Source organism: Pseudomonas sp. RIT778 (assembly GCF_019718735.1).
GTDB lineage: Bacteria > Pseudomonadota > Gammaproteobacteria > Pseudomonadales > Pseudomonadaceae > Aquipseudomonas > Aquipseudomonas aphyarum.
In genome coordinates this window covers 70,909-120,953 of sequence record NZ_JAIHBA010000018.1, presented here as the reverse complement: position 1 = coordinate 120,953, position 50,045 = coordinate 70,909, and the positions used below count along the sequence as shown (strand labels likewise).

Annotated in this window: 41 protein-coding genes and 1 tRNA gene; 30 read left to right on the top strand and 12 right to left on the bottom strand. The window is 60.7% G+C overall.

Going from position 1 to position 50,045, the window contains the following annotated elements; translation table 11 throughout:
• The 3 genes from K5E37_RS13940 to K5E37_RS13930 form a co-directional block, all read right to left on the bottom strand.
• On the bottom strand, positions 1–762 hold a 762-nt coding region (locus K5E37_RS13940; protein WP_260404186.1), incomplete at its 3' end, for an ABC transporter ATP-binding protein.
• Between the two features lie 218 nt (positions 763–980).
• The gene (locus K5E37_RS13935) at positions 981–1,610 is read right to left on the bottom strand and encodes a response regulator transcription factor (RefSeq protein WP_011336200.1); all 630 of its coding nucleotides are present in this window, start codon (positions 1,608–1,610) and stop codon (positions 981–983) included.
• The gene (locus K5E37_RS13930) at positions 1,611–4,010 is read right to left on the bottom strand and encodes a PAS domain S-box protein (RefSeq protein ID WP_085609097.1); all 2,400 of its coding nucleotides are present in this window, start codon (positions 4,008–4,010) and stop codon (positions 1,611–1,613) included.
• A 73-nt stretch (positions 4,011–4,083) separates the two neighbouring features.
• Here K5E37_RS13930 and K5E37_RS13925 point away from each other — a divergent pair, with 73 nt between their 5' ends.
• Positions 4,084–5,058 carry an alpha/beta hydrolase family protein gene (locus K5E37_RS13925; protein ID WP_221534136.1) on the top strand — a complete coding sequence of 325 codons (975 nt, stop codon included), beginning with the start codon at positions 4,084–4,086 and terminating at the stop codon, positions 5,056–5,058.
• A 64-nt stretch (positions 5,059–5,122) separates the two neighbouring features.
• Here the strand turns inward: K5E37_RS13925 and K5E37_RS13920 are convergent, their stop codons facing one another.
• The 3 genes from K5E37_RS13920 to K5E37_RS13910 are packed head-to-tail and all read right to left on the bottom strand — an operon-like array spanning position 5,123 to position 7,579.
• Positions 5,123–5,890 carry a TerB family tellurite resistance protein gene (locus K5E37_RS13920; protein WP_115079403.1) on the bottom strand — a complete coding sequence of 256 codons (768 nt, stop codon included), beginning with the start codon at positions 5,888–5,890 and terminating at the stop codon, positions 5,123–5,125.
• Between the two features lies 1 nt (position 5,891).
• Positions 5,892–6,563, bottom strand: coding sequence for an N-acetylmuramate alpha-1-phosphate uridylyltransferase MurU (gene murU, locus K5E37_RS13915; RefSeq protein ID WP_221534135.1), 672 nt, complete (start codon positions 6,561–6,563; stop codon positions 5,892–5,894).
• Positions 6,560–7,579: an aminoglycoside phosphotransferase family protein gene (locus tag K5E37_RS13910; RefSeq protein ID WP_221534133.1), complete on the bottom strand. Its 1,020-nt coding sequence runs from the start codon at positions 7,577–7,579 to the stop codon at positions 6,560–6,562. The genes murU and K5E37_RS13910 overlap by 4 nt, the downstream gene beginning before the upstream one ends.
• 130 nt (positions 7,580–7,709) lie before the next feature.
• On the opposite strand from K5E37_RS13910, the gene K5E37_RS13905 reads away from it, so the two are divergent.
• The 11 genes from K5E37_RS13905 (at position 7,710) to K5E37_RS13855 (ending at position 21,905) form a co-directional block, all read left to right on the top strand.
• Entirely contained in the window at positions 7,710–10,508 is a 2,799-nt protein-coding gene (locus tag K5E37_RS13905; RefSeq protein WP_221534131.1) for an LPS-assembly protein LptD, read from the top strand.
• On the top strand, positions 10,489–11,805 hold the full coding sequence (gene surA, locus K5E37_RS13900) for a peptidylprolyl isomerase SurA (RefSeq protein WP_007959918.1): 1,317 nt from the start codon (positions 10,489–10,491) through the stop codon (positions 11,803–11,805). The genes K5E37_RS13905 and surA overlap by 20 nt, the downstream gene beginning before the upstream one ends.
• Positions 11,802–12,791, top strand: a complete 990-nt coding sequence (gene pdxA / locus K5E37_RS13895; RefSeq protein ID WP_085609092.1) for a 4-hydroxythreonine-4-phosphate dehydrogenase PdxA — start codon at positions 11,802–11,804, stop codon at positions 12,789–12,791. The genes surA and pdxA overlap by 4 nt, the downstream gene beginning before the upstream one ends.
• The gene (rsmA, locus tag K5E37_RS13890; RefSeq protein ID WP_221534129.1) at positions 12,788–13,606 is read left to right on the top strand and encodes a 16S rRNA (adenine(1518)-N(6)/adenine(1519)-N(6))-dimethyltransferase RsmA; all 819 of its coding nucleotides are present in this window, start codon (positions 12,788–12,790) and stop codon (positions 13,604–13,606) included. Before pdxA ends, rsmA begins: the two co-directional genes overlap by 4 nt.
• A 116-nt stretch (positions 13,607–13,722) precedes the next feature.
• Positions 13,723–14,103 carry a Co2+/Mg2+ efflux protein ApaG gene (apaG, locus tag K5E37_RS13885; protein ID WP_064380341.1) on the top strand — a complete coding sequence of 127 codons (381 nt, stop codon included), beginning with the start codon at positions 13,723–13,725 and terminating at the stop codon, positions 14,101–14,103.
• Positions 14,103–14,984: a symmetrical bis(5'-nucleosyl)-tetraphosphatase gene (locus K5E37_RS13880; RefSeq protein ID WP_007959914.1), complete on the top strand. Its 882-nt coding sequence runs from the start codon at positions 14,103–14,105 to the stop codon at positions 14,982–14,984. The genes apaG and K5E37_RS13880 overlap by 1 nt, the downstream gene beginning before the upstream one ends.
• 33 nt (positions 14,985–15,017) lie before the next feature.
• Positions 15,018–15,347 (top strand): thiosulfate sulfurtransferase GlpE, encoded by a 330-nt coding sequence (gene glpE, locus K5E37_RS13875; RefSeq protein ID WP_007959911.1) that lies wholly within the window; start codon positions 15,018–15,020, stop codon positions 15,345–15,347.
• Positions 15,348–15,644: 297 nt separating this feature from the next.
• Entirely contained in the window at positions 15,645–17,567 is a 1,923-nt protein-coding gene (locus K5E37_RS13870) for a PrkA family serine protein kinase (RefSeq protein WP_007959909.1), read from the top strand.
• Positions 17,568–17,772: 205 nt separating this feature from the next.
• Entirely contained in the window at positions 17,773–19,044 is a 1,272-nt protein-coding gene (locus K5E37_RS13865; protein WP_007959907.1) for a YeaH/YhbH family protein, read from the top strand.
• The gene (locus K5E37_RS13860; protein ID WP_007959904.1) at positions 19,041–20,612 is read left to right on the top strand and encodes a SpoVR family protein; all 1,572 of its coding nucleotides are present in this window, start codon (positions 19,041–19,043) and stop codon (positions 20,610–20,612) included. The genes K5E37_RS13865 and K5E37_RS13860 overlap by 4 nt, the downstream gene beginning before the upstream one ends.
• A gap of 63 nt (positions 20,613–20,675) precedes the next feature.
• Entirely contained in the window at positions 20,676–21,905 is a 1,230-nt protein-coding gene (locus K5E37_RS13855) for a multifunctional CCA addition/repair protein (RefSeq protein ID WP_221534128.1), read from the top strand.
• A 39-nt stretch (positions 21,906–21,944) separates the two neighbouring features.
• Here the strand turns inward: K5E37_RS13855 and folK are convergent, their stop codons facing one another.
• Both folK and folB read right to left on the bottom strand, forming a co-directional pair.
• Positions 21,945–22,463, bottom strand: a complete 519-nt coding sequence (folK, locus tag K5E37_RS13850) for a 2-amino-4-hydroxy-6-hydroxymethyldihydropteridine diphosphokinase (RefSeq protein ID WP_007959899.1) — start codon at positions 22,461–22,463, stop codon at positions 21,945–21,947.
• Positions 22,454–22,810, bottom strand: coding sequence for a dihydroneopterin aldolase (gene folB / locus K5E37_RS13845; RefSeq protein ID WP_011336216.1), 357 nt, complete (start codon positions 22,808–22,810; stop codon positions 22,454–22,456). The genes folK and folB overlap by 10 nt, the downstream gene beginning before the upstream one ends.
• 74 nt (positions 22,811–22,884) lie before the next feature.
• On the opposite strand from folB, the gene plsY reads away from it, so the two are divergent.
• Positions 22,885–23,454, top strand: coding sequence for a glycerol-3-phosphate 1-O-acyltransferase PlsY (plsY, locus tag K5E37_RS13840; RefSeq protein ID WP_127800228.1), 570 nt, complete (start codon positions 22,885–22,887; stop codon positions 23,452–23,454).
• Positions 23,455–23,477: 23 nt separating this feature from the next.
• Here the strand turns inward: plsY and tsaD are convergent, their stop codons facing one another.
• Positions 23,478–24,503, bottom strand: coding sequence for a tRNA (adenosine(37)-N6)-threonylcarbamoyltransferase complex transferase subunit TsaD (tsaD, locus tag K5E37_RS13835; protein WP_039768071.1), 1,026 nt, complete (start codon positions 24,501–24,503; stop codon positions 23,478–23,480).
• 199 nt (positions 24,504–24,702) lie between these two features.
• Between tsaD and rpsU the strand changes: the two genes are divergently transcribed.
• The 16 genes from rpsU (at position 24,703) to K5E37_RS13755 (ending at position 45,078) form a co-directional block, all read left to right on the top strand.
• Complete coding sequence (rpsU, locus tag K5E37_RS13830) at positions 24,703–24,918, top strand: 30S ribosomal protein S21 (protein WP_002551877.1); 216 nt, start codon at positions 24,703–24,705, stop codon at positions 24,916–24,918.
• 480 nt (positions 24,919–25,398) lie between these two features.
• A complete protein-coding gene (gene dnaG / locus K5E37_RS13825) occupies positions 25,399–27,366 on the top strand; it encodes a DNA primase (RefSeq protein ID WP_221534126.1) in 1,968 nt (655 codons plus the stop codon).
• Between the two features lie 67 nt (positions 27,367–27,433).
• Positions 27,434–29,281 (top strand): RNA polymerase sigma factor RpoD, encoded by a 1,848-nt coding sequence (gene rpoD / locus K5E37_RS13820; protein ID WP_007959889.1) that lies wholly within the window; start codon positions 27,434–27,436, stop codon positions 29,279–29,281.
• A 126-nt stretch (positions 29,282–29,407) separates the two neighbouring features.
• Positions 29,408–33,154: a bifunctional diguanylate cyclase/phosphodiesterase gene (locus K5E37_RS13815; RefSeq protein ID WP_007959886.1), complete on the top strand. Its 3,747-nt coding sequence runs from the start codon at positions 29,408–29,410 to the stop codon at positions 33,152–33,154.
• A 15-nt stretch (positions 33,155–33,169) separates the two neighbouring features.
• Positions 33,170–33,246 (top strand) — tRNA-Ile (locus K5E37_RS13810).
• Between the two features lie 3 nt (positions 33,247–33,249).
• Positions 33,250–34,020 (top strand): PBECR2 nuclease fold domain-containing protein, encoded by a 771-nt coding sequence (locus tag K5E37_RS13805; RefSeq protein ID WP_258712436.1) that lies wholly within the window; start codon positions 33,250–33,252, stop codon positions 34,018–34,020.
• A gap of 301 nt (positions 34,021–34,321) precedes the next feature.
• On the top strand, positions 34,322–34,783 hold the full coding sequence (locus K5E37_RS13800) for an Lrp/AsnC family transcriptional regulator (RefSeq protein WP_007959884.1): 462 nt from the start codon (positions 34,322–34,324) through the stop codon (positions 34,781–34,783).
• 146 nt (positions 34,784–34,929) lie between these two features.
• Positions 34,930–36,612: an NAD(P)/FAD-dependent oxidoreductase gene (locus K5E37_RS13795; protein WP_221534123.1), complete on the top strand. Its 1,683-nt coding sequence runs from the start codon at positions 34,930–34,932 to the stop codon at positions 36,610–36,612.
• A 12-nt stretch (positions 36,613–36,624) separates the two neighbouring features.
• Positions 36,625–37,419 carry a carbon-nitrogen hydrolase family protein gene (locus tag K5E37_RS13790; RefSeq protein WP_221534122.1) on the top strand — a complete coding sequence of 265 codons (795 nt, stop codon included), beginning with the start codon at positions 36,625–36,627 and terminating at the stop codon, positions 37,417–37,419.
• A gap of 38 nt (positions 37,420–37,457) precedes the next feature.
• On the top strand, positions 37,458–39,884 hold the full coding sequence (pqqF, locus tag K5E37_RS13785; protein WP_221534120.1) for a pyrroloquinoline quinone biosynthesis protein PqqF: 2,427 nt from the start codon (positions 37,458–37,460) through the stop codon (positions 39,882–39,884).
• A gap of 159 nt (positions 39,885–40,043) precedes the next feature.
• Positions 40,044–40,118 carry a pyrroloquinoline quinone precursor peptide PqqA gene (pqqA, locus tag K5E37_RS13780; RefSeq protein WP_003444522.1) on the top strand — a complete coding sequence of 25 codons (75 nt, stop codon included), beginning with the start codon at positions 40,044–40,046 and terminating at the stop codon, positions 40,116–40,118.
• Positions 40,119–40,202: 84 nt separating this feature from the next.
• A complete protein-coding gene (gene pqqB / locus K5E37_RS13775; protein ID WP_221534117.1) occupies positions 40,203–41,114 on the top strand; it encodes a pyrroloquinoline quinone biosynthesis protein PqqB in 912 nt (303 codons plus the stop codon).
• A gap of 21 nt (positions 41,115–41,135) precedes the next feature.
• Entirely contained in the window at positions 41,136–41,888 is a 753-nt protein-coding gene (gene pqqC / locus K5E37_RS13770) for a pyrroloquinoline-quinone synthase PqqC (protein WP_007959877.1), read from the top strand.
• A complete protein-coding gene (pqqD, locus tag K5E37_RS13765; protein ID WP_007959876.1) occupies positions 41,885–42,160 on the top strand; it encodes a pyrroloquinoline quinone biosynthesis peptide chaperone PqqD in 276 nt (91 codons plus the stop codon). The genes pqqC and pqqD overlap by 4 nt, the downstream gene beginning before the upstream one ends.
• Positions 42,132–43,304: a pyrroloquinoline quinone biosynthesis protein PqqE gene (gene pqqE, locus K5E37_RS13760; protein WP_192559139.1), complete on the top strand. Its 1,173-nt coding sequence runs from the start codon at positions 42,132–42,134 to the stop codon at positions 43,302–43,304. Before pqqD ends, pqqE begins: the two co-directional genes overlap by 29 nt.
• A complete protein-coding gene (locus K5E37_RS13755) occupies positions 43,270–45,078 on the top strand; it encodes a S9 family peptidase (protein WP_221534115.1) in 1,809 nt (602 codons plus the stop codon). The genes pqqE and K5E37_RS13755 overlap by 35 nt, the downstream gene beginning before the upstream one ends.
• A 3-nt stretch (positions 45,079–45,081) precedes the next feature.
• Here the strand turns inward: K5E37_RS13755 and K5E37_RS13750 are convergent, their stop codons facing one another.
• Together K5E37_RS13750 and K5E37_RS13745 are read right to left on the bottom strand one after the other, a co-directional pair.
• Positions 45,082–45,240: a YqaE/Pmp3 family membrane protein gene (locus tag K5E37_RS13750; RefSeq protein WP_003228885.1), complete on the bottom strand. Its 159-nt coding sequence runs from the start codon at positions 45,238–45,240 to the stop codon at positions 45,082–45,084.
• A 206-nt stretch (positions 45,241–45,446) separates the two neighbouring features.
• A complete protein-coding gene (locus K5E37_RS13745; protein WP_085609080.1) occupies positions 45,447–46,730 on the bottom strand; it encodes an aspartate aminotransferase family protein in 1,284 nt (427 codons plus the stop codon).
• A 169-nt stretch (positions 46,731–46,899) separates the two neighbouring features.
• Here K5E37_RS13745 and K5E37_RS13740 point away from each other — a divergent pair, with 169 nt between their 5' ends.
• Positions 46,900–47,829 (top strand): LysR family transcriptional regulator, encoded by a 930-nt coding sequence (locus tag K5E37_RS13740; protein WP_085609079.1) that lies wholly within the window; start codon positions 46,900–46,902, stop codon positions 47,827–47,829.
• A gap of 227 nt (positions 47,830–48,056) precedes the next feature.
• Here K5E37_RS13740 and K5E37_RS13735 read toward each other — a convergent pair whose 3' ends face one another.
• On the bottom strand, positions 48,057–49,835 hold the full coding sequence (locus K5E37_RS13735; RefSeq protein WP_221534112.1) for an acyl-CoA dehydrogenase C-terminal domain-containing protein: 1,779 nt from the start codon (positions 49,833–49,835) through the stop codon (positions 48,057–48,059).
• Between the last annotated feature and the right edge of the window lie 210 nt (positions 49,836–50,045).

Below are 50,045 nucleotides of genomic sequence, written 5' to 3'. Positions count from 1 at the left end.
ACCGTTGAGGCGGTTGTTCTCGCCGATGAAGTTGGCGACGAAGGTGTTTTTCGGTTCTTCGTAGAGGGTGCGTGGCGGCGCGATCTGCTGGATCTCGCCCTGATGGAATACGGCAACGCGGTCGGACATGGTCAGGGCTTCGCCCTGGTCGTGGGTCACGTAGACCACGGTCACGCCAAGGCGCTGGTGCAGGTGTTTGATTTCCATCTGCATGTGTTCGCGCAATTGTTTGTCGAGAGCGCCGAGCGGTTCGTCCATCAGCACCAGCTGTGGCTCGAACACCAGCGCACGGGCCAACGCCACACGTTGTTGCTGGCCGCCGGACAATTGCGCCGGATAACGCGATGCGAACGCGTCGAGCTGGACCATGCTCAGGACTTTCTTGACCTTGTCGCTGACGTCGCTTTTGTTCAGGCCGCGCACGGTCAGCGGAAACGCGAGGTTTTCGGCGACGGTCATGTGCGGGAACAGCGCATAGTTCTGGAACACCATGCCGATATCGCGCTTGTGCGGCGGCACGTTGTTGATCGCCCGCCCGGCCAGGAGGATTTCACCGGCGGTCGGGGTTTCGAAACCGGCGAGCATCATCAGGCTGGTGGTCTTGCCGGAGCCGGACGGCCCGAGCAAGGTGAGGAATTCGCCCTTGCGAATGTCCAGGTTGAGGTCTTTGACGATCAGGTTCTCGCCGTCGTAGCTCTTCTGCACTCCACGAAAGCTGACCAGCACATCGCTGGCCCCTGCGTTTGATTCGACCTGGCTCATACCCACACCTTTGTTATTGATGACTGCTGTGGGATTAAGCCTAGTGGCTGCTCGCAGTCACGCAAATCGGGGCGCAGGAGAGAATCGCCTCAGCCGGATGGAAGGCCGGGGGTAGGGATTGCCCTACAAGGATGGCGCGTTTTGGCAAACCCGACGCATGAGTCGGGGCTCAAGCCGTCAGAACCGGCAAAAGCGCCTGTCGCTATTGGATATGTCGCTCAGAGGAGCTTGTGTTCCATCGCGTACTTCACCAGCTCGGCGAGCGAAGTGATGTTGAGTTTCTGCATCAGCCGCGCCTTGTGGGTACTGATGGTCTTGCTGCTCAGGGCCAGTTGCTGGGCGATGTCGTTGACGTTGGCGCCCTGGGCCAGGCGTTCGAACACCGAGAACTCGCGCTCCGACAGCAACGAGTGCAGCGGCCGCGCATCGGTCAGGCCGACTTCGAAGACCATGCGGTCGGCCAGCTCCGGGTCGATGTAGCGCCCGCCCGCCGCGACCTTGCGAATCGCCGTCAGCAGCAGCGCCGGATCGCTGTCCTTGGTCGCATACCCGGCGGCGCCGATCTTCAGCGCCCGGGCGGCCATCTGCGCCTCGTCGTGCATCGACAGCACCAGAATCGCCGGCGGATGGTTCAGCGCGCGGATCCGCGGAATCGCTTCGAGCCCGTTGACGCCAGGCATCGAGATATCCAGCAGCACCACTTCGCAGGGCACGTTACGCAGGGTTTCCAGCAATTGCTCGCCATTGCTCGCCTCCCCCACCACTTGCAGATCCTTGGCCAAGCCGATCAATTGCTTGATGCCTTCGCGAACGATGGTGTGGTCTTCGGCTACCAGTACACGGATCACTTACTTCTCCTCATCCAGTGGCACCCGCACGCTCAGCGTGGTGCCCTCGCCCGGCTCGCTGTCGAGTGACAGCTGCCCGCCCATGATCAACACCCGCTCGCGCATGCCCACCAGTCCGAAGGACGTCGGCCTGCCGGCAGCGGCGACAAATCCTACGCCATCATCGCTGACCGTCAGACACAATTCGTCGCCTTCCTGCGCCAGCGTCAGTTCCACAGTATGCGCCTGGGCGTGGCGCATGACGTTGGTCAGCGCCTCCTGAAGAATGCGGAACAGGCCGATGGCCTTGGCGTCGCTGAGCGGCGCAAGGTTGTCCGGCACCTGCACCAGACACGGAATTTGCGTGCGCGCCTCGAACCGCCGCGCCTGCCACTCGATCGCCGAGGCGATCCCGGCATCGAGGATCGGCGGGCGCAGCGCCGTCGCCACATCGCGCACCAACTGGAACAACTGGGCGATCAGGCGCTTCATGCTGTTCAGGCGTTCGTTCAGACCCGGGTCGAGTTGCGCGTAGGCCAGTTCGCACATCGACGTCTCCAGTTTCAGCACCGTCAGCATCTGCCCCAGCTCATCGTGAACCTCGCGGGCAATGCGCGCCTTTTCCTCTTCACGCACGCTTTCGAGGTGCGCCGACAGTTCGCGCAGTTGTTCGCGGGAGGCCGCCAGTTCCAGTTCGATGCGTTTGCTTTCGGTGATGTCCCAGACAATGCCGTCCCAGACATAGGAACCGCCTTCCAGCTGACGGGTGATGGCCTTGATCTCGGCCCAGCGCTGTTCGCCCTGGCGCGTGAGAATCCGGCCCTGCCACGACCAGTCGCTGTCGGTGTCCAGCGCCTGATCCTGGGTCTGGTGATAAGCGGCCCGGTCATCCGGATGCACCAGACTGCGCAGGCCCATGTCGCGATGGGCGATGGCGGCCGGCGCGTAGCCGACCAGACTTTCGCTGCCCTCACTGATGTAGGCAAAGTCGATTTGCCCGGTGACCGGTGCGCGCTCAAGACGGAACACCAGCCCCGGCACATTGGCCGCGATGCCTTGCAGCCGCGCCTCGCTTTCCTGCAACGCAGCCAGGGCACGACGGCGTTCGGTAACATCGGTGAGATAAACCACCAGGTACTCGCCATCGCGAAAACGCAGGAAGCTCAGCGACACGTCCGCCGGCAGCACACTGCCATCGGCGCGCACACAGTTGGTTTCAAAACTCAGCGGCCCTTCTTCGCTGGCCCGGGCGCGCTTCCACAGGTTGAGCCAGCGATCCATGTGCAGGCCCGGTTCGAAGTCGATCAACGGCCGGTCGATGATCGCGCCCTGTGGATAACCGAGCATGTTTTCTGCCGCACGGTTGGCGTAACGCACATGACTGTCCCAGTTGACCCAGAGAATGCCGACGGTGCTTTGATCGATGGAAAACTGAGTCAGACGCAGGGCCTCTTCGCTGGCGGCACGCAGGGCGATGTCTTCGCGCGCGTCGAACAGGCGTTGTTCAAGACTGCGTTGCTGGCGGCGTTGCCAGAAAACGATGGCCACGCAACTGAGCAGCAGCACCGCGAACAACAGACTCAGGTTCTGCCAGAAGCCCGGCGACTCGGAGAGCCGTGGGTACTTGGGTTGCAGCCACTGCGCATGCAGGCGTTCCAGATCCTTGGCCGGAATTGCGCGCAGGGCGCTTTCAACGATGCCAGCAAGCTCCGGCCAGTCGCGGCGGGTGCCGATGCGCAGCAGTTGCGGCAACCCAATGTCACCGACCACCACCAGCCCGGCAAACTCCGGTTCCGCCGACAGCCGACCGAGCTGCGCCTCATCGACCACCGCGTAGGACGCCTGCTGACTCAGCAACAGTTGCAGCGCCTGGCGCTCCATCGGTACGCCTTGCAGATTCAGGTGGGGATAGTTGCCGCGCAGGTAATCGGCGGTGACGCCGGGCATGCGCACGGCGACGCGGGTCTGGCTGTCGAGTTTTTCCAGCTCCACGGTCGCGCTGCTTTTCTGGTCGCTGACCACCAGTTGCGGCACACGCATGTACGGGTCGGAGAACTGCCACAGACGCAGCCCGCCCGGGGTCTGGGTCAGGCCCGGGGCGATGTCGATCTCGCCGTCCCGGGCAGCGGCCTCGAGTTGTGCCAGATCCTGAAAGTTGCGCCAGCTCAGCTCGACATTCAGCGCCTTGGCCAATGCTTTCATGACTTCGACGTTGGCCCCCGACAGCCGCTGCAAGCGTCGGTCGTATTGCGCGTACGGCGCCTGCAACACCAGGCCCACGCGCAATTCATTGTGCTGCGCGAGCCACTGTTGTTCGCTCGCCGACAACCGCGCGAGGTGGCTCGGTGGCGCAGGCGCCGCCCAGCCCATCAAGGGAAACGCCAGACAGCCGATAACCCACAGGCAGCAAAAACGCATCATTGAAGTCTCATACACTGACAAATTCTGACCAACCCATTAGGCTGCCGGGATAACTTCTGGCCTGGAATAACCGATGCCCCCTGTCTATCGCCTGGCAATGCCAGCATTGTGCCTGTCGCTGATCCTGCCTTGTGCGTTTTCCGTCGAAGCCGCGGATCCGGCACCCACCCCCGCCGAAGAAAAACCGGCCGAACGACAGCCTCTGCTTGAGCGTAGTCAGGAAGAAGCCGCGGCACTCGAACGCAAGGTTCCGGCCCAGGAACAACAGCAACTGCAAGCGGGCAGCGACACCTTCCTCGCCCTGTGGAAACCGGCCAACACCGCCGAACCCAAAGGCGCGGTGATCCTCATTCCCGGTGCCGGCGAAACCGCAGACTGGCCCCAGGCGATCGGCCCGTTGCGCCGCAAGTTGCCGGACGTCGAGTGGAGCAGCCTGAGTATCACCCTGCCCGATCTGCAAAGCGATGCCATCGCACCGCGCGTGGTCGAAGCACCCGCCGCGCCGAAAACCGTCGACCCAGGCAGCAAGGATTCGACCACCGCCGAGCCGATCGAACAAGCCGCCGGTGGCGAAGCCGATGTGGCCGACAAGGTCGTGGCTGAATCCACCGAAGAACAGTCCAAGGCCGACGCCGAGCGAATCTTCGCCCGCATCGACGCGGCACTGGCCTACGCAGAACAACAGAGCGCGCGCAGCATCGTCGTCCTCGGTCATGGCACCGGCGCTTACTGGGCGGCGCGCTACATGAGCGAGCGACAAAGCTCGCAAGTCGAGAAGCTGGTGCTGGTAGCCGCGCAGACGCCGGCCAAGGCCAAACCGGAGCTGGTGGAACTGACGCCGACCCTGAAGCTGCCGACGGCGGACATCTTCTACATGGATAAGGCGCTGGACCGCAACGCGGCACTGGAACGCCTGCAGGCGAGCAAGCGGCTGAAGACGTCCGCGTTCAGTCAGGTCGCACTCAAGGCCCTGCCAGACAACAAGGCCGAGCAGGAGCAATTGTTCCGCCGGGTGCGTGGCTGGTTGAATCCGCAAAGCCCGGACTGAAGAGCCGGGACTGTCAAAACGCAGACAAAAAAAATCGCAGCCCAACGCTGCGATTTTTTTATGCCTAGCGAAAATCCCGCCGTTCGCGAATCAACGTGTAGGCATTGTGCAATTCGCGGGTCCTCTCGGTGGCCTCGCGCACCTGCGCCGGCGTGGCACCTGTCCCGGCCACCTTGTCCGGGTGATGCCGGCTGAGCAGGCGTCGATAGGCACGCTTGATCTGCGCCGGTTCGCTGGTGGCCGATACGCCGAGCAGGCGCATCGCTTCCTGATAGCTCACCGCCGCGCTGACGATCGGACGCTTGTGCGGCTCGTAGTCCGCCGCCAGCGCCTGGATCTGGTGCGTCGTCCAGCCCAGCCACTTGCCCCACTGCGCCAGCAATTCACGCTCGCTGACACCAGCCCGGCCATCGGCCCAGACCATTCGCCAGCAGGCGCGCAACACGCCTTCGGCCGCATGGGGTTGAGCACTCAAGCGACGCAGATAACCGCGCAGATTGTCGTTGCCGGACTTGCCGCGATTGAACGCGGCAATCGCCCGGCGCTGTGCCGGCTCGCTCATTTCCAGCGAGCGCATTTCCTGACGCGCCTGCTGAATGTGACCGTCCGTGACCCGCCCGTCGCTCTTGGCCAGACGCCCGAGCAACACGAACAACAATTCGTCGTTGCGCAGCATCGGCCGCCCGCCGAGTTTTTCCCGCAAATGCCCCCAGCTCTGTAAATGCAGGCGTCGATCCAGCGCCTGCCCCAACAAAGCCCCAAGCATGGCCCCCGGAATGCTGGCGATAGCAAAACCCGCTCCGGCTCCAATCAGAGTCCCTGGCCACAACATATCAGCGACTCGCTTCTATCAAGGCTTCAGCTTCGGCCAGACGCTCGTGCGTACCGACATCGACCCAGTGACCTTTCAACCGCTCGCCAGTCACCTGCCCATCCGCCATGGCTTTTCGCAGCAGCGGCGCCAGTTTGAAGGCACCGTCAGTGCAGCCGTCGAACAACTGCGGATGCAGGACGGCGATGCCGCTGTAGGTCAGGGTCGCCGCATCGGCCTGGCCATCACGCACCTGGCCGTCGGTCAGGGTGAAGTCGCCTGTCGGGTGATGGGCCGGGTTGTCCGCCAGCACCAGATGCGCCAGGCCGTTGATCGGCTGATGCAGCACGCTGAAGTCGTAATCGGTCCAGATGTCACCGTTGACTACCAGAAACGCGTCGTCGCCCAACAGCGGCAAGGCGCGGAAAATGCCGCCGCCGGTTTCCAGTGGCTCGCCCTCCGGCGAGTACTGGATCGACACGCCGAATTGCGAACCATCGCTCAGATGATCTTCGATCTGCTGTCCCAGCCAGGCATGGTTGATCACGATCTCATTGAAACCGGCCGCCGCGAGGGCACGCAGGTGGTATTCAATCAGCGGCACGCCGCCGGCGCGCACCAGCGGTTTCGGGGTGGTCAGGGTCAGCGGGCGCATGCGCTCGCCTTTGCCCGCCGCCAGAATCATTGCCTTCATGCCGTCACTCCGCCACGCAGGCTCGCGAGCAGTGCCTGCAGATCCGCAAGCTCGGGACGGCGAGCGATGACCGCTTCTATATAAGAAAAGAAACGCGGCACATCGCCGAGGTAACGCGGCTTGCCATCGCGATGGCTGATGCGGGCGAAGATGCCGATGACTTTCAGATGGCGCTGCACGCCCATCAGGTCGCTGGCACGCAGGAACTCTTCGAAGTCCGGCTGCACCGGGATGTTCAGCGCCGACGCCTGCTGCCAGTAGCTTTCCAGCCAGCCGCGCACACGTTCTTCAGGCCAGCTGAGGAAGGCGTCCTTGAACAGGCAGGTCACGTCGTAGGTCACCGGGCCATACACGGCGTCCTGGAAATCCAGCACGCCGGGATTCGGCTCGCTGAGCATCAGGTTGCGCGGCATGTAGTCACGGTGCACCAGCACTTTCGGCTGGGCCAGGGCGCTGTCGATCAGCAGATCGCTGACCTTTTGCCACTGCTGCTGTTGGGTAGCATCGAACTCGACGCCCAGCTCGCGTTTCACGTACCACTCGGGAAACAGTTCCAGCTCGCGGCGCAACAACGCGACGTCATAGCTCGGCAGCGGTGCCACCATCGGCAGCTGCTGAAAAGCCAGCAGCGCTTGCAGGGCATCGCTGAATAACGCGTCGGCATTTTCGCTGTCGATCACGTCCAGATAAGTCTTGTTGCCCAGGTCATTGAGCAAAAGAAACCCGCGTTCGAGGTCCTCGGCATAAATTTTCGGCACGTTGATGCCGGATTTCGCCAGCAAAAAGGCGATATCCACGAACGGTTTGCAGTTTTCCTGAGGCGGCGGCGCGTCCATCACGACGAAGCTGCGACCCGCGCCTTCCCAACGGAAATACCGGCGGAAACTCGCGTCGCTGCTGGCCGCGGTCAACGTGGCCGGGGGTACGGCTCCCCAGCCCTGATCGGCAAAAAGGGTTGCCAGCTGTTCATCGAGCCAAACTTTCAGGTGTTGCAAGCGTACATCTTGATCAGGCATTGCAAGGGTCTCCGACGGCGCTAGCCGTCAAGCGGGTCATGCTTTATTATCCAGCATCTTTTTCAGACCATCGAGAGGCGTGCGGCCCACACCGCGGGCAGATGGCACGCAGGAAGCCCGGACTAATAAGATGGCATTGAAATCCCCCGCGTTTCGTAAAAAATTTCCGTTGTTGGTAACCGGCAGTCTGCTGGCTATGCAACCTCTGGCCAGTTCATTCGTTGTTGCCGCCGAGCAGTATGACTGCGCCGTCTCGGCAACGGGAGGCTGGGCCTGCTCGCCGAAGACGCCGGCCGCTGCCTTGCCGCCGCGTCCCGTGCATGACGGCAGTGCCGTCAGCGCCGCCGGCGAAGCCCCGGCCGAGAGCGGCTCCACTGCGGAGTCCGGGCCCAAGCCGGTACTGGTTACCGAGTCCAAGGGCCGTGGCCTGAAATCCCGTAGCGAAGACTACAGTCACCTCGACTGGGTTCCGCGCGAGAAGCTCACCGCCGCCCAACTGGCCGAAACCGGTCCTTACTGCTCTGGTTCCTATATCGAACCGATTCGTCCTGGCATGAATGACAAGACGAATAAAAGTGACGCCCCGACCTTCATCGGCGCCAAGGCGTCGCGTTATCAGCAGGATTCGCAGGTCGCGAGTCTGGCCGGTGACGTGGTCATGCGTCAGGGCAGCATGCAGGTCGAAGCCGACGAGGCCAACCTGTATCAAGCCGAAAGCCGTGGCGAACTGGCGGGCAACGTGCGCATTCGCGACAACGGCGCGCTGATCGTCGGCGACCACGCCGATGTACAGCTGGACACCGGTGAAGCCAAGGTCGACAACGCCGAATACGTGATGCACAAGTCGCGCATCCGCGGTAACGCGCTGTACGCCAAGCGTGCCGAAAACGCGATCATCCGCCTGAAGGACGGCACGTACACCACGTGCGAACCGAACAGCAACGCCTGGCAGCTCAAGGGCAACAACATCACCCTGAACCCTGCCACCGGTTTCGGTACCGCGACCAACGTGACACTGCGGGTCAAGGACATTCCTGTCCTGTACACGCCGTACATCTACTTCCCGATCGACGACCGTCGTCAGTCGGGCTTCCTGCCGCCGACCATCGGCACCGGCAGCGACACCGGCTTCATGCTGGTCACCCCGTACTACTTCAACCTGGCGCCGAACTACGATGCCACGTTGTATCCACGCTACATGGCCAAGCGCGGCATGCTGATGGAAGGCGAATTCCGTTACCTGACCAAGTCGAGCGAAGGTCAGTTCGGTGCGGCGTACCTCAACGACGAGGACGACGAGCGCAAGGGTCAGACCGACTACGACAAGACCCGCTACATGTACAACTGGCAACACAAGGGTGGTCTCGACTCCCGCGTGTTCACCCAGGTGGATTACACCAAGATCAGCGATCCTTATTACTTCCAGGATCTGCAGACCGACCAGATCGGCGTGAAAAGTGCCGACTACGTGAACCAGCAGGGCTCGGTCACCTATCGTGGCGACAGCTACACCGCCCGTTTGAACGCCCAGGCGTACCAGCTGGCAACCGTATCGAACATCACACCGTATGACCGCCTGCCGCAGATCACCTTCAATGGCAAGCTGCCATATCACCCGGAAGGCCTGGACTTCAATTACGAGACCGAGCTCGTCCGGTTTGATCGCGATCTGAAAAGTGGCAATTTCATCAACGAGGATGGAACATCGGAGCGTCGTCTCGACTCGAACGTTTTCGGCCTCGCTCGCGCCAATGGCGACCGTTTGAATCTGAAGCCAGGCGTCAGCCTGCCGATGAACTGGACCTATGGTTTCCTGAAGCCGTCGCTGAAGTACCAATACACCCAGTATCAACTGGATCTGGATGGTCAAGGCAAACGCGACATTGCGACGCAAAATGCCGAGCAAAACAAACTCAACGGCACCTTCGACAGCAACCAGAGTCGCGGCGTACCGATCGCCAGCGTTGACGGTGGCCTGTACTTCGACCGCAATACGTCCTTCTTTGGCAAGAACTACCGCCAGACGCTTGAGCCGCGCATGTTCTACCTCTATGTACCCAAGGTGGATCAGGAAGACATTCCGGTATTCGACTCCAGCGAATACACCTTCAACTACGCATCGCTGTTCCGTGACAACCGCTTCTCCGGCGCCGACCGTGTTGGCGACGAGAACAAGCTGTCGCTGGGCGTGACCAGTCGCTGGATCGAAGACGACGGTTTCGAGCGTCAACGCATCAGCGTCGGCCAGGCTCTGTACTTCAAGGATCGCGAGGTTCAACTTCCAGGCATCGCGTTCAACGATCGGGATGACGCCAAGGCTAATGTTTCGCCTTACGCACTGGAATACGAATACCGCTGGAACCGCGACTGGCGCACCACTGCCGATTACAACTGGGATCCGGACAGCCGCAGCCCGCGATCCGGCAGCGCGATGTTCCACTACCAGCCTGAAGACAACCCGAACAAGGTGGTCAACCTCGGCTATCGCTATCGCAACGACCAGGTCCGTTACGACCAGAACACCGGTAAATGGTCGGTGGGTGGTGGTGACTACGGCACTCCGGGCCAGCCTGGCTACGTGAAGGACTACTACAAGATCCAGCAGCATGACTTCTCGGTCATCTGGCCGATCGTTCCACAGTGGAGCGCGATCAGCCGCTGGCAGTACGACTACAACCGCAATCGCACGCTGGAAGCCTTCGGTGGTTTCGAATATGACAACTGCTGCTGGAAACTGCGCCTGATCAACCGTTACTGGGTCAGCTATGACGAATTCAGTCAGAACGCCCCGGAAAACGAAAAAGGCGACCACGGCGTCTTCCTCCAAATTGTTCTGAAGGGACTCGGCGGCCTCACTGGCGCCAAGGTAGAGAGCTTCCTCGACAAAGGCATCCAAGGTTATCGTCAACGTGAAGACCAAGCTTTCTGATTGTCTGCGCCCGCTGATGCTGGGCGCGCTGTTCCTGGGTACCGCGGCCAACGCCGCGGTGCAGTCCATCGATAAAGTGGTGGCCATCGTCGACAACGACGTGGTCATGCAGAGCCAGCTGGATCAACGCGTCCACGAAGTTCAGCAAACCATCGCCAAGCGTGGCGGCGGTCTGCCGCCTCCGGGCGTACTGGATCAACAGGTGCTCGAGCGCCTGATCGTCGAAAACCTGCAACTGCAGATCGGCGAACGTTCCGGTATCCGCATCACCGATGAAGAGCTGAACCAGGCTGTCGGCACCATTGCCCAGCGCAACAACATGACCCCGGAACAGTTCCGCATCGCCCTGTCTCGCGATGGCCTGTCCTACGAGGACGCTCGCGAGCAGATCCGTCGTGAAATGGTCATCAGCCGTGTGCGTCAGCGCCGCGTGGCCGAACGCATTCAGGTATCGGAACAGGAAGTGAAGAACTTCCTCGCCTCCGACCTGGGCAAGATGCAACTGTCCGAAGAGCTGCACCTGGCCAACATCCTGATTCCGACCCCGGAAAGCGCCAACTCCGAAGCGATTCAGAGTGCTGCACGCAAGGCGATGGACGTTTACCAGCAGCTCAAGCAAGGCGCTGACTTCGGCCAGATGGCCGTGGCCAACTCCGCCAGTGACAACGCCCTGGAAGGCGGCGATATGGGCTGGCGTAAAGCCGCTCAACTGCCACCGCCGTTCGACCGTGAACTGAGCAGCATGACGGCTGGCGATATCACTCAACCAGCACGCACCCCGGGTGGCTTCATCATCCTTAAGCTGCTGGAAAAACGTGGTGGCGAAAGCCAGATGCGCGACGAAGTGCATGTACGCCACATTCTGGTCAAGCCGAGTCCGGTTCGCGACGAAGCCAAGACCAAGGAACTGGCTCAGTCGCTCTACAACCGCATCGAAGCCGGTGAAGATTTCGCCGAACTGGCCAAGAAGTATTCGGAAGACCCGGGCTCTGCCCTCAACGGCGGCGACCTGAACTGGATCGACCCGAACGCACTGGTACCGGAATTCCGCGCAGTGATGGCCAAGTCCCCGCAGGGTCAGCTGTCCAAGCCGTTCCAGACCCAGTACGGCTGGCACGTTCTGGAAGTCCTTGGCCGTCGCGCCACCGACAGCACCGAACAGGCCCGGGAGCAGCAAGCGATGACTGTACTGCGTAACCGCAAATACGACGAAGAGCTGCAAACCTGGCTGCGTCAGATCCGTGACGAAGCGTACGTAGAGATCAAACTCCCTGGTGCAGACCAGGCAGCGCAGTGAAACCCAAGCGTTTCGCGCTGACACCCGGCGAACCGGCCGGCATCGGTCCCGACCTGTGCCTGCTGCTCGCCTCGCAAGCCCAGCCACACCCCCTGATTGCCATCACCAGCCGCGACCTGCTCCAAGAGCGGGCCGCGCAGTTGGGGCTGGCCGTCAGTTTGCTGGAAGTTGCGCCTGACCACTGGCCGGACGCTCCGGCGCCCGCCAACAGCCTGTACGTCTGGGACACCCCGCTCAGCGCCCCCGTGATCGCCGGGCAACTGGACAAGGCCAACGCCGCATTCGTCCTCGAAACCCTGACCCGCGCCGGCAATGGCTGTCTGAACGGCGACTTCGCCGGAATGATCACCGCCCCGGTGCACAAAGGCGTGATCAACGAATCGGGCATCGCATTTTCCGGTCACACCGAATTTCTCGCCGACCTGACTCACACCGCCCAGGTAGTCATGATGCTCGCCACCCGCGGTTTGCGCGTGGCGCTGGTCACCACTCACCTGCCCTTGCGCGACATCGCCGATGCGATCACGCCGGAGCGGCTGGAGCGGGTCACGCGAATTCTGCACGCCGACCTGCAACAAAAATTCGGCATCGCCCAGCCGCGTATCCTGGTCTGCGGGCTCAACCCGCACGCCGGTGAAGGCGGACACCTGGGCCATGAAGAAATCGACATCATCGAACCCACATTGGAGCGCCTGCGCGGCGAGGGCATGGACCTTCGTGGCCCGCTGCCTGCCGACACTCTGTTTACCCCCAAATATCTGGAGCACTGCGACGCAGTGCTGGCGATGTACCACGACCAGGGCCTGCCCGTGCTGAAATACAAAGGCTTCGGCGCTGCGGTCAACGTGACCCTGGGCCTGCCGATCATCCGCACGTCGGTCGACCATGGCACCGCCCTGGATCTGGCCGGCAGCGGCAAGATCGACACCGGCAGCCTGCAAGTCGCCCTGGAAACCGCCTACCAGATGGCCGAGACCCGTTTATGACCGAGCAATACCAACACAAGGCGCGCAAACGCTTTGGCCAGAACTTCCTGCACGATGCCGGCGTCATCGACCGCATCCTGCGCTCCATCAGTGCCAAGGCCGGCGACCGCATGCTGGAAATCGGGCCGGGCCAGGGCGCATTGACCGCCGGCATCCTCAACTCCGGCGCACAGCTGGACGTAGTAGAGCTGGACAAGGATCTGATCCCGATCCTCAACCAGCAGTTTGCCAACAAGAGCAATTTCAACCTGCATCAGGGCGATGCGCTGAAGTTCGATTTCAACAGCCTGAACGCTGCGCCGAACAGTCTGCGCGTGGTCGGCAACCTGCCGTACAACATCTCCACGCCGCTGATTTTCCACCTGCTGAACAACGCCGGCATCATCCGCGACATGCACTTCATGCTGCAGAAGGAAGTGGTCGAGCGTCTGGCCGCAGGTCCTGGTGGCGGCGATTGGGGCCGTCTGTCGATCATGGTTCAGTACCATTGCCGGGTCGAACACCTGTTCAACGTCGGCCCGGGCGCGTTCAATCCGCCGCCGAAAGTCGACTCGGCGATCGTCCGTCTGGTACCGCACGCAGTGCTGCCGCATCCAGCCAAGGATCATCGCCTGCTCGAACGCGTGGTGCGTGAAGCCTTCAACCAGCGTCGCAAGACCCTGCGCAACACCCTCAAGCAGTTGCTGAGCAACGCCGAAATCGAAGCCGCCGGCGTCGATGGCAGCCTGCGCCCCGAGCAACTCGATCTGGCCGCGTTCGTGCGCTTGGCCGACAAGCTCGCCGAACAGCCGGCGAAAGCACCTGAAGCCTACTGACCGGCAATGATCGCTATCGGGCGGGACGCCAACTCTGGTCTACTGCCCGATACTTGCCTAGACTGAATCCCAATCAGCTACGCCCCGCGTCCCGCTTCGTTTTTAAGGCCTTTTGCATGTCCGATCCTCGCTACCAGGTCGATGTCAGTGTCGTTACCCACTATCTGGCAGACCAATCGCAACCCGAGCACGAGCGCTTTGCCTTCGCCTACACCATCACCGTGCAGAACAATGGCGAGCAACCGGCTCGCCTGATGTCGCGCCACTGGGTGATCACCGATGGCGACGGGCATGTCGAAGAAGTGCGCGGCGCCGGCGTGGTTGGCCAGCAACCGTTGATCGGTGCCGGCAAAAGCCACACCTACAGCAGCGGCACGGTGATGACTACCAAGGTCGGCACCATGCAAGGCACCTACGAAATGGTCGCCGACGACGGCAAGCATTTCGATGCGATCATCAAGCCCTTCCGCCTCGCCGTTCCCGGAGCCCTGCACTGATGGCGACGTATGCCGTCGGCGACCTGCAAGGCTGCCTCGAACCACTCAAGTGCCTGCTCAAGCAGGTCGCGTTCGACCCGGCTCTGGATCGCCTGTGGCTGGTGGGCGATCTGGTCAATCGGGGCCCGCAGTCGCTGGAAACCCTGCGCTTCCTTTATGGCATGCGCGACTCGCTGGTCTGCGTCCTCGGCAACCACGACCTGCACCTGCTGGCTGCGGCGAAGAACATCGAGCGCATGAAGAAGTCCGACACGCTGCGTGAAATCCTTGAAGCGCCGGACTGCGCCGAACTGATGGAATGGCTGCGTCAGCAGAAACTCATGCACTACGACGAACAACGCGAAGTGGCCATGGTGCATGCGGGCATCCCGCCGCAATGGTCGCTGCGCAAGGCGCTCAAGTACGCTGAAGAAGTCGAGACCGCGCTGCGTGACGACAACCTGCTTCCACCCTTTCTCGACGGCATGTACGGTAACGAGCCGGCGAAATGGGACAGCGACCTCAAAGGCGTGACACGCCTGCGAGTCATCACCAATTACTTCACCCGCATGCGTTTCTGCACCGCCGAAGGCAAGCTCGACCTCAAGAGCAAGGAAGGCCTCGACACCGCGCCGCCGGGCTACAAGCCCTGGTTCCAGCACAAGGAACGCAAGACCCGTGGCCTGCGGATCATTTTCGGTCACTGGGCGGCGCTGGAAGGCAACGTCCAGGAACCCGGCATCTGCGCCCTCGACACCGGTTGCGTCTGGGGCGGCAGCCTGACCCTGATGAATGTCGACAGCGGCGAACGCCTGTCATGCAAATGCGACGAACACGGGGCCGTCCTGCCCAGCGTCGCACCACTGATCACCGAATCTTCTCCCGTCAGCGCCCCGCGCTAGACTGCGTTTTCAGCCGAGCCACAGGAGCCCGCCATGAGCGAATTCAAACGTATCCCCCCGGAACAAGCCCAGGCCCTGCGCGAGCAAGGTGCTGTGGTCGTCGACGTCCGTGACCCGGCAACATTTGCCGCACTGCACATCAGCGGCTCGAAGCATCTGGATAATCATTCCCTGCATGCTTTCATCCAGGGCGCCGACCTCGATGCCCCGACCGTCGTGGTCTGCTACCACGGCAATTCGAGCCAGGGTGCCGCCGCGTATCTCGTGAGCCAGGGCTTCTCCGACGTCTACAGCATGGACGGCGGCTTCGAACTGTGGCGTACGACTTTTCCTTCGGAAACCGCGCAAGGCACCTCCGAATAATTTTTTTGTAACGTGCAAGCCCCGGCTCCCGTGGGCTCGCGCGGTGGCAGACGAACGGTCTGCCACAACTAATTACGTATCTCGCCTTTACCTCCCGAATTCCCAACTATCCTTAAGCCCAGGCCATCCAAAACAGGGGAGAGCCGGTACACCGGCGCACGGGTCATCGGGAGTGACTTTCGCGATTGTCGATCGCGAAAGTGTTCTGGGGGGTAAACAACAGCTGCCATCGCAGCTGCTTGCCAGCATCGACTGAGTGATCCGGCGTCGGCTCCACGTATCGAGCGAGGTGACGTCATGAGTATCTTTAGCCACTTCCAACAACGCTTCGAGTCCACACGCCAGGAAGAATTCTCCCTGCAGGAGTACCTGGAACTGTGCAAAAAGGATCGCAGTGCCTACGTTTCCGCCGCCGAGCGTCTATTGCTGGCCATCGGCGAACCGGAACTGCTCGACACCTCGACCAACTCGAGACTGTCGCGCATCTTTTCCAACAAGGTGATCCGCCGCTATCCGGCCTTTGAAGACTTCCACGGGATGGAAGAATGCATCGACCAGATCGTGTCGTATTTCCGCCATGCCGCTCAGGGCCTGGAAGAGAAGAAACAGATCCTCTATCTGCTCGGCCCTGTCGGCGGCGGCAAGTCGTCCCTGGCCGAGAAGCTGAAACAGCTCATCGAAAAAGTGCCCTTCTACGCGATCAAGGGCTCACCGGTATTCGAATCGCCTCTGGGTCTGTTCAACGCCACCGAAGATGGCGCGATCCTCGAGGAGGACTTCGGCATTCCACGGCGCTACCTGAATACCATCATGTCGCCATGGGCCACCAAGCGCCTGGCCGAATTCGGCGGCGACATCAGCCAGTTCCGCGTGGTCAAGCTGTACCCGTCGATCCTCAACCAGATCGCCGTGGCCAAGACCGAACCGGGTGACGAAAACAACCAGGACATCTCCGCGCTGGTGGGCAAGGTCGATATCCGCAAACTCGAAGAATTCCCGCAGAACGACGCAGACGCCTACAGCTACTCCGGTGCGCTGTGCCGGGCCAACCAGGGCTTGATGGAATTCGTAGAAATGTTCAAGGCACCGATCAAGGTGCTCCACCCGTTGCTGACCGCCACTCAGGAAGGCAACTACAACAGTACCGAAGGTCTCGGCGCGATTCCGTTCACCGGGATCCTGCTGGCCCACTCCAACGAATCGGAGTGGCACACCTTCCGCAACAACAAAAACAACGAAGCCTTCATCGACCGGATCTACATCGTCAAGGTGCCGTACTGCCTGCGTGTGAGTGACGAGGTGAAAATCTACGACAAACTGCTGTTCAACAGCTCCCTGGCCAAAGCGCATTGCGCGCCCGACACCCTGAAGATGCTGGCGCAGTTCACCGTGCTGTCACGCCTGAAGGAGCCGGAAAACTCCAACATCTACTCCAAGATGCGGGTGTATGACGGCGAAAACCTCAAGGACACCGATCCGAAGGCCAAGTCGATCCAGGAATACCGCGATGCGGCGGGCGTCGACGAAGGCATGAACGGTCTGTCGACCCGGTTCGCGTTCAAGATCCTGTCCAAGGTCTTCAACTTTGATCCGCATGAAATCGCTGCCAACCCGGTACACCTGCTTTACGTGCTGGAACAGCAGATCGAACAGGAACAGTTCCAGGCCGAGACCCGCGAGCGCTATCTGCGTTACCTGAAAGAGTACCTGGCACCGCGTTATATCGAATTCATCGGCAAGGAGATCCAGACCGCCTACCTCGAGTCTTACAGCGAGTACGGCCAGAACATCTTCGACCGCTACGTGCTGTATGCGGACTTCTGGATTCAGGATCAGGAATACCGCGATCCGGAAACCGGCGAGATCCTCAACCGCGTTGCCCTCAACGAGGAGCTGGAAAAAATCGAGAAACCGGCCGGCATCAGCAATCCGAAGGATTTCCGCAACGAAATCGTCAACTTCGTGTTGCGCGCCCGGGCCAACAACAACGGCAAGAACCCGACCTGGCTCAGCTACGAAAAACTGCGTGTGGTCATCGAGAAGAAAATGTTCTCGAACACCGAAGACCTGCTGCCAGTCATCAGCTTCAACGCCAAGGCCAGCAAAGAGGATCAACAGAAACACAACGACTTCGTTACACGAATGGTCGAACGCGGCTACACCGACAAACAGGTACGACTGCTCTCCGAGTGGTATCTGCGGGTCAGAAAATCACAGTAAACCGCGGCCGGTCAGACCGGTTGTCGTCAGCCCGAGGCCTGTGCGCGCAATTTCTGCTACACAGGCCTCTGGAAGGTGTTCGAAAGGCGGTAGCGAGGTTCAAGCAGCACCCAAAGCGCTTGGGGGAGCGTGTACGTCCCTTGGCATTCGGTTCAATGCTGCATGACCGCTCGCCCCTTTGCAGGACAGCTTCTAAGGAGCAGTCATGAGCTATGTGATCGACCGACGTCTCAATGGCAAGAACAAGAGCACGGTGAACCGTCAGCGCTTCCTGCGGCGTTACCGTGACCACATCAAGAAGGCTGTCGAAGAGGCGGTCAGCCGGCGTTCCATTACTGATATGGAGCACGGCGAGCAGATCAGCATTCCCGGTCGCGATATCGACGAACCGGTGCTTCACCATGGTCGCGGCGGCAAGCAGACCGTGGTTCACCCCGGCAACAAGGAATTCACCGCAGGCGAACACATCGCCCGTCCGCCGGGAGGTGGCGGAGGCCGTGGGCCGGGCAAGGCCGGCAACTCCGGCGAAGGCATGGACGAGTTCGTCTTCCAGATCACCCAGGAAGAATTCCTCGAATTCATGTTCGAGGATCTCGAACTGCCCAACCTGGTCAAGCGCAACCTGACCGGCACCGACACCTTCAAGACTGTGCGTGCGGGAATCAGCAACGAGGGCAACCCGTCGCGGATCAACATCATCCGCACCCTGCGCTCGGCCCACGCTCGGCGTATTGCGCTATCGGGCAGCAGCCGCGCCAAACTGCGCGAGGTCAAAGAGGAACTGGCGCGACTCAAACGCGAAGAACCCGACAACTTCGGCGACATTCAGGATCTCGAAGCGGAAATCGAGAAGCTCAGTGCGCGCATCCATCGGGTGCCGTTCCTCGATACTTTCGACCTCAAGTACAACCTGCTGATCAAGCAACCGAACCCCAGCTCGAAAGCCGTGATGTTCTGCCTGATGGACGTTTCCGGCTCCATGACCCAGGCGACCAAGGACATCGCCAAGCGCTTCTTCATCCTGTTGTACCTGTTCCTCAAGCGCAACTACGACAAGATCGACGTGGTGTTCATCCGCCACCACACCAGCGCCCGCGAAGTGGACGAAGAGGAGTTTTTCTATTCCCGCGAGACCGGCGGCACCATCGTTTCCAGCGCCCTGAAACTGATGCAGGAGATCATGGCCGAGCGCTACCCGAGCAATGAATGGAACATCTACGCCGCCCAGGCTTCCGACGGCGACAACTGGAACGACGACTCGCCGATCTGCCGCGACATCCTGATCAACCAGATCATGCCTTTTGTGCAGTACTACACTTACGTGGAGATCACCCCGCGCGAACATCAGGCCTTGTGGTACGAGTACGAGCGCATCGCCGAAGCCTTTTCCGACACTTTTGCCCAGCAACAACTGGTCTCGGCCGGGGATATCTATCCGGTCTTCCGTGAACTCTTCCAGCGCAGGTTAGTGACATGACTGCCAAGACCGCCAAAGAGCAGAAGCGCCAACCCATTTCCACCGGCTCGGAATGGACATTCGAGCTGATCCAGACGTACGACCGCGAAATCGCCCGTATCGCGGCCGGCTACGCCCTGGACACCTACCCCAACCAGATCGAAGTGATTACCGCCGAACAGATGATGGACGCCTACGCTTCGGTCGGCATGCCGCTGGGCTATCACCATTGGTCCTACGGCAAGCACTTCCTCAGCACCGAGAAATCCTACAGCCGCGGGCAGATGGGGCTGGCGTACGAGATCGTGATCAACTCGGACCCGTGCATCGCGTACCTGATGGAGGAAAACACCATCTGCATGCAGGCACTGGTGGTCGCGCATGCCTGCTACGGCCACAACAGCTTCTTCAAGGGCAACTATCTGTTCCGCACCTGGACCGACGCCAGTTCGATCATCGATTACCTGGTGTTCGCCAAGCAGTACATCATGCAGTGCGAGGAGCGCCACGGGATTGATGCCGTGGAGGATCTGCTCGATTCCTGCCACGCCCTGATGAACTACGGTGTCGACCGTTACAAACGTCCGTATCCGATTTCCGCCGAGGAAGAGCGGCGCCGGCAGAAGGATCGCGAAGAACACCTGCAGAAACAGATCAACGATCTGTGGCGCACCATTCCCAAAGGCGCGGACAAGTACAGCGACAAGGACAACGCGCGCTTCCCGGCTGAACCACAGGAAAACATCCTGTATTTCATCGAGAAACACGCCCCGCTGCTGGAACCCTGGCAACGCGAGATCGTGCGGATCGTGCGCAAGATCGCCCAGTATTTCTATCCACAGCGCCAGACCCAGGTGATGAACGAAGGCTGGGCGACGTTCTGGCACTACACGCTGATGAACGACCTGTACGACGAAGGCCTGGTGACGGACGGCTTCATGATGGAGTTCCTGACGTCCCACACCAGCGTGGTGTTCCAGCCGGGGTTCGACAGCCCTTATTACAACGGCATCAACCCGTACGCGCTGGGTTTTGCGATGTATCGCGACATCCGCCGCATGTGCGAAGAGCCCACGGAAGAAGACCGCCGCTGGTTCCCGGAAATCGCCGGCAGCGACTGGCTGTCGACCATCAAGTTCGCCATGAGCAGCTTCAAGGATGAGAGTTTCATCCTGCAGTACCTGTCACCCAAGGTGATCCGCGACCTTAAGCTGTTCAGCATTCTCGATGACGATCAGAAAGACGATCTGCTGGTGCCCGCGATCCATGACGAGGGCGGCTACCGGATCATTCGCGAAACGCTCGCAGCGCAATACAACCTCGGCAATCGCGAACCGAACGTGCAGATTTACAGCATCGACCGCCGCGGCGATCGCTCACTGACCCTGCGCCACCAGCAGCACGACCGCAAACCGCTGGGCGATTCCACCGAGGAGGTTCTGAAACACCTGCATCGGCTGTGGGGTTTCGACATTCACCTGGAAACCCTGCAGGGCGACCAGATCATGAAGACCCATCATGTTCCACCCCGCAGCGAACACAGTGAGGGGGATTACGGTCGACTCGACCTGGCCGTCATTCATCTTTGATCCCGTTCAGGCCTCCGAAAGTCCGGCGCAAGGGTTATCCTGTCGGGCCAACGGAGGTTTTTTATGCAGATTTACAAGGTCGGCGGTGCAGTACGTGATCGCCTGCTGGGCAAACCGGTCACCGATATCGATTGGGTGGTGGTCGGCGCAACCACAGAAGAAATGCTCGCCAAGGGATTTCGCCCGGTCGGCGCGGATTTCCCGGTGTTTCTTCACCCGAAAAGCGGCGAGGAATACGCCCTCGCCCGCACCGAGCGCAAGAGCGGTCGCGGTTATGGCGGTTTCACCTTTCACGCCAGCCCCGAGGTCACGCTTGAAGAAGACCTGATCCGCCGTGACCTCACGATCAACGCCATGGCCGAAGACGATCAGCAAAATCTGACCGATCCCTACCACGGCCAGCGCGATCTCGAAGAGCGGATTCTACGCCACGTTTCCCCCGCGTTTGCCGAAGATCCGCTCAGGGTTCTGCGTGTTGCGCGCTTTGCCGCCCGCTACGCAGAGCTTGGTTTCAAGGTGGCGCCCGAAACTCTGGAGCTGATGCGTCAGCTCTGCGAATCGGGTGAACTGGAAGCCCTTACGGCCGAACGTAGCTGGAAGGAGATTTCCCGCGCACTGATGGAAGATCAGCCCCAAGTGTTCATTCAAGTACTGCGCGATTGCGGCGCCTTGAAGGTGCTGATGCCAGAGGTCGATGCCTTGTTCGGCGTGCCGCAACCGGAAGCCCATCACCCGGAAATCGACAGCGGCATTCACACCCTGAGCGTGCTTGAGCAGTCAGCCCTGCACAATCAACCGCTGACCGTGCGCTGGGCCTGCCTGCTGCACGACCTCGGCAAAGGCCTGACTCCAAAGGAGGAATGGCCAAGGCACATCGCCCATGAGCACAAAGGCCTGAAGCTGATCAAAGCGGTCAACGAGCGCTTCAAGGCACCGAAGGACTGTCAGGAGCTGGCCTTGCTGGTCGGCCAATATCACACCCACGGACATCGCGCTCTGGAGCTGAAGGCTTCGACCTTGCTGGAGTTGCTGCAAAGCTTTGACGTTTACCGTCGTCCGCAGCGTTTCGAAGAATTCATCGTCGCGTGTGAGATGGACGCCCGAGGCCGCAAAGGGCTCGAGCAACGCAGTTATCCACAGGCGGATTACCTGCGCGGGGCGGCCAATGTGGCACGCGGCGTGGCGGTGCAGCCGTTGCTGGAAAAGGGATTCAAAGGCCCGGAACTGGGCGAGGCACTCAAGCGCGAACGGCTCAAGGCGTTGAAGGTTTACAAGGAGTCGGCGGCGTCCTGAAAACACCTGATCCGCCCTCGATAGGGCGGATCAAACTGTTCAAGACAGATCTGAAGGCGTGAGCTGAGTACCGCGCCACTCAAATCCGACCGGTGCCAGCACCTGATCGATCTGCGCTTCGGCCCACAACGTGGCAAAGCTTTTTCCTACACCGGGATGTACCCGATCCGGTGCAATCAAAGACAGCGGCCACAGCACAAAGGCATTTTTCAGGATTTCCGCACGAGGCAGGATCAGCCCGTCGAAGTTACCCGCCAGATCGCCGTACAGCAACACGTCAATATCCAGCGGCAAGCCCTTGCGATCCGGCGCATAACGACCGTTGTCCGCTTCAATGAACTTCAAGCGGCGATCCAGCTCAATCAACGGCAGATCGGTGAACGCCGACACCACGAAGTTGAAGAACGGCCCGCTCTTGATTCCCACCGGCTGGCTTTCGAACACAGGCGAACAGCGGATATCCACCAGAAACGTGGACAAGGCATCCAGACCGGCCTGCAAATGGGTTTCGCGCTCGATATTGCTACCGAGCCCGAGATAGACCTGGGTCAGCGGCATCCGCGCTCGATCTCCACACCCACACCACCCTTGGCGGCCGGTACGGCACCTGGCTTGGTCAGCTTCAGGCGCACCCAGGTGATCTTGAATTCATTCATCAGCACTTCAACCAGACGCTCGGCGAAGGTCTCGACCAGTTGATACTGGGATTGCTCGGCAAAGGCCTGGATCCGTGTGGACACACTGGCGTAATCGAGCGCCAGGGTCAGGTCGTCACCGGCGGCGGCCGGGCGATTGTCCCAGGCGAAGCTCAAATCAAGACGCAGGCACTGTCGGATGCCGCGCTCCCAGTCGTAGGCACCGATCACGGTGTCGACTTCCAGGCCCTCGATAAACACTCTGTCCAAGCACTTTTCTCCGCTGCACGACAAGGGCGCAATGCGCCGTTAGAATCAGGGCGTCCTCGCCCGGAATAGTTAGCATGTTTTGGTTACTGGCGATCCTCGCCTACCTGCTCGGCTCTCTGTCCTTCGCCATTTTGCTCAGCCGCCTGACCGGAAATCCGGATCCGCGAATGAGTGGCTCGGGTAATGCCGGCGCCACCAACATGCTGCGCCTGGCCGGACGCAAACTCGCGATCCTGACCCTGCTGGGTGATCTGTGCAAAGGCCTGCTGCCGGTGCTGATCGCTTCGGCAATGGGCATTTCGCTGCAGGATCAGGCGTGGATCGGCGTCTGCGCCGTGATCGGTCACCTGTTCCCGTTGTACTTCCGCTTTCGCGGTGGCAAGGGCGTTGCCACGGCGGCCGGCATGCTGCTGGGCCTGTATCCACCCGCCGCGCTGCTGGCCGTGTGCGCCTGGCTGCTGACGTTCTACCTGACCCGCACCAGCTCGCTGGCGGCGTTGATCGCCACTCCGCTGACCCTGCCGTTGCTGGCCTGGCAGGAACCGGCGGCGCTGTTACCGATGAGCACGCTGACACTGCTGATCGTCTGGCGCCACCGGGGCAATCTACGCGACCTGTTCGCCGGGCGCGAACGGCATTTTTAAATACCGCACGTGAGCGCCGCTCATCACAGCGCCGACAACTGCTCCATCGGCCAGCGCGCCTGCACGCTGATCGCCAGACTTTCCTGCTGACCAGCCTGCAAACGCTGGCAGCCGGCAAACGCAATCATCGCGCCGTTATCGGTGCAAAACTCGGGACGGGCATAGAACACATCGCCTTTCATGTCGCCGAGCATCTTCTCCAGCGAAACACGCAGCGCCTTGTTGGCACTGACGCCGCCGGCGATCACCAGACGCTTCATGCCGGCCTGCTTGAGGGCACGCTTGCACTTGATGGTCAAAGTCTCCACCACGGCCTGCTGGAACGCCAGCGCGATGTCGCAACGGGCTTGCTCACTGTCGTCCCCGGCGCTGACGCATTGCTGCCAGGTATTGAGGGCGAAGGTCTTCAGGCCGCTGAAGCTGAAATCCAGGCCCGGGCGATCACACATCGGACGCGGGAAGGTGAAACGTCCTGCGACGCCCTTCTCTGCCAGCTTGGCGATTTCCGGCCCGCCCGGATAATTCAGGCCCATCATTTTTGCAGTCTTGTCGAAAGCTTCGCCCGCCGCATCGTCCAGCGTCTCGCCGAGCAGGCTGTATTGGCCGATGCCATCGACCTGAACCAGCTGCGTATGACCACCGGAGACCAACAAAGCGACGAACGGGAATTCCGGCGGTTTTGGCTCCAGCATCGGCGCCAGCAAGTGGCCTTCCATGTGGTGCACGCCAAGGGCCGGAATGCCCCAGGCAAACGCCAGCGCCTGGGCGCAGGAAGCCCCCACCAACAGCGCGCCGACCAGGCCGGGACCCGCAGTGTAGGCGATGGCGTCGATCTCGGTCGGTACGCAGTCGGCCTCGGCCAACACCTGACGGATCAGGGGCAGCATGCGCTTGACGTGGTCGCGCGAGGCCAGCTCCGGTACCACGCCGCCATAGACGCGGTGCAGGTCGATCTGACTGAACAGCGCGTCGGCCAGCAGGCCGCGTTCGCTGTCGTACAAAGCGACGCCGGTTTCGTCGCAGGAAGTTTCTAATCCCAGTACTAGCATGGGTTTGCGCCTTGTTTAGGCTGAATTCGAAGGCGCGCATAATAGTCGCCGCGTGATGCCCCGACCAGCGGTTTTCGATCAGAGGCTTTGCATTCCGAGCGATGAGGGGTTAACATCCGCAACCCTTAAAAACCGACGTCTTCAAGTGCTCTTTTGCCGCGAGGATGTTGACCCCGGTAATGAATGAAGGTAGCTCTGGATGCCAGCCGTCAAAGTTAAAGAGAACGAACCCTTCGACGTAGCTCTGCGTCGTTTCAAGCGCTCCTGCGAAAAAGCCGGTGTACTGGCTGAAGTTCGTAGCCGCGAATTTTACGAGAAGCCAACTTCTGAGCGTAAGCGCAAGGCAGCTGCTGCTGTTAAGCGTCACGCCAAGAAAGTTCAGCGCGAACAGCGCCGCGCCGTTCGTCTGTACTAATACACAGACGATCGTAGCAAGCTTCTGCCAAGCCCGGCCCTCAGCCGGGCTAATGGCATTTGCGTAAAACGCTTGATGCTTCACCGTCGAAGCCGCAGATGCGACCGAGACAAACCCGCTTCACCGCGTCAGGCCTGGCTCTTTTGCCAGCGGTGCACGTCTTTTCTGACGAGCCTTTCAAGGCTACTGACGAGCACACCCACTGATTCCTCTTACGACGATCAGCCCAAGGCACCTGCTTGCGTGCCCGCTTCATGAGCTATCCGAGGCCGATTACAGGCCGTCAGCGGATTCAGCGCAACATTTTCGAATAGTCGAAAACTGATGAGTACTAACGTCAGTGGATTTTCGGCAGATACACTTCCCGACAGCGATTACGCAAACGACACCGGTCGAGCCGCCTCACGTGCGCGCATCACTCAATGACCCGCGTCCGGCTGCCTTTCGCATCGGATCCATTACAGCGCAGACGAGAACGCCATGGCCGGGCTGATTCCCCAGAGCTTCATTGACGACCTTCTGAACCGCACCGACATCGTCGATGTGGTCAGCTCGCGCGTGCAATTGAAGAAGGCCGGCAAGAACTACACCGCCTGCTGCCCGTTCCATAAAGAGAAAACCCCGTCGTTCAGCGTCAGCCCCGACAAGCAGTTCTATTACTGCTTCGGCTGCGGCGCCGGCGGCAACGCTCTCGGCTTTCTCATGGATCACGACAACCTGGACTTCCCCCAGGCTGTCGAAGATCTGGCCAAAGCCGCCGGTATGGAAGTGCCGCGTGAAGAAGGCGGCCGCTCGAACAAACCGCGCCAGCCGACCGATTCACCGCTGTACCCGCTGCTCACCGCCGCTGCCGACTTTTACCGGCAGGCGCTCAAGAGCCATCCGGCACGCAAGGCAGCAGTGGATTACCTCAAGGGTCGCGGCCTGACCGGCGAAATCGCCCGGGACTTCGGTCTCGGATTCGCACCGCCGGGCTGGGACAACCTGTTCAAACACTTGAGCAGCGACACCTTGCAGCAGAAAGCCATGATCGACGCCGGCCTGCTGATCGAGAACGCCGAAACCGGCAAACGCTATGACCGCTTCCGCGATCGCGTGATGTTCCCGATTCGCGACACCCGTGGACGAATCATCGCATTCGGTGGCCGAGTGCTCGGCGACGACAAGCCAAAGTACCTGAACTCGCCGGAAACCCCGGTCTTCCATAAAGGCCAGGAACTCTACGGCCTGTACGAAGCCCGCAAGAACAATCGCAACCTCGACGAAATCATCGTCGTCGAGGGCTATATGGACGTCATCGCCCTCGCCCAGCAAGGCCTGCGCAATGCCGTCGCGACACTGGGCACCGCGACCAGCGAAGAACACCTCAAGCGCCTGTTTCGCGTCGTGCCGAACGTACTGTTTTGCTTTGACGGCGACCAGGCTGGCCGCAATGCCGCCTGGCGCGCACTGGAAGCCACACTGCCCTGCCTGCAGGACGGTCGCCGTGCACGCTTCCTGTTTCTGCCCGAAGGCGAAGACCCGGATACGTTGATTCGCGCCGAGGGCACTGACGCCTTCCGCGCCCGGATCAATCAGCATGCCCAGCCGCTTGCGGACTACTTCTTCCAGCAACTGACCGAAGAAGCCGACCCGCGCTCTCTCGAGGGCAAGGCCCACATGGCCACCCTCGCAGCACCACTGATCGACAAGGTTCCCGGCGCCAACCTGCGCATCCTGATGCGCCAGCGCCTGTCCGAGATCACCGGCCTGAGCAGCGAAAGCGTCAGCCAGCTGGCCCAGAGCGCTCCGCAGGAAGCACCGCCGGCCTACGACCCGGGCATCGATTACGACGCCATGCCGGACTACAGCGACTACCATCAGCCGCAGGCACAGGACATGTATGTACCGCAGCAGGAATGGACGCCGAAGAAATCCGGCGCCGGCGGCAAGAAATGGGACAAGAAACCGTGGGACAAGAATGGCAAGCGTGGCGGTGATCGCGACCAGCCCCGTGCCCCACGCGTGCCGGCCGCCGTCGAACCACCGACCCTGGCCGCCCTGAGAACCTTGCTGCATCACCCGCAACTGGCGGAAAAAGTCGAGGACGCCGGGCACTTCGCGGACGAGAACCAGACCAACGCACAGCTGCTGGTGGCACTGCTCGAAGCCGTACAGAAGAATCCCAAGCTAAACTCATTTCAGTTGATCGCGCGATGGCACGGAACCGAACAGGGTCGCCTGCTCAAGGCGCTGGCGGAAAAGGAATGGCTGATTGACGGAGACAACCTTGAACAACAGTTTTTCGACACCATTACTAGCTTGTCAGCCCGCCAACGCGAGCGAAACCTGGAGCAACTGCTCAGGAAAGCGCGTCAAAGCGAACTGAGCACCGATGAGAAAAATCAACTGCGCGACCTTTTAAGTCGCAATGTTTCCGCATCAAACCCGACCTCAACTGGCGCGTGAGGTCATAGCTCAGGTATAATCCTCGGCTTGTTTTTTGCCCGCCAAGACCTTCAGTGGATAGGGTGTTATGTCCGGAAAAGCGCAACAGCAGTCTCGTATTATTGAGTTGATCAAACTGGGTCGTGAGCAGAAGTATCTGACTTACGCCGAGGTCAACGACCACCTGCCCGAGGATATTTCAGATCCGGAGCAGGTGGAAGACATCATCCGCATGATTAACGACATGGGGATCCCCGTACACGAGAGTGCTCCGGATGCGGACGCCCTTATGCTGGCCGACGCCGATACCGACGAGGCCGCTGCGGAAGAAGCAGCCGCTGCGTTGGCGGCGGTGGAGACCGATATCGGTCGCACCACTGACCCGGTGCGCATGTACATGCGTGAAATGGGTACGGTCGAGCTTCTGACTCGTGAAGGCGAAATCGAAATCGCCAAGCGTATCGAAGAAGGCATCCGTGAAGTGATGAGCGCCATCGCGCACTTCCCTGGCACGGTTGACCATATTCTCTCCGAGTACACTCGCGTCACCACCGAAGGTGGTCGCCTGTCCGACGTTCTGAGCGGTTACATCGACCCGGACGACGGCATCACGCCGCCTGCCGCCGAAGTCCCGCCACCGATCGACGCGAAAGCCGCGAAAGCGGACGACGATTCCGAGGACGATGACGCCGAAGCTTCCGATGACGAAGAAGAAGCCGAAAGCGGTCCGGATCCGGTCATTGCCGCACAGCGCTTCGGCGCCGTGGCCGATCAGATGGAAATCACCCGCAAGGCCCTGAAAAAGCACGGTCGCAACAACAAGGCGGCGATTGCCGAACTGTTGGCCCTGGCCGAGCTGTTCATGCCGATCAAACTGGTGCCGAAGCAATTCGAAGCCCTGGTCGAGCGTGTTCGCAGTGCCCTGGATCGTCTGCGTCAGCAAGAGCGCGCGATCATGCAACTGTGCGTACGTGATGCACGTATGCCACGCGCTGACTTCCTGCGTCAGTTCCCTGGCAACGAAGTCGACGAAAGCTGGTCCGACGCCCTGGCCAAAGGCAAGAGCAAGTACGCCGAAGCCATTGCCCGCGTGCAACCGGACATCATCCGTTGCCAGCAGAAGCTGACCGCGCTGGAAACCGAGACCGGCCTGACCATCGCCGAGATCAAGGACATCAACCGTCGCATGTCGATCGGTGAGGCGAAAGCCCGCCGCGCGAAGAAAGAGATGGTTGAAGCGAACTTGCGTCTGGTGATCTCCATCGCCAAGAAGTACACCAACCGCGGCCTGCAATTCCTCGATCTGATCCAGGAAGGCAACATCGGTCTGATGAAAGCGGTGGACAAGTTCGAATACCGTCGTGGTTACAAGTTCTCGACTTATGCCACCTGGTGGATCCGTCAGGCGATCACTCGCTCGATCGCCGACCAGGCCCGCACCATCCGTATTCCGGTGCACATGATCGAGACGATCAACAAGCTCAACCGTATTTCCCGCCAGATGCTGCAGGAAATGGGTCGCGAACCGACCCCGGAAGAGCTGGGTGAACGCATGGAAATGCCTGAGGACAAGATCCGCAAGGTATTGAAGATCGCCAAAGAGCCGATCTCCATGGAAACCCCGATCGGTGATGACGAAGACTCCCATCTGGGTGACTTCATCGAAGACTCGACCATGCAGTCGCCAATCGATGTCGCCACTGTTGAGAGCCTGAAAGAAGCGACCCGCGAAGTGCTGTCCGGCCTTACTGCCCGTGAAGCCAAGGTACTGCGCATGCGTTTCGGTATCGACATGAACACCGACCATACGCTCGAAGAAGTCGGCAAACAGTTTGACGTGACCCGTGAGCGGATCCGTCAGATCGAAGCCAAGGCGCTGCGCAAGCTGCGCCACCCGACGCGAAGCGAGCATCTGCGCTCCTTCCTCGACGAGTGATACCAGAACCCCCGGCCCAGGCCGGGGGTTTTGTTTATAGGGCAGATTAAATACCCCGCTCCACCCTCCCCCCGCGCACAGCCCGTCTACACTCGAAACATTCCCCCGAGCCATAACGAGACCGTTATGCCCAGACTAGCGTCCGTGCTTTTTTTGCTGTCACTGATGATCTGGACCGCAACGGCTGACGCGCTGACTCTGACCGATGAAGAACGTAGCTGGCTGGCGGCTCACCCGGACTTGCGCCTGGGTGTGGATGCGTCGTGGCCGCCCTTCGAGTTCCGCGACGACCAGAACCGCTATCAGGGCCTGGCAGCGGACTATATCGATGTGATTCGCCAACGCCTGGCGATCAAACTCACCCCCATCGAGCCGGTGAGCTGGACCGTCGTGCTCGAACAGGCGAAAAACGGCACGCTGGACCTGCTTCCGGGCATCATGTCCACCCCGGAGCGCCAGAGTTATTTGTCGTTCACCCGCCCTTATCTCGACTTTCCGATCGTCATCCTCGCCCACGTCGGCGGCCCACAACCGCGCAAGCTCGAGGATCTTTACGGCCTGAAAATCGCCGTTGTCGAAAACTACGCGCCCCATGAACTGCTGCGCACCCATCATCCTGACCTGAACCTGGTGGCAATGCCCAACGTCAGCTCCGCGTTGCAGGCCCTGGCCACCGATGAAGTCGACGCGGTGGTCGGCGATCTGGCCTCCAGTGTCTGGAGCCTGCGTCAGCTCAAGCTCGACGGCTTATACGTCAGCGGCGAGACCCCTTACCGCTACCAACTGGCGATGGGCGTCCCCCGGGACAACAAAATGCTGGTGGGGATTCTGGACAAGGTGTTGGCTGACATGTCCCCGGAAGAAATCAGCAGCATTCAGGAGCATTGGGTCGGCAACGTTCTCGATCACCGGACATTCTGGTCGGATCTGCTGATTTACGGTTTACCGGGCCTCTCGCTCCTGGTCATCGTCCTGGCAGTGGTGATCCGCATCAACCGGCGCCTGAGTTCGGAAATCGCCCGGCGCATCGACCTCGAACAGGAGCTGCGCAGCAGCGAATACCATTATCGCGGACTGGTGGAGAGTCTTTCGGCCATCGCCTGGGAAGCGCGGATCAGCGATTTCACCTACAGCTATGTGTCGCCCCACGCCGAAGATCTGCTCGGTTATCCCCTGTCCCATTGGCTGATTCCGGGCTTCTGGCGCAACATCATTCACCCGGCAGATCTGACCCGTGCCCAGAGTTTTTGCGATCACGAGGTGCTGGCCGGGCGCGATCACAGCCTCGATTACCGCGTAATCACCGCTGACGGCCGTTGCTTGTGGGTGCGTGACATCGTCAGCCTGATCGAACATGGCCACGAACCGGTGATGCGCGGCCTGATGATCGACATCAGCGAAACCAAGCGCACCGAAGAGGCATTGCGCCTGTCGGAACAGAAATTCGCTTCGGTATTCCAGCAATGCCCGGACATCCTGGTCATCGCCCGGCTCTCCGACGGCTGCCTGTTGGAGGTGAACGAAGCCTTTGAGGAACAGATCGGGCTCAAAGCCGAAGAAGTTATCGGCCAGACTGCCACCGAACTCAACATCTGGGGCATTCCCGGAGTTGGCCCAGGCCTGCTTCAGCGGCTGCAAGCCGGCAGCATTCGCAACCTGGAGATGCCCTTTCGCCGCAACAATGGCCAGGTGTTTACCGGGCTGATATCCGCCGAACCCTTCGAGCTCGACACCACGCCCGCACTGGTCGTGGTGGTGCGCGACATTACCCAGCTCAAGGAAACCCAACAGCAACTGCAAACCTCCGAAGAGAAGTTCGCCAAGGCCTTCCACGCCTCGCCGGACGGTCTGCTGCTGTCGCGCCAGAGCGATGGCTTGCTGCTGGAGGTCAACGAAGGTTTCAGTCGCATCACCGGTTTCAACAGCGCCATGTCGGTGGATCGCTCGGCGCTGGACCTGGGCATCTGGGTCAACCTCAACGAACGCAAGCAAATGCTCGACCTGCTGCACCGCGACGGGTTCGTTCGCGACTTCAGCTGCCACATCCGTCGCAGCGACGGGCAGATCCGGCTCTGCGAGGTGTCCAGCCGTCCACTGCCGATCGGCGACGAAGACTGCATGCTGACCATCGCCCGGGACATCACCGAACGCCACCTGATGCAGGAAAAGCTGCAACAGGCTGCAACCGTGTTCGAGAGCACTGCCGAAGGTGTGCTGATCACCGACACCCAGCAACACATCAGCGCCGTGAACCGGGCTTTCACCGAAATCACCGGTTACAGCGAAAGCGAAGCGCTGGGTCACACCCCTCGCCTGCTGGCCTCCGGGCTGCACGACAGCGCGTTTTACGCGGCGATGTGGCATCAATTGACCGACGAAGGTCACTGGCAGGGCGAAATCTCCAACCGGCGCAAGAATGGCGAGCTGTACCCGAGCTGGCTGACCATCAGCGCCGTGCGCAACCGCGACAAGTTCATCACCCACTTCGTTGCGGTGTTCGCCGATATCTCCAGCCTCAAGCACGCCCAGGCCAAACTCGACTACCAGGCGCATCACGACCCGCTCACCGGCCTGCCAAACCGCACGCTGTTCGAAAGCCGCCTGTTGATGGCACTCAACAGTCAGCAGGAAAACGGCGGCCAGGGCGCGGTGCTGTTCCTCGACCTCGATCGTTTCAAGCACATCAACGACAGCCTCGGTCACCCGGTCGGCGATTTGCTGCTCAAGGGCATCGCCGTGCGCCTCAAGGAGCAATTACGCGATATCGACACCGTCGCGCGGCTGGGTGGCGACGAATTCATCATTCTGCTGCCCGGCCTGCAGCAACCCGGCGATGCCGACAACATCGCCACCAAACTGCTGAACTGCTTTGGCGCGCCATTCCAGGCTGGCGAGCATGAGTTCTTCATCAGCGCCAGCATCGGCACCAGCCTTTACCCGCGCGACGGCTGCGATGTCGCGACCCTGATCAAGAACGCAGACGCGGCGATGTACCGCTCCAAGGCCAAGGGCCGCAACCGGGTCGAAAGCTACACCCGCGATCTCACCGCCCAGGCCAGCGAGCGTGTGGCGCTGGAGCACGAACTTCGCCGGGCCATCGAGCGCGAGGAGCTGTACCTCTATTACCAACCGAAAATCAGCCTCGACGATCACAGCCTGGTCGGCGCCGAAGCCTTGATCCGCTGGCGCCACCCGAACTTCGGCGATGTGCCGCCGGAGCACTTCATCCCGCTGGCGGAAGAGAACGGGATGATTCTGCAAATCGGCGACTGGGTGCTGGAGACCGCCTGCCGGCAGATGTTCGAGTGGGGCCAGATCTACGAGTCCCTCGGCCCGCTGTCGGTCAACCTCGCCGGCGCGCAACTACGCCAGCCGAACCTGCTGGGACGCATCGAGCAACTGCTCAAGGACAACCGCCTGCGGCCGGAATTACTGCAACTGGAAATTACCGAAAACTTCATCATGAGCCAGGCCGAAGAAGCGCTGGCGGTGCTGCACCAGCTCAAACACCTGGGCGTGCAACTGGCCATCGACGACTTCGGCACCGGTTATTCCTCGCTGAGTTACCTCAAGCGCCTGCCGCTGGACATTCTCAAGATCGACCAGTCTTTCGTCCGTGGCCTGCCCGATGACCCGCACGACGCGGCAATCGTGCGCGCCATCATTGCCCTGGGCCGCAGCATGCAATTCACCGTGATCGCCGAAGGCGTGGAAACCCAGGCCCAGCAACAATTCCTCGCCGCTGAGGGCTGCGAACAGATCCAGGGCTACATCGTCAGCCTGCCGCTCCCACCCGAGGAATTTGCCGCGACGTTTCTTCGCATAGCCGTATCAGATTTTTCGGATAGCACAGCCGAGAAACCGTCGCTATAATCCGCGGCCTACTGAGGGCCTATAGCTCAGTTGGTTAGAGCAGAGGACTCATAATCCTTTGGTCCACGGTTCAAGTCCGTGTGGGCCCACCAAACATGAAAAAGCCGCGCACTCGCGCGGCTTTTTTTCGCCTGTCGTTTGGTGTTTTACGTTCTTCACAAGCGCAACGTTCGGAAGACTACCGCAAGGTCTGTAGGTTATTTCCCAAGCTGTGTTTTCACTCCGTTTTCGGCCTTGTTGGCCTTTTCTTCGAACGAGTAATCTCCGGGCGCCGCTGTTCGCCAGGGATTACTTTCATGCTCGTGAATGCTGCGCCACTGATAAAAGAATCCAGTGGCCAACAAACATGGATCGACTTAGCTTTGCCCGACCTGCGTACGCTGGCCAGGGAGCTTCGCTCAGCCGCAATTGATGAAGTGAAAAGGGCAGACGATGCGCAAGGAGCCCTCAGAATTCTCCTGGCTCACTTCGGATTCATCGATGAGGCGTTGCTCGCAGTCACCATCCTCACCCCGATCGGAAACGTTGCGGTCATGAGGGACAAACTTGCCCACATCGTCGAAAAACGCGCTGACTCACGAGAGCGCTACGTTCGGCATGCGATTGATACGCTGACGGGACCGTTTGAAATATGGAGAGTGCTGTACGACAACGGCGGATACCGCATGGCCTTCATCAACGCCTACGAGGCAAAAAATGACATGCTCGTCGTGGTAGATGTCAGGCACGGACACGTCCTGTGGAACTTCATGCATGCCCCCGGCAAGAGCGATGAACAAGCACCGCCAGGGCGAACTTCTCTACAAGAGATACGTTCTTCAGGACAAACAAAAAGGGGAGCCTGCTGGCTCCCCTTGAATATTTGAATCCTGATATTGGCATCCTCAGGAAATGGGATGAAGAGGTCTCACCTTACACCGATGTTGCAGCATCGCTGAGGTACCTACGTCTGCTGAAGCCCTGCAAGGCAGCAGATTTCGCGCTCTTGAGGCCATTTTTGATAAAGGCAGCAGGCAAGTCAAATCATTTGTCTGTTCTTTTGTTTCAGTAAAATCCCCCGATCCGGCGGCTGCCTGATCCCCCGCCGCTCAATCAGCGCTCACAAGCGCCTCGCGTGGCGAGCCTGTAACATGCGACCCCATTGATCCGTACCGCTGGAGCCTGCCCTTGCCCGACATCCGCCCACCCGTGCTCGATGAAATCGACCGTCAGCTGATCGCTGCCCTGCAAATCAACGCCCGCGAGAGCGTGGCGATGCTGGCCCGGCAATTGGGGATCGCCCGCACGACCGTGACTTCGCGACTGGCGCGGCTCGAAAAGGCCAAAGTCATTACTGGCTATGGTGTGCGTCTGGGCCAACGTGTGGTGGACGGCGGATTGCAGGCTTACGTCGGGATCAAGGTGCAGCCACGCTCCGGCAAAGAGGTGTTGCGCCGCTTGAGCGCAATGGCTCAGGTACAGCAATTGTGCGCGGTGAGTGGCGAATTTGATTACGTGGCGTGGTTACGGACCGATTCACCGGAGCAGCTGGATCAGCTTCTGGATCAGATCGGCAGCGTAGACGGTGTAGAGAAGACCACGACGTCGATCATCCTCAGCAGCAAGATCGATCGCGGGCATCCAGTCTGACCAACAAGATCGTCAGATTGCAGCACCTACACTCAAAACGACGACACATTGCGTCTTATTAACGTGTTCTACGCTCCCTAGAATGGCTGGCATCTTTTCCTATACTCAGACGCGCATCCAGCGTCGGGTCGCCAGCAAGGTCAGCCATGAACAAGAACAATCGCCATCCTGCAGACGGTAAGAAACCAGTCACCATCTTCGGCCCGGACTTTCCTTTCGCCTTTGACGACTGGATCGAACACCCGGCCGGTCTGGGCAGCATTCCGGAGCACAATCACGGGGCCGAAGTGGCGATCGTCGGGGCCGGTATCGCCGGTCTGGTGGCGGCTTATGAGTTGATGAAACTCGGCTTGAAACCCGTCGTTTATGAAGCCTCGAAGCTCGGCGGCCGTTTGCGTTCCCAGGCGTTCAACGGCACTGACGGCATCGTCGCCGAGCTAGGCGGCATGCGCTTCCCGGTGTCCTCCACTGCGTTCTATCACTACGTCGACAAACTCGGTCTGGAGACCAAGCCCTTCCCCAACCCGCTGACGCCGGCCTCCGGCAGCACCGTGATCGACCTGGAAGGCAAAACCCATTACGCACAGAGCCTGAAGGATCTTCCTGCACTGTTCCAGGAAGTGGCTGACGCCTGGGCCGACGCTCTGGAGGCCGGTTCGCAGTTCTCCGATATCCAGCAAGCGATTCGCGACCGTGACGTGCCACGCCTCAAGGAGCTGTGGAACACTCTGGTTCCGCTGTGGGACGACCGCACCTTCTACGACTTTGTCGCCACCTCGAAAGCCTTCGCCAAATTGTCGTTCCATCACCGCGAAGTGTTCGGCCAGGTCGGTTTCGGCACCGGTGGCTGGGACTCGGACTTCCCCAACTCGATGCTGGAAATCTTCCGCGTAGTGATGACCAACTGCGACGATCACCAGCACCTGGTGGTCGGCGGCGTGGAACAAGTGCCGCAAGGCATCTGGCGTCATGCGCCGGAACGCTGCGTACACTGGCCGCAAGGCACCAGCCTGAAGTCGCTGCACCACGGCGCGCCACGTTCCGGGGTGAAGAAAATTGCCCACGCGCCTGACGGACGTTTCGCGGTCACCGACAACAACGGCGACACCCGCGAATACGCCGCCGTACTGACCACCTGCCAGAGCTGGCTGCTGACCACCCAGATCGAATGCGATGAAACTCTGTTCTCGCAAAAGATGTGGATGGCGCTGGACCGCACTCGCTACATGCAATCGTCGAAGACCTTCGTGATGGTCGACCGCCCGTTCTGGAAGGACAAGGACCCTGAAACCGGCCGCGACCTGATGAGCATGACCCTCACCGATCGCCTGACCCGTGGCACCTATCTGTTCGACAACGGCGACGACAAGCCGGGCGTGATCTGCCTGTCGTACTCGTGGATGAGCGATGCGCTGAAGATGCTCCCGCACCCGGTGGAAAAACGCGTGAAACTCGCGCTGGACGCCTTGAAGAAGATCTACCCGAAGGTCGATATCGCCGCGCGGATCATTGGTGATCCGATCACCGTGTCGTGGGAAGCCGACCCGCACTTCCTCGGCGCGTTCAAGGGCGCCCTGCCCGGCCACTATCGCTACAACCAGCGCATGTACGCGCACTTCATGCAGGACGACATGCCGCCGGAGCAGCGCGGGATTTTCATCGCCGGCGACGACGTTTCGTGGACGCCAGCGTGGGTTGAAGGCGCGGTGCAGACCTCGCTCAACGCAGTGTGGGGAATCATGAAGCACTTCGGCGGGTCCACTCATACAGAGAACCCCGGCCCGGGTGATGTGTTCAACGACATCGGCCCGATCGCCCTGCCCGAGTAAGAGGAATCCCCGATGCGTGTAGCCCTTTACCAATGTCCACCGTTGCCACTGGAACCCGCCGCCAACCTTCAGCGCCTGCATCAACTGGCGATGGAGGCCAAAGGCGCCGACCTGCTGGTGGTGCCGGAGATGTTCCTGACCGGCTACAACATCGGCAAGGAGGCGGTCGCGACATTGGCCGAGGTCTACAACGGTGAGTGGGCTCAGCAAGTCGGACGGATCGCCAAGGCTGCCGGTCTGGCAATTCTCTACGGTTACCCTGAGCGCACCGCCGAAGGACAGATCTACAACGCCGTGCAGTTGATCGACTCGAACGGCGAGCGCCTGTGCAATTACCGCAAGACGCATCTGTTCGGCGATCTGGACCGTTCGATGTTCAGCCCCGGTGATGGCGAGTTTCCCATCGTCGAGCTCAACGGCTGGAAGCTTGGTTTCCTGATCTGCTACGACCTGGAGTTTCCGGAAAACGCGCGGCGCCTGGCCCTTGAAGGTGCCGAGCTGATTCTGGTGCCGACGGCGAACATGATTCCCTTCGATTTCATTGCCGATGTTTCCGTGCGCTCCCGCGCCTTCGAAAACCAGTGCTACGTGGCTTACGCCAACTACTGCGACCACGAAGGCGATATTCATTACTGCGGGCAAAGCAGCATCGCCGCGCCAGATGGCAGCCGCATCGCCCAGGCCGGACTGGACGAAGCCCTGATCGTCGGTGAGCTGGATCGCCAGTTGATGGTCGACTCGCGCAGCGCCAACCGCTACTTCAACGACCGCCGCCCGGAACTTTACGACGCGCTCAACAAGCGCTAATCCGCTAGCATTGGCACTTCACTGTTCTGGAAGTGCCCATGCCTGCGCCGACTCACCCCCGCCCCCACACAGAAACCCTGGCCAACGGCTTGCGCGTGACCCTGCGTCACGTGCCCGGCCTGAAGCGCAGCGCCGCCGCGTTGCGGGTGGCTGCCGGCAGTCATGACGTATCGTTGGCGTGGCCGGGGTTGGCGCATTTCCTTGAGCATTTGCTGTTTCTCGGCACCGAGCGTTTTCCTGCACAGCAAGGGCTGATGGCCTACGTGCAAGGTCACGGCGGTCAGGTGAATGCCAGCACCCGCGAGCGCACCACCGATTTTTTCTTTGAGTTGCCGCCAGCGTCCTTCAGCGGTGGGCTGGAGCGTCTTTCAAACATGCTCGCCCACCCGCGTATGAATACGGACGATCAGTTGCGGGAACGGGAAGTGTTGCAGGCGGAGTTTGTCGCGTGGTCGCAGGATGCTGCGGCTCAGCAGAAAGAGGCGCTGTTTGAGGGATTGTCGGCAGCACATCCATTGCGCGGCTTTCATGCCGGGAACCGCGACAGCCTGCCGTTAGAGCAAGCGGATTTTCAGCAGGCGTTGAAAGACTTTCATCAGCAGTTTTACCGCACCGGGCAGATGACTTTGAGCCTGCTCGGGCCGCAGAGTGTTGAAGAACTGCGCACGCAGGCCGAACAGTTTGCCGCCACGCTGACGCCTGGGGATAAAACTGCACAGGCTGCCCCCGTTCGCTTGATGGACAACGCACAAGAAAGTTATCAACAGGTCGGCGAGCGGCACGGCAATCTGCTGTTTGCGTTGGAGGATTTGCCGGAGTCGTCGGCCGAGGCGCTGGCGTTTCTCTGTCACTGGCTGAACAGCGCCAAACCCGGTGGATTGCTCGCGCATTTGCGGCAGCAGGGGCTCGCTGACGGCTTGCAAGCTAGCGTGCAGTACCAGTTCGGCGGGCAAGCCTTGCTGCATCTTCAGTTCACTTCAGCTTCCGGTTCGCTCGACCTCATTCGCGAGCATTGTCTGGATTGGCTGAGTTTCTTCGCAGCGCAGCAGGACTGGCCGGCGTTGCGTCAGGAGTATGCAACGCTGCTTGAACGGCAGCAGCAGGTCAGCGGTGCATTGCAGTTGGCCCGACTCGACAGCGAACAACTCGAGAATGAAATCTCCGAAACGGCCGTTGCGGCGCTCAAAGTGATTCTCGGCAAAATCGGCACTGTGGATAACTTCAGCAGTCACTGGCATCTGCCCGCTGCCAATCCGTTCCTGCGCGCAGCCGAGCCACTGGCCAACGCCGGCCTGATCCGCGGCCAGACCAGCGCCCACCGGGGCCTGCGCACGTTTGCTCAGGATCGCTCGCGCAGCCGCCGCGAACGCTCGCCGATGCAATTCAGCCAGGCGCTGCCGGATAACGGTGACGAAGGTGCGGTGTATGTGCGCTGGCAGACGGAAGCGGCGGCCACGACCGAGCTGCAAGCGAAACTGCAACGCAGTCTGCGGGAGGTTTCCGACGACGCGCGTCAGGCTGGGGTCGAGTTGTCTTTCAGCGCCTCAGCTGATCAGTGGCTGCTGAAACTCACTGGCCTGCAGGACACGCTGCCCGTTGTCCTGGAACACGCGCTGAAATCTCTGACACAAGTAGGCGCCGATTCCGCAAAAGGCGAGCCACAACCGTCGCTGATACCGATCCGCCAACTGCTCAAAATACTGCCCGAACAGTGCCTGCCAGCCATCGGCGAATCCGATGACGCCGCCCACCTGTGGACAACTTCCCGCTGGGACGGTCTGGCTTTGGGGTTAAGCCCGCAAACCCAGTCAGCCATGGGTCTGGCCCTGAGTCGCATCCCCGGCATCCCGGACAATCAAATTCCCGCACCGTCGGCAATCAACGCCGGATACCGGTGGAGTCAGATCGACAGCGCGTCCAGCGAACATGCCTTGCTGCTGCTCTGCCCGACCGCCAGCCGTGAAATCGACGACGAAGCCGCGTGGCGCCTGCTCGCGCACCTGTGCCAGACACCGTTCTACCAACGCCTGCGCGTCGAACTGCAACTCGGCTATGCCGTGTTCAGCGGGTTGCGCCAGTTCCACGGCCAGACCGGATTGCTGTTCGGTGTGCAATCGCCCACGGCCACCGCCGCGCAATTGCTCGACCACATTCAGCAGTTTCTCGATGACCTGTCAGCCCTTGTCGAACAGCTGGATGCCGCCAGCCTCACTCAGCAACGCCAGACGCTTGCCGATCAGTTCGATGACAACGTCCTGTCCGGCAAAGATGCGGCTGAACTCCTGTGGCAGGCCCGCCTCGCCGGCCACTCGTCGGATTATCTGGTGCAATTGCGCAGCGCCATCGCTCAACTGGATCGCCCGACATTGCTGGCCGCTGCCCAACGTCTGATCCGCGCCGAAGGCGGCTGGCATGGTCTGGCCAACAGCCCTGCGCCGGGCGCGCCATGGCAAGCGGCAAAATGATCATTACCGGGGCTGCAAGGAGCTTTCTCAAAGATTCACGGGCAAAGCCACCGAAATTTTGAGTAACATAGCCACCTAACTATTTGGAACATCCCTGTGCTGCCGTGGACTATACCTATGGATAGCGCTATCTCACCCACCTGAAAAAGGAGTCACCCGATGGCTTGGACCAAACCTGCTTACACCGACCTGCGCATCGGCTTCGAAGTCACCATGTACTTCGCCAGCCGCTGAGTCCTGCCTCAAGCAGAACACTGCAGTGCAACGCCTCGGCTCGCCGGGGCGTTTTATTTTCAGCGTTGAAATGATGGAGCGTTCATGTTCGTCCAGATTCTGGGTTCGGCCGCCGGTGGCGGTTTTCCGCAGTGGAACTGCAACTGCGTCAATTGCGCCGGTTTTCGCGACGGCAGCCTGAATGCCCAGGCCCGTACCCAATCGTCCATCGCGATTTCCGATGACGGCGTGAACTGGGTGCTGTGCAACGCCTCCCCGGACATCCGCGCGCAGCTTCAGAGCTTCGCCCCGATGCAGCCGGGCCGCGCCCTGCGTGATACCGGCATTAGCGCGATCATCCTGATGGACAGCCAGATCGACCACACCACCGGCCTGCTCAGCCTGCGCGAAGGTTGCCCGCATCAAGTCTGGTGCACGGACATGGTCCACGAAGACCTGAGCACCGGTTTCCCGCTGTTCACCATACTCAAGCACTGGAACGGCGGGCTGGACTGGAACCGCATCGAACTCGACCAGAGTTTCACCGTCGCTGCGTGCCCGAACCTGCGCTTCACCCCGCTGCCGTTGCGCAGCGCAGCACCGCCCTACTCGCCGCACCGCTTCGACCCGCACCCGGGCGACAACATCGGCCTGATCGTCGAAGACCTCAGCACCGGCGGCAAACTGTTCTACGCCCCGGGCCTGGGCAAGGTCGACGCGCCATTGCTGGAAATCATGGCCGGCAGCGACTGCGTGCTGGTGGACGGGACAATGTGGGACGACGATGAAATGCAGCGCCGTGGCGTCGGCACCCGCACCGGCCGCGAAATGGGCCACCTGGCCCAGAACGGCCCCGGCGGCATGCTCGAAGTGCTGGAGCAGCTTCCCGAGCAGCGCAAGGTGCTTATCCACATCAACAACACCAACCCGATTCTCGACGAAGACTCCCCGGAGCGCGCGGAACTGGTGCGGCGCAGTGTTGAAGTGGCGTATGACGGCATGAGCATCGTCCTGTAACGAATGGCCCGGAGAACCGCAATGACCGACACCCCGCTGTCCACCGCCGAATTCGAAGCGGCCCTGCGCGCCAAGGGCGCCTATTACCACATTCATCACCCGTATCACGTCGCGATGTATGAAGGCCGGGCCACCCGCGAGCAGATCCAGGGCTGGGTCGCCAATCGCTTCTACTATCAGGTGAACATCCCCCTGAAAGACGCGGCGATCCTCGCCAACTGCCCGGATCGCGAGATCCGCCGCGAGTGGATCCAGCGCTTGCTCGACCACGACGGCGCTCCCGGTGAAGACGGCGGCATCGAAGCCTGGCTGCGTCTGGGCCAGGCCGTCGGTCTCGATCCGGATCAATTGCGTTCCCAGGAGCTGGTGCTGCCCGGCGTACGTTTCGCCGTCGATGCCTACGTCAACTTCGCCCGCCGCGCCAGTTGGCAGGAAGCCGCCAGCAGCTCGCTGACCGAGCTGTTCGCGCCGCAGATCCACCAGTCGCGCCTCGACAGCTGGCCGCAGCATTACCCGTGGATCGATCCGGCCGGCTACGAATATTTCCGCACTCGTCTCGGCCAGGCCAGACGCGATGTCGAGCATGGCCTGGCGATTACGCTGGAGCACTACAAGACCCGCGAAGGCCAGGAGCGCATGCTGGAAATTCTCCAGTTCAAACTGGACATTCTTTGGAGCATGCTCGATGCCATGAGCATGGCCTACGAACTGAACCGCCCGCCGTATCACAGCGTCACCGATCAACGGGTCTGGCATAAAGGAATCGCCTTATGAGTTTCGACCGCAGCAAGACCCCGACCTGGCGTCCCGGCTACCGTTTCCAGTACGAACCGGCCCAGAAAGGCCACGTGCTGCTATATCCGGAAGGCATGATCAAGCTCAATGAAAGTGCCGCGCTGATCGGCGGCCTGATCGACGGTGAGCGGGACGTCGCGGCAATCATTGCCGAACTCGACAGACAGTTCCCCGGCGTACCCGAGCTCGGTGACGACATCGAGCAATTCATGGAGGTTGCCCGTGCGCAGCACTGGATCGAACTTGCCTGAGTCATCGGTGCAAGTCCCGGCCAAACCGGAAGTCGGCCTGCCGCTGTGGCTGCTCGCCGAACTGACTTACCGCTGCCCGCTGCAATGCCCGTACTGCTCCAATCCGCTGGATTTCGCCGAGCAGGGCAAAGAGCTGAGCACCGAGCAGTGGATCAAGGTATTTCGCGAGGCGCGGGAGATGGGCGCGGCGCAACTGGGTTTTTCCGGGGGCGAACCGCTGGTGCGTCAGGACCTCGCCGAGCTGATCCGTGAAGCGCGCCAGTTGGGTTTCTACACCAACCTGATCACCTCCGGCATCGGCCTGACCGAGCAGAAGATCAGCGACTTCAAGAAGGCCGGGCTCGATCACATCCAGATCAGTTTCCAGGCCAGCGACGAGCAAGTGAACAACCTGCTCGCCGGCTCGAAAAAAGCCTTCGCGCAGAAACTGGAAATGGCCCGCGCCGTGAAGGCCCACGGCTATCCGATGGTGCTGAACTTCGTTACCCATCGGCACAACATCGACAAGATCGACCGCATCATCGAGCTGTGCATCGCGCTCGAAGCGGACTTCGTCGAACTCGCCACCTGCCAGTTCTACGGCTGGGCGCAGCTCAATCGTGTCGGCCTGTTGCCGACCAAAGAGCAACTGGTTCGCGCCGAACGCATCACCAACGAATACCGCGCCAAACTGGAAGCCGAAGGGCATCCGTGCAAGCTGATTTTCGTCACCCCGGACTATTACGAAGAACGCCCGAAAGCCTGCATGAATGGCTGGGGCAGTCTGTTTCTGACGGTCACACCGGACGGCACCGCCCTGCCCTGTCATGGCGCCCGACAGCTGCCGGTACAATTTCCCAATGTGCGCGACCACAGCATGCAGCACATCTGGTACGACTCGTTCGGCTTCAACCGCTTTCGCGGCTATGACTGGATGCCCGAGCCGTGCCGCTCCTGCGACGAAAAGGAACAGGATTTCGGCGGCTGCCGCTGCCAGGCCTTCATGCTCACCGGCGATGCTAGCAATGCCGATCCGGTGTGCAGCAAGTCCGAACATCACGGTGTGATTCTCAAGGCCCGCGAAGAAGCCGAGCATGCCACCCAGACCATCGAACAACTGGCCTTTCGCAATGAACGAAACTCGCGCCTCATCGCCAAAGGCTGAGCCTTTCAGTGCCACCGCTGCGGTTGCTGCCGGCGTGGATTTCGCCGAGCTGCAACTTGGCACCCATGGTTTGTTCTGGAATGAATATCGCCCGACAGACGCCGCCTGCCGGATCTGGCACTGGCGTGATGGCGCGGCGAAATGTCTGACGCCTGCGGGTCTCAGCGTGCGCAGTCGGGTGTACGAATATGGCGGTGGGGCGTTTTGTCTGACGCCTGACGGGGTGGTTTTCGTCAACGAGGCGGACCAGCAGCTGTACCGCCAGACGCTGGACGGCGAGCCCGTGGCATTGACGTCCGGGGAATGCCGATATGGTGATCTGCACTTTGCCGATGGGCAGGTGCTGGCTGTTGAAGAGAACGGTGATCGGCATCGGTTGGTGGCTATCGATCTGGCGAATGGCGCCCGTCAAATGCTGGTTGAAGGTGCGGATTTTTACGCCTCGCCGATCATCAGCCCGGATGGCCAGCACCTGGCGTGGATCGAGTGGAGCCGTCCGCATCAGCCGTGGACATCCACTCGACTGATGATCGCCGAGCTCTCGTCCAATGGATTTTCCGCCCCGCGTTGTGTGGCGGGTGAAGCGTTTGAAGAGTCGATCCAGCAACCGCGCTTCGATGCCAGCGGACGACTTGGCTGTCTGACCGATCGTGGAGGTTATTGGCAACCGTGGGTCGAGTCGGCAAACGGCTTACAACCGTTAGCTAGCGCCGAAGCCGATCACGCGCCAGCCCCATGGCAACTCGGCGGCTGCACCTGGCTACCCACCGACGAAGCATTTTTGGCGAGCTGGAGCGAAGGCGGTTTCGGTCGCCTGGCGCTCAACGATGAAGACTTCACTGGCGACTACAGCCGCTTCCGTCATCTGGCTGTCGACGATCAGTTCATTTACTGCATTGCCGCCTCACCGATCAGCCCTTCTGCAGTGATCGCCATCGATCGCAAATCGCGTGAAGTGAATGTCCTGGCCGGCGGTATCGCACCGCTGCCAGCCGAGCGCATCAGCCGCCCGCAAACCCTGCGCTATCCCAGCGGTTCGGGTGAAGCGCACGGCTTCTTTTACCCGGCCACAAATGGCGATGTGAAGCCGCCGCTGGTGGTGTTCATCCACGGCGGCCCGACGTCGGCCTGCTACCCGATGCTCGACCCGCGTATTCAGTACTGGACGCAACGCGGCTTCGCCGTCGCCGACCTCAACTATCGAGGCAGCAGCGGTTATGGCCGGGAGTATCGTCAGGCGCTGCATCTGAGCTGGGGCGCAGTGGATGTCGAGGATGCCTGTGCGGTGGTGGCCTATCTGGCCGAACGCGGCATGATCGACGGCGAACGTGCATTCATCCGTGGCGGCAGCGCCGGTGGCTACACCACACTGTGCGCACTGGCATTCCATCAAGTGTTCCGCGCCGGCGCCAGTCTGTACGGCGTCAGTGACCCGGTGGCCCTGGCCCGCGCGACACACAAGTTCGAAGGCGACTACCTGGACTGGCTGATCGGCGACCCCGAGCAAGATGCCGAATGCTACGCCGCCCGCACGCCGTTGCTGCACGCAGGCAACATTCGCGTACCGGTGATTTTCTTTCAGGGCGAACTGGACGCCGTGGTCGTGCCGCAACAGACCCGCGACATGGTCGCGGCCCTGGAGCAAAACGGCATTGAAGTCGAAGCGCATTACTACGCCGACGAACGCCACGGCTTCCGCCGGGCCGCCAACCAGGCCCATGCGCTGGAGCAGGAATGGCGGTTCTACCGGCGAGTGATGGGTTTGACGGACTGAGACTCAGCGCTTGGCGATGATGTACACCGCGTGCACGATCCCCGGGATGTAACCGCACAACGTCAGCAGAATGTTCAGCCAGAACGCGCCGCCGAACCCGACCTGCAGAAACACACCCAGTGGCGGCAACAGAATGGCGATGATGATGCGGATAAAGTCCATGGGGCAGCTCCTGATTGGGGGTTGGCTCACCTGAGCCATACAAGCTAATCGACCTGTGCCGTTTGTCAGGGTTCAGTGCAAACCACAATCTCGCCATCTGATCGCCATTACCCGGCCATAAAAAAACGCCCCACGCCAAAAGAATCAGGCGTGGGGCGTGCGTTATACCGCGAGACGGTTCTTGAATTCGGGTGGGAAACTTCAGCTCAGACGGCAATCCCTTTGCGGCATTGCAGCTGCGCGGTGCGTACCCGGGAGAAGGCGCGGGCCAGGCGCAGGAGCATTTCGTCGATGTTGGCCTTGCTGACGTTGAGCGCCGGGGTGAAGCGCAGGCAGTTGGCTTGAGGGGCGTTGAGCAGCAAGCCTTCATGCAGCGCGGCTTTGACGACGGCCTCGGCGGAGTCTTCCGACAGGGTCAGTCCCCAGAACAGCCCCTGCCCACGCAACTCGCCATGTTCATAACGATGGGCCAGACGAGCGAGCCCTTCGCGCAGATGCTGGCCGTTGTCCCGGATTTGTTCGAGGAATGCGCGGTCTTGCACGCTGTCGAGCACGACCAGCCCTGCGGCGGTCATCAACGCGTTGCCGTGATGAGTGCCGCCCAACTCGCCGGGGTCGAAACAGCAGGCCTTGCCTCGCGCCAGCAACGCCGCCAGTGGCACGCCACCGCCGAGGCCTTTGCCGAGCACGACGATATCGGCGCGCACGCCGTAGGATTGTTCGGCGAGCATGGTGCCACAGCGGCCAATGCCGGTCTGAACCTCGTCGAGAATCAGCAGAATCCCCAACTCACGGCACAAGCGTTCGACACCCTTGAGGTAATGCTCGGTCGCCGGGATCACCCCGGCATCGCTCTGGATCGGTTCGAGCATGATCGCCACGGTCTGCGCATCAACCGCCGCATGCAGCGCCGGCAGGTCATTGAACGGCACTAGGTCGAAACCCGGCAGCAGCGGCGCAAAACGGTTGTGCAAATTGCAACTGTCCGACGCCGAAATCGTCGCCAGACTACGTCCGTGACACCCTTGTCTGGCGACAATGATCCGCGAGGCGCCGCCGCGATGCAGCTGGCCCCATTTACGCGCCAGTTTGATCGCCGCCTCACAGGCTTCACTGCCGCTGTTGAGCAGATACGCCTGATCGCTGGAAGTACTGGCGCACAGGCGCTCAGCTAGGCTGAGCATGCCGCGGTTGTGCAGATTGAAGCCGGGATTGATTAACGCTTGAGCCTGGTTGGCAATGGCTTTGACCAGCGCCGAAGGGCTGTGGCCGAGGCTATTGGCGCCTCCGGCCTGGGAAAAATCCAGGTAGGCGCGGTCATTGCTGTCCCATAGCCAGGAACCCTGGCCGCGAACGAATACCTGCTGCGGGCGTTCGACGCTGGGCATCAGACGCTCGGCATTCAGGCCGTCAGCGGCATCCGATTCCTGGGTTTCAAAAGCCAGGTCATCGAGGCTCGGCGTCTGGCGCCGCAAACTGAACAGATTCATTGAAAAAAACCTCGATCGAGGTTTTTTGAACTGCCTATGCAAACACTTTCAAAACAAACGCTGGTCATTGCGCTTTCCGGCCCTGTAAGCCTTGTGAATGCGGTTAGACTAGGCCTGTTCACGGCGTCGAGCCATTTCGATTTCCCAGCATTTTCGATAAGTATTACTTATGGATTTCAAACAACTGCGTTATTTCGTCGCGGTCTACGAAGAAGGTCACGTCGGACGCGCCGCCGAGCGCCTGTCGATCTCTCAGCCCGCGCTGTCCCAGCAGATCCGCCATCTGGAACAGAACCTCGACGTCACGCTGTTCGAGCGCAGCAGCAAACGCCTGCTGCCAACCCTCGCCGCCCACACGCTGTACAACCACGCCTTGCCGCTGCTCGACGGCATGCAGCGGGCGCGTGAGGCGCTGGGCAACTTCAAGGGTCAGGCACTTCGAACATTGGCGATTGGTGTGCTGCAAACCGTGCACACCAGCCTGGTGCCGCAAATGCTGGAGAGAGTGCGCAAGGCCCAGCCGCATCTGGTGGTACAGATTTATGAACTGACGGGGCTTGAGATCGAGCGGCGGCTGCTCAACGGCTCTTTGGATATCGGCATCAGCTATCTGCCGCCACGCCAGCCGGGCCTGCACGGCGTGATGCTGTACGAAGATGAACTGACGCTGGTCATCCCGGCGGATCATCCGCTGCGGGAATTCAAGAAAGTCTCGATGAGTCAGGCGGCCGAATTGCCGATGTTGTTACTGGGTGAAGAATTTCAGATCCGCCAGATCTGGCAGGCCCAACTGGCCAGCCTCGGGCGACGCCCGCAAGTGCAGGCCGAATTGAACAATATGGTGGGGATTCTCGACAGCCTGCCGCATACCCGTCTGGCGACGGTGCTGCCTGGGCGTTCGCAAAAAGAGTACGACGATCAGGATCTTTTGTGGAAACCGTTGAGTGAGCCGCGCGTGCCGTTGAAAGTCGGGCTGGTGTGTCGCGATGTGCAACGCCAGCAGGCGCCATTGGCCTTGCTGCGAACGTTGCTGGAAGAAGTGATGCAGCGTGAGGAAAAACCGCTGAAAGGTGCGCCGCCGCTGGACGCGTTGAGCTGAAAACTTTTCTGCGGGCATAAGAAAACCCCGCCGAAGCGGGGCTTTGCAGACTGTTTCCCTGACATCCATTTCACTCCGCCACCCTGGCAGAATCCTACGTGTCCGTGTTGTTGCTTTGCGCTTCCTGCGCGACGTCCATGGAAAGTAGATTAGCTCTGGATCCAATCTACGCCTATGGGAGAACAGCAGCACGTCATGTAAGAGATCGCTTACATGACGTTACATCATCAGAAATGCGCAGCGTCCAGCAGGAACAGCGACTCGCTGCCGGCCTTGACCGACGCGCTCAACGAGTGAATCCGCGGCAGCAGACGGGCGAAATAGAACCGCGCCGTGCCGAGTTTGCTCGCGTAGAAATCGTCCTGCGCTTCTTTGCCCAGCGATGCCTTGGCCATCAGTGCCCACATGTAGGCGTAAGCGGTGTAGCCGAACGCTTGCAGATACTCGACCGACGCCGCGCCGATTTCGTTCGGGTTGGTTTTCGCCCGGTCCAGCAGCCACGAGGTAAGCTCGTCGAGGGTGTCGACGGCGTCATTCAGTGGCTTGGTGAACTCGCCCAGATCGGCACTGGCGGTTGCAGTGAAATGGCGGATCTCGTCGGCGAACAGCTTGTAGAACGCGCCGCCGCTGCCGACGATCTTGCGACCCACCAGGTCCAGTGCCTGAATGCCGTTGGTGCCTTCGTAGATCTGGGTGATGCGCACGTCACGCACCAGTTGCTCCTGGCCCCACTCGCGGATGTAACCGTGGCCGCCGAAGATCTGCTGGCCATGGACAGTGGTTTCCAGACCCAGATCGGTCAGGAAGGCCTTGGCCACTGGCGTAAGCAACGCAACCAGATCTTCCGCGCGTTTGCGGGTGGCGGCGTCTTCGCTGAACTTGGCGGTATCGAGTTGCATCGCCACGTAGGTGGAGAACGCACGGCCGCCTTCGTTCGAGGCTTTCATGGTCAGCAACATGCGACGCACGTCCGGGTGGACGATGATCGGGTCGGCCACCTTGTCCTTGTTCTGCGCGCCGGTCGGCGAACGGCTCTGCAGGCGGTCGCGGGCGTATTCGATGGCGTTCTGGTACGAGCGCTCACCGGTGGCCAGGCCCTGGATACCGACGCCCAGACGCTCGTAGTTCATCATGGTGAACATCGCGGCCAGGCCCTTGTTCGGCTCGCCGACCAGGTAACCTACGGCTTCGTCGAAGTTCATCACGCAAGTGGCGGACGCCTGGATGCCCATCTTGTGTTCGATCGAACCACAGTTCGCCGGGTTGCGCGCGCCCAGGCTGCCATCGGCATTGACCATGAACTTCGGCACCAGGAACAGCGAAATGCCCTTCGGCCCAGCCGGTGCGTCCGGCAGTTTGGCCAGCACCAGGTGGATGATGTTCTCGGTCAGGTCGTGCTCACCGCCGGTGATGAAGATCTTGGTGCCGCTGACCTTGTAGGAGCCGTCGGCCTGAGGTTCGGCTTTGGTGCGGATGATGCCCAGGTCGGTGCCGGCATGCGGCTCGGTCAGGCACATGGAGCCGGCCCAGACACCGGCGTACATGTTCGGCAGGTAAGCGGCTTTCAGTTCTTCGCTGGCGTGGGCGTTGATCGACAGGCAGGCGCCGGCGGTCAGCATCGGGTACAGACCGAAGGACAGGCTGGCGGAGTTGACCATTTCTTCAACTTGGGCGGAAACGGCTTTTGGCATGCCCATGCCGCCGTAGGCCGGATCACCGCCTACACCGACCCAGCCGCCTTCGGCATAAGTCTGATAGGCCTGTGGGAAACCGGCCGGCGTGGTGACGGCACCGTCGGCCCAGTGGCAGCCTTCTTCGTCGGCGGCACGGCTCAGGGGCGCGATGCTTTTGCTGGTGACCTTGCCGGCCTCTTCGAGAATGGCTTCAACGGTTTCCGCGTCCACGGTCTCGGCCAGGGCCGGCAGTTCGGCCCAGAGTTTGGCGACTTCGAACACTTCATTGAGGACGAAGCGCATATCGCGCAGCGGCGCTTTGTAGTCAGCCATGGCAAACCTCGCAAAGATCTAAACAGGTGATTCGTGGAAGGGTGTTTTCGTTGAGCTGGAGTGTAACCCAACAACTTTTGCGACACATAGGGTCAGGCGGTGACTGTTTTGTTATTTTTAGTCACCAGCAATCAACCATAAAGAAGCCCGCAATCTGCGGGCTCTTTTGTTTAACAGTGGCGTGTTACAGGGAGAACAACTGGGCCGGCA

Coding starts and splice junctions, on each gene's coding strand:
- K5E37_RS13865 (WP_007959907.1), top strand. CDS start 17,773: ATGAGCTATGTGATCGACCGACGTCTCAATGGCAAGAACAAGAGCACG.
- pqqD (WP_007959876.1), top strand. CDS start 41,885: ATGAGTTTCGACCGCAGCAAGACCCCGACCTGGCGTCCCGGCTACCGT.
- K5E37_RS13870 (WP_007959909.1), top strand. CDS start 15,645: ATGAGTATCTTTAGCCACTTCCAACAACGCTTCGAGTCCACACGCCAG.
- K5E37_RS13790 (WP_221534122.1), top strand. CDS start 36,625: ATGCGTGTAGCCCTTTACCAATGTCCACCGTTGCCACTGGAACCCGCC.
- rpoD (WP_007959889.1), top strand. CDS start 27,434: ATGTCCGGAAAAGCGCAACAGCAGTCTCGTATTATTGAGTTGATCAAA.
- pqqC (WP_007959877.1), top strand. CDS start 41,136: ATGACCGACACCCCGCTGTCCACCGCCGAATTCGAAGCGGCCCTGCGC.
- K5E37_RS13905 (WP_221534131.1), top strand. CDS start 7,710: ATGGCATTGAAATCCCCCGCGTTTCGTAAAAAATTTCCGTTGTTGGTA.
- tsaD (WP_039768071.1), bottom strand. CDS start 24,503: ATGCTAGTACTGGGATTAGAAACTTCCTGCGACGAAACCGGCGTCGCT.
- apaG (WP_064380341.1), top strand. CDS start 13,723: ATGTCCGATCCTCGCTACCAGGTCGATGTCAGTGTCGTTACCCACTAT.
- K5E37_RS13755 (WP_221534115.1), top strand. CDS start 43,270: ATGAACGAAACTCGCGCCTCATCGCCAAAGGCTGAGCCTTTCAGTGCC.
- K5E37_RS13815 (WP_007959886.1), top strand. CDS start 29,408: ATGCCCAGACTAGCGTCCGTGCTTTTTTTGCTGTCACTGATGATCTGG.
- murU (WP_221534135.1), bottom strand. CDS start 6,563: ATGAAGGCAATGATTCTGGCGGCGGGCAAAGGCGAGCGCATGCGCCCG.
- K5E37_RS13735 (WP_221534112.1), bottom strand. CDS start 49,835: ATGGCTGACTACAAAGCGCCGCTGCGCGATATGCGCTTCGTCCTCAAT.
- K5E37_RS13880 (WP_007959914.1), top strand. CDS start 14,103: ATGGCGACGTATGCCGTCGGCGACCTGCAAGGCTGCCTCGAACCACTC.
- K5E37_RS13740 (WP_085609079.1), top strand. CDS start 46,900: ATGGATTTCAAACAACTGCGTTATTTCGTCGCGGTCTACGAAGAAGGT.
- pqqB (WP_221534117.1), top strand. CDS start 40,203: ATGTTCGTCCAGATTCTGGGTTCGGCCGCCGGTGGCGGTTTTCCGCAG.
- K5E37_RS13745 (WP_085609080.1), bottom strand. CDS start 46,730: ATGAATCTGTTCAGTTTGCGGCGCCAGACGCCGAGCCTCGATGACCTG.
- dnaG (WP_221534126.1), top strand. CDS start 25,399: ATGGCCGGGCTGATTCCCCAGAGCTTCATTGACGACCTTCTGAACCGC.
- rpsU (WP_002551877.1), top strand. CDS start 24,703: ATGCCAGCCGTCAAAGTTAAAGAGAACGAACCCTTCGACGTAGCTCTG.
- K5E37_RS13795 (WP_221534123.1), top strand. CDS start 34,930: ATGAACAAGAACAATCGCCATCCTGCAGACGGTAAGAAACCAGTCACC.
- K5E37_RS13805 (WP_258712436.1), top strand. CDS start 33,250: ATGAAAAAGCCGCGCACTCGCGCGGCTTTTTTTCGCCTGTCGTTTGGT.
- rsmA (WP_221534129.1), top strand. CDS start 12,788: ATGACCGAGCAATACCAACACAAGGCGCGCAAACGCTTTGGCCAGAAC.
- K5E37_RS13860 (WP_007959904.1), top strand. CDS start 19,041: ATGACTGCCAAGACCGCCAAAGAGCAGAAGCGCCAACCCATTTCCACC.
- K5E37_RS13855 (WP_221534128.1), top strand. CDS start 20,676: ATGCAGATTTACAAGGTCGGCGGTGCAGTACGTGATCGCCTGCTGGGC.
- pqqF (WP_221534120.1), top strand. CDS start 37,458: ATGCCTGCGCCGACTCACCCCCGCCCCCACACAGAAACCCTGGCCAAC.
- K5E37_RS13925 (WP_221534136.1), top strand. CDS start 4,084: ATGCCCCCTGTCTATCGCCTGGCAATGCCAGCATTGTGCCTGTCGCTG.
- K5E37_RS13930 (WP_085609097.1), bottom strand. CDS start 4,010: ATGATGCGTTTTTGCTGCCTGTGGGTTATCGGCTGTCTGGCGTTTCCC.
- K5E37_RS13920 (WP_115079403.1), bottom strand. CDS start 5,890: ATGTTGTGGCCAGGGACTCTGATTGGAGCCGGAGCGGGTTTTGCTATC.
- K5E37_RS13910 (WP_221534133.1), bottom strand. CDS start 7,579: ATGCCTGATCAAGATGTACGCTTGCAACACCTGAAAGTTTGGCTCGAT.
- plsY (WP_127800228.1), top strand. CDS start 22,885: ATGTTTTGGTTACTGGCGATCCTCGCCTACCTGCTCGGCTCTCTGTCC.
- K5E37_RS13750 (WP_003228885.1), bottom strand. CDS start 45,240: ATGGACTTTATCCGCATCATCATCGCCATTCTGTTGCCGCCACTGGGT.
- glpE (WP_007959911.1), top strand. CDS start 15,018: ATGAGCGAATTCAAACGTATCCCCCCGGAACAAGCCCAGGCCCTGCGC.
- folK (WP_007959899.1), bottom strand. CDS start 22,463: ATGCCGCTGACCCAGGTCTATCTCGGGCTCGGTAGCAATATCGAGCGC.